At 65.8% G+C, this 56,885-nt stretch carries 53 protein-coding genes (2 of these 53 running past the window's edge); 25 read left to right on the top strand and 28 right to left on the bottom strand.

What is annotated here, in order from left to right; translation table 11 throughout:
• The 7 genes from R5H30_RS15350 to R5H30_RS15320 all read right to left on the bottom strand — a co-directional run.
• Positions 1-160, bottom strand: partial view of an aldose 1-epimerase gene (locus R5H30_RS15350; RefSeq protein ID WP_318329383.1) — the 5' end (the start) only. The gene continues 707 nt to the left of window position 1, outside the view; 160 of the gene's 867 nt are visible here — the first part of the coding sequence; its start codon is at positions 158-160; its stop codon lies off the left edge, out of view.
• Entirely contained in the window at positions 135-899 is a 765-nt protein-coding gene (locus R5H30_RS15345; RefSeq protein ID WP_318329382.1) for an SDR family oxidoreductase, read from the bottom strand. Before R5H30_RS15345 ends, R5H30_RS15350 begins: the two co-directional genes overlap by 26 nt.
• A gap of 12 nt (positions 900-911) precedes the next feature.
• Positions 912-1,655: an ATP-binding cassette domain-containing protein gene (locus R5H30_RS15340; RefSeq protein ID WP_318329381.1), complete on the bottom strand. Its 744-nt coding sequence runs from the start codon at positions 1,653-1,655 to the stop codon at positions 912-914.
• Positions 1,652-2,638: an ABC transporter permease gene (locus tag R5H30_RS15335; protein WP_318329380.1), complete on the bottom strand. Its 987-nt coding sequence runs from the start codon at positions 2,636-2,638 to the stop codon at positions 1,652-1,654. Before R5H30_RS15335 ends, R5H30_RS15340 begins: the two co-directional genes overlap by 4 nt.
• Before the next feature lie 72 nt (positions 2,639-2,710).
• On the bottom strand, positions 2,711-3,688 hold the full coding sequence (locus R5H30_RS15330) for a sugar ABC transporter substrate-binding protein (RefSeq protein ID WP_318329379.1): 978 nt from the start codon (positions 3,686-3,688) through the stop codon (positions 2,711-2,713).
• A gap of 32 nt (positions 3,689-3,720) precedes the next feature.
• The gene (locus R5H30_RS15325; protein WP_318329378.1) at positions 3,721-4,923 is read right to left on the bottom strand and encodes a mandelate racemase/muconate lactonizing enzyme family protein; all 1,203 of its coding nucleotides are present in this window, start codon (positions 4,921-4,923) and stop codon (positions 3,721-3,723) included.
• Positions 4,924-4,932: 9 nt separating this feature from the next.
• Positions 4,933-5,607 (bottom strand): FadR/GntR family transcriptional regulator, encoded by a 675-nt coding sequence (locus R5H30_RS15320; protein WP_318329377.1) that lies wholly within the window; start codon positions 5,605-5,607, stop codon positions 4,933-4,935.
• A gap of 150 nt (positions 5,608-5,757) precedes the next feature.
• On the opposite strand from R5H30_RS15320, the gene R5H30_RS15315 reads away from it, so the two are divergent.
• The 7 genes from R5H30_RS15315 (at position 5,758) to R5H30_RS15285 (ending at position 13,090) form a co-directional block, all read left to right on the top strand.
• On the top strand, positions 5,758-6,645 hold the full coding sequence (locus R5H30_RS15315) for an SMP-30/gluconolactonase/LRE family protein (RefSeq protein ID WP_318329376.1): 888 nt from the start codon (positions 5,758-5,760) through the stop codon (positions 6,643-6,645).
• Between the two features lie 159 nt (positions 6,646-6,804).
• Complete coding sequence (locus tag R5H30_RS15310; protein WP_318329375.1) at positions 6,805-7,578, top strand: FadR/GntR family transcriptional regulator; 774 nt, start codon at positions 6,805-6,807, stop codon at positions 7,576-7,578.
• Positions 7,575-8,747 (top strand): galactonate dehydratase, encoded by a 1,173-nt coding sequence (gene dgoD / locus R5H30_RS15305; protein WP_318329374.1) that lies wholly within the window; start codon positions 7,575-7,577, stop codon positions 8,745-8,747. Before R5H30_RS15310 ends, dgoD begins: the two co-directional genes overlap by 4 nt.
• A gap of 5 nt (positions 8,748-8,752) precedes the next feature.
• Positions 8,753-9,514, top strand: coding sequence for an SDR family oxidoreductase (locus R5H30_RS15300; protein WP_318329373.1), 762 nt, complete (start codon positions 8,753-8,755; stop codon positions 9,512-9,514).
• 25 nt (positions 9,515-9,539) lie between these two features.
• Positions 9,540-10,502, top strand: a complete 963-nt coding sequence (locus R5H30_RS15295; RefSeq protein ID WP_318329371.1) for a substrate-binding domain-containing protein — start codon at positions 9,540-9,542, stop codon at positions 10,500-10,502.
• A 66-nt stretch (positions 10,503-10,568) separates the two neighbouring features.
• A complete protein-coding gene (locus tag R5H30_RS15290; protein WP_318329369.1) occupies positions 10,569-12,104 on the top strand; it encodes a sugar ABC transporter ATP-binding protein in 1,536 nt (511 codons plus the stop codon).
• On the top strand, positions 12,101-13,090 hold the full coding sequence (locus R5H30_RS15285) for an ABC transporter permease (protein WP_318329368.1): 990 nt from the start codon (positions 12,101-12,103) through the stop codon (positions 13,088-13,090). Before R5H30_RS15290 ends, R5H30_RS15285 begins: the two co-directional genes overlap by 4 nt.
• A gap of 4 nt (positions 13,091-13,094) precedes the next feature.
• Here the strand turns inward: R5H30_RS15285 and araD are convergent, their stop codons facing one another.
• The 4 genes from araD to R5H30_RS15265 form a co-directional block, all read right to left on the bottom strand.
• Positions 13,095-14,825 carry an L-arabinonate dehydratase gene (gene araD, locus R5H30_RS15280; RefSeq protein WP_318329367.1) on the bottom strand — a complete coding sequence of 577 codons (1,731 nt, stop codon included), beginning with the start codon at positions 14,823-14,825 and terminating at the stop codon, positions 13,095-13,097.
• Between the two features lie 14 nt (positions 14,826-14,839).
• Positions 14,840-14,962, bottom strand: coding sequence for a dihydroxy-acid dehydratase (locus tag R5H30_RS15275; protein WP_318329366.1), 123 nt, complete (start codon positions 14,960-14,962; stop codon positions 14,840-14,842).
• Positions 14,963-14,972: 10 nt separating this feature from the next.
• Positions 14,973-17,048 carry a TRAP transporter large permease subunit gene (locus R5H30_RS15270; RefSeq protein ID WP_318329365.1) on the bottom strand — a complete coding sequence of 692 codons (2,076 nt, stop codon included), beginning with the start codon at positions 17,046-17,048 and terminating at the stop codon, positions 14,973-14,975.
• Between the two features lie 97 nt (positions 17,049-17,145).
• The gene (locus tag R5H30_RS15265; RefSeq protein WP_318329364.1) at positions 17,146-18,177 is read right to left on the bottom strand and encodes a TRAP transporter substrate-binding protein; all 1,032 of its coding nucleotides are present in this window, start codon (positions 18,175-18,177) and stop codon (positions 17,146-17,148) included.
• Positions 18,178-18,304: 127 nt separating this feature from the next.
• Here R5H30_RS15265 and R5H30_RS15260 point away from each other — a divergent pair, with 127 nt between their 5' ends.
• On the top strand, positions 18,305-19,030 hold the full coding sequence (locus R5H30_RS15260) for a GntR family transcriptional regulator (protein ID WP_318329363.1): 726 nt from the start codon (positions 18,305-18,307) through the stop codon (positions 19,028-19,030).
• A gap of 47 nt (positions 19,031-19,077) precedes the next feature.
• A complete protein-coding gene (locus R5H30_RS15255) occupies positions 19,078-19,980 on the top strand; it encodes a 5-dehydro-4-deoxyglucarate dehydratase (protein WP_318329457.1) in 903 nt (300 codons plus the stop codon).
• 60 nt (positions 19,981-20,040) lie between these two features.
• Here the strand turns inward: R5H30_RS15255 and R5H30_RS15250 are convergent, their stop codons facing one another.
• Positions 20,041-20,967 (bottom strand): LysR family transcriptional regulator, encoded by a 927-nt coding sequence (locus R5H30_RS15250; protein WP_318329362.1) that lies wholly within the window; start codon positions 20,965-20,967, stop codon positions 20,041-20,043.
• 97 nt (positions 20,968-21,064) lie between these two features.
• Between R5H30_RS15250 and R5H30_RS15245 the strand changes: the two genes are divergently transcribed.
• The 4 genes from R5H30_RS15245 to R5H30_RS15230 all read left to right on the top strand — a co-directional run bounded on the left by R5H30_RS15245 (position 21,065) and on the right by R5H30_RS15230 (position 25,691).
• Positions 21,065-22,624, top strand: coding sequence for a sulfatase (locus tag R5H30_RS15245; RefSeq protein ID WP_318329361.1), 1,560 nt, complete (start codon positions 21,065-21,067; stop codon positions 22,622-22,624).
• Positions 22,608-23,594, top strand: a complete 987-nt coding sequence (locus R5H30_RS15240) for a Bug family tripartite tricarboxylate transporter substrate binding protein (RefSeq protein WP_318329360.1) — start codon at positions 22,608-22,610, stop codon at positions 23,592-23,594. Before R5H30_RS15245 ends, R5H30_RS15240 begins: the two co-directional genes overlap by 17 nt.
• Positions 23,595-23,675: 81 nt before the next feature.
• On the top strand, positions 23,676-24,158 hold the full coding sequence (locus R5H30_RS15235; RefSeq protein ID WP_318329359.1) for a tripartite tricarboxylate transporter TctB family protein: 483 nt from the start codon (positions 23,676-23,678) through the stop codon (positions 24,156-24,158).
• 9 nt (positions 24,159-24,167) lie between these two features.
• Positions 24,168-25,691: a tripartite tricarboxylate transporter permease gene (locus R5H30_RS15230; protein WP_318329358.1), complete on the top strand. Its 1,524-nt coding sequence runs from the start codon at positions 24,168-24,170 to the stop codon at positions 25,689-25,691.
• A 15-nt stretch (positions 25,692-25,706) separates the two neighbouring features.
• Here R5H30_RS15230 and R5H30_RS15225 read toward each other — a convergent pair whose 3' ends face one another.
• Entirely contained in the window at positions 25,707-26,360 is a 654-nt protein-coding gene (locus R5H30_RS15225) for a TetR/AcrR family transcriptional regulator (protein ID WP_318329357.1), read from the bottom strand.
• Between the two features lie 89 nt (positions 26,361-26,449).
• Between R5H30_RS15225 and R5H30_RS15220 the strand changes: the two genes are divergently transcribed.
• The 6 genes from R5H30_RS15220 to R5H30_RS15195 all read left to right on the top strand — a co-directional run bounded on the left by R5H30_RS15220 (position 26,450) and on the right by R5H30_RS15195 (position 36,136).
• Positions 26,450-27,562, top strand: coding sequence for an efflux RND transporter periplasmic adaptor subunit (locus R5H30_RS15220; RefSeq protein WP_318329356.1), 1,113 nt, complete (start codon positions 26,450-26,452; stop codon positions 27,560-27,562).
• Complete coding sequence (locus R5H30_RS15215; protein ID WP_318329355.1) at positions 27,559-30,627, top strand: efflux RND transporter permease subunit; 3,069 nt, start codon at positions 27,559-27,561, stop codon at positions 30,625-30,627. The genes R5H30_RS15220 and R5H30_RS15215 overlap by 4 nt, the downstream gene beginning before the upstream one ends.
• A 409-nt stretch (positions 30,628-31,036) precedes the next feature.
• Positions 31,037-31,999, top strand: a complete 963-nt coding sequence (locus R5H30_RS15210; protein ID WP_318329354.1) for a TAXI family TRAP transporter solute-binding subunit — start codon at positions 31,037-31,039, stop codon at positions 31,997-31,999.
• Positions 31,996-32,454, top strand: coding sequence for a DUF1850 domain-containing protein (locus R5H30_RS15205; protein WP_318329353.1), 459 nt, complete (start codon positions 31,996-31,998; stop codon positions 32,452-32,454). Before R5H30_RS15210 ends, R5H30_RS15205 begins: the two co-directional genes overlap by 4 nt.
• Positions 32,451-34,433 carry a TRAP transporter permease gene (locus tag R5H30_RS15200; protein ID WP_318329352.1) on the top strand — a complete coding sequence of 661 codons (1,983 nt, stop codon included), beginning with the start codon at positions 32,451-32,453 and terminating at the stop codon, positions 34,431-34,433. The genes R5H30_RS15205 and R5H30_RS15200 overlap by 4 nt, the downstream gene beginning before the upstream one ends.
• Before the next feature lie 236 nt (positions 34,434-34,669).
• On the top strand, positions 34,670-36,136 hold the full coding sequence (locus tag R5H30_RS15195; protein ID WP_318329351.1) for a sulfatase family protein: 1,467 nt from the start codon (positions 34,670-34,672) through the stop codon (positions 36,134-36,136).
• Here the strand turns inward: R5H30_RS15195 and R5H30_RS15190 are convergent.
• Both R5H30_RS15190 and R5H30_RS15185 read right to left on the bottom strand, forming a co-directional pair.
• Positions 36,115-37,026, bottom strand: a complete 912-nt coding sequence (locus tag R5H30_RS15190; protein WP_318329350.1) for a LysR family transcriptional regulator — start codon at positions 37,024-37,026, stop codon at positions 36,115-36,117. The genes R5H30_RS15195 and R5H30_RS15190 overlap by 22 nt on opposite strands.
• A 79-nt stretch (positions 37,027-37,105) precedes the next feature.
• A complete protein-coding gene (locus R5H30_RS15185; protein ID WP_318329349.1) occupies positions 37,106-37,990 on the bottom strand; it encodes a LysR family transcriptional regulator in 885 nt (294 codons plus the stop codon).
• 98 nt (positions 37,991-38,088) lie between these two features.
• Here R5H30_RS15185 and R5H30_RS15180 point away from each other — a divergent pair, with 98 nt between their 5' ends.
• The 4 genes from R5H30_RS15180 to R5H30_RS15165 all read left to right on the top strand — a co-directional run bounded on the left by R5H30_RS15180 (position 38,089) and on the right by R5H30_RS15165 (position 42,687).
• Positions 38,089-39,507 carry a sulfatase family protein gene (locus tag R5H30_RS15180; RefSeq protein ID WP_318329348.1) on the top strand — a complete coding sequence of 473 codons (1,419 nt, stop codon included), beginning with the start codon at positions 38,089-38,091 and terminating at the stop codon, positions 39,505-39,507.
• A gap of 121 nt (positions 39,508-39,628) precedes the next feature.
• Positions 39,629-40,591, top strand: a complete 963-nt coding sequence (locus tag R5H30_RS15175) for a Bug family tripartite tricarboxylate transporter substrate binding protein (RefSeq protein WP_318329347.1) — start codon at positions 39,629-39,631, stop codon at positions 40,589-40,591.
• Between the two features lie 73 nt (positions 40,592-40,664).
• Positions 40,665-41,174: a tripartite tricarboxylate transporter TctB family protein gene (locus R5H30_RS15170; protein ID WP_318329346.1), complete on the top strand. Its 510-nt coding sequence runs from the start codon at positions 40,665-40,667 to the stop codon at positions 41,172-41,174.
• A gap of 4 nt (positions 41,175-41,178) precedes the next feature.
• Positions 41,179-42,687: a tripartite tricarboxylate transporter permease gene (locus R5H30_RS15165; RefSeq protein ID WP_318329345.1), complete on the top strand. Its 1,509-nt coding sequence runs from the start codon at positions 41,179-41,181 to the stop codon at positions 42,685-42,687.
• A 75-nt stretch (positions 42,688-42,762) separates the two neighbouring features.
• On the opposite strand, the gene R5H30_RS15160 is transcribed toward R5H30_RS15165, so the two are convergent.
• Both R5H30_RS15160 and R5H30_RS15155 read right to left on the bottom strand, forming a co-directional pair.
• Positions 42,763-42,978 carry a WGR domain-containing protein gene (locus tag R5H30_RS15160; RefSeq protein WP_318329343.1) on the bottom strand — a complete coding sequence of 72 codons (216 nt, stop codon included), beginning with the start codon at positions 42,976-42,978 and terminating at the stop codon, positions 42,763-42,765.
• Between the two features lie 188 nt (positions 42,979-43,166).
• The gene (locus R5H30_RS15155) at positions 43,167-44,621 is read right to left on the bottom strand and encodes a metal-dependent hydrolase family protein (RefSeq protein WP_318329341.1); all 1,455 of its coding nucleotides are present in this window, start codon (positions 44,619-44,621) and stop codon (positions 43,167-43,169) included.
• 622 nt (positions 44,622-45,243) lie between these two features.
• On the opposite strand from R5H30_RS15155, the gene R5H30_RS15150 reads away from it, so the two are divergent.
• Positions 45,244-45,837: a DJ-1/PfpI family protein gene (locus R5H30_RS15150; protein WP_318329340.1), complete on the top strand. Its 594-nt coding sequence runs from the start codon at positions 45,244-45,246 to the stop codon at positions 45,835-45,837.
• A gap of 16 nt (positions 45,838-45,853) precedes the next feature.
• Here the strand turns inward: R5H30_RS15150 and R5H30_RS15145 are convergent, their stop codons facing one another.
• The 11 genes from R5H30_RS15145 to R5H30_RS15095 form a co-directional block, all read right to left on the bottom strand.
• Positions 45,854-46,549 carry an RraA family protein gene (locus tag R5H30_RS15145; RefSeq protein WP_318329339.1) on the bottom strand — a complete coding sequence of 232 codons (696 nt, stop codon included), beginning with the start codon at positions 46,547-46,549 and terminating at the stop codon, positions 45,854-45,856.
• Positions 46,546-47,238 (bottom strand): alpha/beta fold hydrolase, encoded by a 693-nt coding sequence (locus tag R5H30_RS15140; RefSeq protein WP_318329338.1) that lies wholly within the window; start codon positions 47,236-47,238, stop codon positions 46,546-46,548. The genes R5H30_RS15145 and R5H30_RS15140 overlap by 4 nt, the downstream gene beginning before the upstream one ends.
• On the bottom strand, positions 47,235-48,359 hold the full coding sequence (locus tag R5H30_RS15135) for a cobalamin-independent methionine synthase II family protein (protein ID WP_318329336.1): 1,125 nt from the start codon (positions 48,357-48,359) through the stop codon (positions 47,235-47,237). Before R5H30_RS15135 ends, R5H30_RS15140 begins: the two co-directional genes overlap by 4 nt.
• 20 nt (positions 48,360-48,379) lie before the next feature.
• On the bottom strand, positions 48,380-49,348 hold the full coding sequence (locus R5H30_RS15130; RefSeq protein ID WP_318329335.1) for a cupin domain-containing protein: 969 nt from the start codon (positions 49,346-49,348) through the stop codon (positions 48,380-48,382).
• A gap of 70 nt (positions 49,349-49,418) precedes the next feature.
• Positions 49,419-50,390 carry a nuclear transport factor 2 family protein gene (locus R5H30_RS15125; RefSeq protein WP_318329333.1) on the bottom strand — a complete coding sequence of 324 codons (972 nt, stop codon included), beginning with the start codon at positions 50,388-50,390 and terminating at the stop codon, positions 49,419-49,421.
• Positions 50,387-51,406 carry a LacI family DNA-binding transcriptional regulator gene (locus R5H30_RS15120; RefSeq protein WP_318329456.1) on the bottom strand — a complete coding sequence of 340 codons (1,020 nt, stop codon included), beginning with the start codon at positions 51,404-51,406 and terminating at the stop codon, positions 50,387-50,389. The genes R5H30_RS15125 and R5H30_RS15120 overlap by 4 nt, the downstream gene beginning before the upstream one ends.
• Positions 51,403-52,167, bottom strand: a complete 765-nt coding sequence (locus tag R5H30_RS15115) for an SDR family NAD(P)-dependent oxidoreductase (protein ID WP_318329332.1) — start codon at positions 52,165-52,167, stop codon at positions 51,403-51,405. The genes R5H30_RS15120 and R5H30_RS15115 overlap by 4 nt, the downstream gene beginning before the upstream one ends.
• Positions 52,164-53,219 carry an ester cyclase gene (locus R5H30_RS15110; RefSeq protein WP_318329331.1) on the bottom strand — a complete coding sequence of 352 codons (1,056 nt, stop codon included), beginning with the start codon at positions 53,217-53,219 and terminating at the stop codon, positions 52,164-52,166. Before R5H30_RS15110 ends, R5H30_RS15115 begins: the two co-directional genes overlap by 4 nt.
• Positions 53,216-54,547: a histidinol dehydrogenase gene (hisD, locus tag R5H30_RS15105; protein ID WP_318329330.1), complete on the bottom strand. Its 1,332-nt coding sequence runs from the start codon at positions 54,545-54,547 to the stop codon at positions 53,216-53,218. The genes R5H30_RS15110 and hisD overlap by 4 nt, the downstream gene beginning before the upstream one ends.
• 24 nt (positions 54,548-54,571) lie before the next feature.
• Complete coding sequence (locus R5H30_RS15100; RefSeq protein WP_318329329.1) at positions 54,572-55,045, bottom strand: ester cyclase; 474 nt, start codon at positions 55,043-55,045, stop codon at positions 54,572-54,574.
• A gap of 200 nt (positions 55,046-55,245) precedes the next feature.
• Positions 55,246-56,292, bottom strand: coding sequence for an ABC transporter ATP-binding protein (locus tag R5H30_RS15095; protein ID WP_318329328.1), 1,047 nt, complete (start codon positions 56,290-56,292; stop codon positions 55,246-55,248).
• 278 nt (positions 56,293-56,570) lie between these two features.
• Here R5H30_RS15095 and R5H30_RS15090 point away from each other — a divergent pair, with 278 nt between their 5' ends.
• Positions 56,571-56,885: the start of an ABC transporter substrate-binding protein gene (locus R5H30_RS15090; RefSeq protein WP_318329327.1), read on the top strand. The gene runs 918 nt beyond the window's last position; the window shows 315 of its 1,233 coding nt (coding positions 1-315); the start codon lies at positions 56,571-56,573; the stop codon falls past the right edge of the window.

The following is a 56,885-nucleotide window of genomic DNA, read 5'->3' as shown; positions in this document are numbered from 1 at the left end:
TGCAGGCCAGCGCAAAGGGGGCCGCGCTGCCGTCCCAGGCGCGCAGCACGGGGACCGGACCGCCCGAGGTCAGCGCATCGAACCGGGCAATGCCACCGCCCATGCCGGGGGCAAGGCTGACCCGGCTACGACCGTCACTCAGTTCCAGGAGCCTTGCCACCCATCCATCCTCCGTCGATGCCGATGTTCTGCCCGGTGATCAGGCCGGCTGCGGGCGACACCAGGAAGGCCACGAGATCTGCGATGTCCTCGGGCTGGATGCGGGTCTTGAGGCATTGCTGTTCGAGCACCCAGTCGGAATATTCCTGTGCCGCCTCACCGAAAACGCGCGCCTCGGCCTCGGACACCACCGCACCGGGGGCGACGGCGTTGACGGTGATGCCGTGCGGTCCAAGCTCGCGCGCGAGGCTGACCGTCAGCCCCAGCATCGCGCCCTTCGAGGCGATGTAGGGCACGTAGCCGTCGATCATGCCCTTTAGCGTGACCGAGGTGAAATTGACGATGCGGCCCCAGCCCTTGTCTTTCATCGCGGCGGCGCAGATGCAGCTCAGCGCATAGGCCGCCGACGAGTTGACGCGGATCTGGTCCTCGTATTCGTCGAGGCTGAACCGGTCGTAGGGCCGGTTGATGATCAACGCGGCGTTGTTAATCAGGATGTCGATGCCGCCCGCCGCGTCCGCCGCTGCTTGCACGGTGTCCTGAGCGCGGCCGAGATCGTTGAGATCGCAGGGCAGGAAACGCGCGCCGAGCGCCTCGGCCCGCGCCGTGCCGTCCGCGACCTCGGGATGTTCGAGGATCGTCACCGCCGCGCCCTGCGCGGCAAGCGCCTGCGCCTGCGCACGGCCCAACGATCCCAGCCCGCCGGTCAGCAGCGCAGTTCTTCCGTCAAGTGTCGTCATGCCTGCCTCCTGTCACAGAACGTCATGCACCTCGTCCATCGACGTCTCGCCGACGCGCTTGTCGAGCACGATCTCGCCGCGCGCCATGGCGACGATCCGGTCACAGCACTCGAAGACGTGGTGGATGTTGTGGCTGATGAAGATGCCGGTGATGCCAAGCTCCTTCAGGCCCCGCACGAAACCGATCACCTTGTTGGTTTCCTTGACCGCGAGGTGGTTCGTCGGCTCGTCCAGCACCATCACCTTGGACTTGAAGTGCATCGCGCGCGCAATCGCCACGCCCTGCCTCTGGCCCCCGGACAGCTCGCCGACCAGCGCGTCGGGCGAGCGCAGGTGCAGATCGACATCGGCGATGGCCTGCACGCTTTCGGCGGCCATCCGCGCCCGGTCCATCGGGCCGATGCCCATGACCGACCATTTCAGCGGTTCGCGTCCGATGAACATGTTGCGCGCGATGCTCATGGTCGGAACCATCGAGTTGTACTGGTAGATCGTTTCGATCCCGGCATCCATTGCGTCGCGCGGACCCCGGAAGTGCACCGGTTTGCCCTCGATCACGATCTCACCGCTCGACGCCGCCTGGGTGCCGGAGAGGATGTTGATCAGCGTCGACTTGCCCGCGCCGTTGTCACCGACAAGGCCCAGCGTCTCGTTGCGCGCGAGGTCGAGGGTGACGCCCTTGAGCGCGTGCACGCCCGAGTACCACTTGTGCAGGTCGCGGACCTGGATGATCGGGTCGGCCGTGGGGTCGCTCATGAGCCGGTCTCCACCTGGATCGCCTTGGCGCGCTTGCGCAGCCAGGCGTTGAGGATGACCGCGATGACCGTCAGTGCGCCAAGAGCCATCTTGAACCAGTTGGCGTCGACCTGCGACAGCACCAGACCGTTGTCGATGACCCGGATCAGGATCGCGCCGACGATGCCGCCGAAGATCGTGCCGATCCCACCCGTCAGCGCGGTGCCGCCGATCACCGCCGCCGCCACGGCCTGAAGCTCCATGCCCTCGCCGATCGAGGGCAGCGGCGCGCCGAGGCGCATCACCTGGATCGAGCCGGCGAAGCCCGCGAGCAGCGAACAGAGCATGAAGCAGGCGATCTTGACGCGCTTTGTGGGTATGCCCATCGCCTCGGCCGCGGGCAGAAAACCACCCGTGGCACGCACCCAGTTGCCGAAGTTGGTGCGCCCCAGCAGCAGGGTGACAAGCACCGCGACGACCACGAACCATATGAAGGACATGCGGATCATGTCTCCGGGGCCGACGTATTGTGTGAAAAGCCATTTCGGCAGCGCGTCGGTCGGCAGGAGCGGCGGGAAGCCGCCCGAGATCACGACCGTGATCGAGCGCGCGACAAAGAGCATGCCGAGCGTGGTGATGAACGAGGGGATGGCGAAGTGCACGGTCAGCACGCCGTTCACGAGGCCGATGCAGAGCGCAACGCCGAGTGCGAGCGCGTAGGCGGGAAGGAACGGCCAGCCGGCTTCGATCAGCACCGCCATGGTCATCGGAGTCAGCGCGAAGACCGAGCCGACCGAGAGGTCGAACTCCCCGCAGATCATCAGCAGCGTGACGCCGATGGAGACCAGCGCCATCTCGGGCAGCAGGCCGAGGATGCCCTGCAGGTTCTGGGCATTCAGGAACACGCCGCCCGAGCGCACCTGGAATACCACGCAGAGCACGACGAGAAACGCTAGCCCGGCAAGTTCGGGCTTTTCCATGTAGATCTTGAGTGTCTTTTTCATCCCGGCCCCGTCGGCGCTGCTGAAAAGGCGGCCCGCCGCACCGCGCGGCGGGCCCTGGACCGAAGGCGTGGCCTAGCGGACGCCCTGTTTCGCAAGCTCCCAGAGACCTTCGACATCTTCCTGCAGGACAAGACCCTGCCCGGTGTCGACGTCGCTGGGCGAAAGACCGAAGTTCTTGGCAAGATAGGCCTGCATGACCGGGATGAAGCCCTGCATGTAAGGCTGCTGGTCGACCTGCACCTGGATGTAACCGGCTTCCATCTGCTGCAGCACCTCGGCCACGATGTCGAAGCCGCCCATCAGGACCGAACCCGGCTCGACGCCGCGGTCGGCAAGAACCTGTGCCACGTAAGCATGCCACAGACCGGTATCGAAATAGACGGTCGTGTCCGGGTTGGCGTTGAGGTAGGCGCCGACGCGCTCGGCCACTACCGCCCCGTCGGTGCCGGTGTCGAGCCGTTCGATCGTGACCTCGCGATCAGGATTGGCCTCCTTGAACTCCTCGAGGTACTTGATCACGCCCGCGCCGCGCTGCTCGGACCAGTTCTGCCCCGGCGCCGAGATGCCGATCACCGCCTTGATCGGTCCGTCCTCGGGGAAGAATTCGCTCATCTTCTTGCCAAGCGCATAGCCTGCCGGAACGAAGCCCTGCCCGATGAAGGCCTGCCGTGCGTTGCCGTCTGCACCTTCGGTGTCGTCGACGTTGGTGGCGATGACGATGGTGCCGTTGTCGCGCGCCTGCTGGATGATCTGGTCGAAGGCGTTGTTGTCCACGATCGTCGTCAGCAGCGCGTCGGGGCTGCGGGCGAGCGAGGCCATCATGTTCGCCGCCTGCTGGTCGATGGCGCCCTCGGTCTGGGTAAAGACCATCTGGCAGTTCGCCTCGATCTTGGCGCAGGCATCGTCGAAGCCCTTCTTGACGGCCTGCCAGAACGGGTTCGATGCCGAGGAATGGTGCGTGAACACGATGTTCATGCCTTGCGCATTGGCGATCGTGGTGGTGCCCAGCAGGGACGCGGCCAGCACACCGGCGGTCATCAGTCGTTTCATGTGGTTTCCTCCTCCGTGGAAATGTCGGCCGATCAGATGTCGGCCTCGGTCGTTTGCCGTCGCCGGACCGTGAATGCGCGGTCGAGCTCGGGATTGAGATCCATGCCGAGACCCGGACCGGGCGGCACGGTGATCATGCCGCCCGAGACCTGCGGAAGGGCGGTGACAAGATCGCGGTACCAGGTGTTGTAGAAGGCGCGTACGCTTTCCTGGACCAGAGCGTTCGGGGCATTGAGGGACAGATGCGTGCTGGCGCAGAGCACCACCGGCCCGGTGCAGTCGTGCGGAGCCACCGGCAGGTGCCAGGCCTCGGCCATGCTGGCGATCTTGCGCGCCTCGGACAGGCCGCCGCACCAAGAGATGTCGAGCATGATGACACCGGCCGCGCCGGTCTCGAGCAGGTCGCGGAACGCCCAGCGGCTGCCCAGCGTCTCGCTGGCCGAGATCGGCGCGCGGCTGGCCTCGGCGTAACGCCGGAGCGAGCCGAGGCTGTCCATCTTGATCGGGTCCTCGTGCCAGAAGGTCTTGAACTGCGCCAGCTCGCGCGCGATCTGAATCGCCGGCAACAGCTGCCACATCGAGTGGAACTCGACCATGATGTCCATCGCGTCGCCGACCGCCGCACGGATCTTCTCGAAGGGCTCGAGCGCGCAGGCCATGTCGCCGGCCGAAATGTACTGCCCCCGGGAATTTTCGGCGGCCATGTCGAAGGGCCAGATCTTCATCGCGGTGATGCCGTCGTCCATCAGCGACTGCGCCAGCTCGTCGGCGCGATGCAGAAAGCCGTTCAGGTCATCGTACTCGGTCGTGGCGCCGACCCCGTAATTGTCCGATTGCTGGCCGGTGGCCTTCTTGATGTACTCGACGCCGGCACAGGTGTTGTACGTGCGGATTTCCTGCCGGCTGAACCCGCCGAGAAGCTGTGCGACCGGTTGCCCGGTGACCTTTCCGAAAAGGTCCCAGAGCGCGATGTCGAAAGCCGAGTTGCCGCGCACCTCGGCACCGGTCGAGCGGAACCCGAGGTAGCCCACGAGATCGCTGGCCAGAAGGTCGATCTGCAACGGGTTCCGCCCGATCACGCGCGGGGCAACGTATTCGTGCAGGTAGGTCTCGACCGTCTCGGCAATGAAGAAAGTTTCGCCCAGCCCGGTCAGGCCCTCGTCGGTGCGGACCTCGACCCAGAGGAGATTAGGACGTTCCTCGATGCGAATGGTCTCGATGCCGGTGATCTTCATGGCAGCACCTCAGGAGATTCCGGCGGCGATCAGCGCGCGCACGGATTCGTCGAAATGCTTCGCCATGAGATCCGCCGCGGTGGTCGGGTCACCGGCAGCGATGGCCTCGCCGAGGCGGACGTGGATGTCGAGCATGAAGACCTGCTGTTCTTCTGTCGTGCGCGAGCGCCAGCCGATCGGCCAGGTCTGCCGGGTCACGCCGTCGAAGGCCCCGACGATCAGCGCGAAGATCGGGTTGGCTGCGGCCTTGGCGATCTCGAGATGCAACGCGATGTCGAGCTCCATCAGCCGCTGGGTATCGTCCCGTGAGGCCTGCATGCCTTTGGCCAGTTCAACGATCTTCTGACCCTGCGCCTCGCTGCGGCGCAGGGCCGCAAGGGTCGCCGTGCGGATTTCGATGGTGCGCCGAACATCGTAGATCTGCTGCACGGTAATCTGCTCAGTCACCACGCCGTGTTCGATGAGCAGCGACATGCTCCCATAGTCAAGCTGGGCGACGACCGCACGCTTGCCGGGGCTGAGGTCGATCAGGTGCAGCGCCGCCAACGCCCGAAAGGCTTCACGTACGACGGTGCGCGACACGCTGAGGTCTTTCGAGAACTGCGCCTCGCTTGGCAACCGGTCACCGGGTCCGAGCTCTTCGTTGCGGATATGCGCGGTGATCGCACCGACCGTGGTGCTCACGAGGTTTTCCGGTCCGCCGCTTCGCAAGTCCGCCTGCATCCGATCGTCACCACTTCCTAATAAACCTGTCATACAGGTTATGCTTGATCCTTTGATATTTTAACGCCAACATTCCTGTCAAGAATTTCTTGGGAGGATCGGATGTCTGGTGTGACACTGACAGTAGACGCGCGCGATATCGTCGGGGAAAGCCTTGTCTGGGACGACCGGAAAGGTTGCCTTTTCTGGGTGGACATCATCGGGCGGCGGCTGCACCGCTTCGACTCGGCAAACGGGCGCCACGAAACGTATCCGACGCCAGGGCGCGTGACGTCGATCGGGCTGCGGGCGGATGGCGGGGCGATCGTCGGGCTCGAGCGTCGCGTCACGCTCTGGGATTACACGGAAGGCTTCGAGACGCTGGCCGAGGTCGAACCGGAGAGCCCCGAAAACCGGCTGAACGAGGGCGTGGTCGGTCCCGACGGTGCGTTCTGGGTCGGCACCATGCAGAACAACATCGCCCGGGACGATGCTCCGAAGGACATCACGGCCAGTACCGGCGCGCTCTACCGCGTGACCGCGGATGGCGCGGTGGATGCCGTTTGCGATGACCGCTTCGGGATCACCAACACGATGGTCTGGACGGACGACGGCCGCTTCATCACCGCCGACACCCTGCAAAACACGCTTTATTCCTATGCCATCGACGCAAAAACCGGAATGCTGTCGGACCGCAGGACCATCGTGTCCGGGTTCGAGCGCGGCTTGCCTGATGGGTCGTGCCTCGATGCCGAGGGCTTCATCTGGAACTGCCGCGTGGTCGGCGGACATTGCGTGGCCCGGTTCGCGCCTGACGGCCGTTTGGACCGGATCGTCGAGTTGCCCTGTTCCTGGCCGACAAGCTGTGCCTTCGGCGGGGCGGGCCTGTCGACGCTCTACGTGACCTCGGCGCGGTTCACGATGGACGCGGATCACCTTGCCGCGCACCCGGAAGAAGGGGGTCTTTTCGCGCTGACCCCGGGCGTGCGCGGCCTTCCCTGCCACCGCTTCGGTGGCTGAGGACAGGTGTCCGAGGCAACGTGAAAACTGCTCGGCGCACGCGCGTAGTTCATATTGATAGGATTTAATTCTGCAAAAATAGTATTGATAATGAAATAAATAGTATCTATTAACGAGTGCATACCCGGCCGGTGCCGGGCAGGAGGTGCGCGGAACATCATGGATCAGGACACGGCCCCCGGGACGCGACTGTCGTCCGATGCCGCAAGCCAGGGACGGCGCGTGATGTCGGGCTGCCTGCGTGAGTTCGTCGGCGCGATCGTCACCGGCGAAATGCCCGAGGGCGAATTGCTGCCGCCCGAAGCCGACCTGATCGCGCGTTTCGGCGTCAGTCGCACGACGCTGCGCGAAACGATGCAGCACATGGTGGCGCAGGGTCTGATCCGGTCGCGTCCGCGCGCCGGAACGCTGGTCATGCCGCGCGCATCCTGGAACATGCTCGATCCGGTGGTTCTCGACGCGGCGCTCGATCATCCGCAGGACTTCGACTTCTACCGCGCGCTTCTCGAGGCGCGCGAGGTGCTGGAGCCCGCCGCCGCGCGCGCCGCTGCGCAGAATGCCGGGAACCGGGCGCTGCTGCGCGCGGCCGAAGCCTTTGAGGCGATGGTCGAAGCCAGCAGGCGCGACAACGAGACCTGGAGCCAGGCCGACCTCGATTTTCACACCGCGATCATCGAGGCGAGCGGCAACTGGGTCTTCGCGCAGTTCGGCATCGCGATCCGCGCGGCCCTGCTGGCCAGCTTCCGCAAGACCAACCGGGCCACGCAGTCCTTCGAGGATGCCCTCGAAATGCACCGCAAGGTGCTCGAGGCGATCCGGATGCGCCAGCCCGATGCCGCAGAGGCCGCGATGCGCGACCTGATCGCGCTGGCGCGGCGCGACATGGAGCAGATGCGCGGTGAAATCGACGGCGCGAGGAGAGGCGACGCATGAAGATCACCGGGATCACGGCGACGATCTGCAACGCGGAGATGCGCAACTGGATCTTCGTGCGCGTCGACACCGATGTGCCGGGGCTTTGCGGCTGGGGCGAGGCCACGCTCGAATGGAAGACCCGCGCCGTCACCGGAGCCATCGAGGACATCGCGCCGCTGCTGGTCGGAGAGGATCCGCGCAACATCGAGCAGTGTTTCCAGATCATGACCCGGCACGGTTTCTGGCGCATGGGCGTGATCGGCATGTCCGCGATCAGCGGCATCGAGATCGCGCTTTGGGACATCCTGGGCAAGTCGCTCGACACGCCGGTCTGGCGCCTGCTCGGCGGCCAGTGCCGCAGCCACCTGCGTACCTACACGCATCTCGGCATGGGCAGCATGACGTCGGTCTATGAAACCGAAGGGTCCGCGGAACTGGTCGAGCGGGGCAGGGCGGTCGTGCAGGCGGGCTATGGCGCGGTCAAGGTGGTCTCTATCCCTTATGCCCACTACACCGCACCGATCCGCGCCATCGACACGGTCGGCGCGGCAATGGACGAGCTGCGCTCGGCCCTTGGGCCGGACGTCGATATCATGGTCGATTTTCACGGGCGGCCCGCCTCGGCGACGCTGGCGCGGGATTTCCTGAAGGCGATCGCACCGGCCCGGCCGCTGTTCGCCGAGGAACCGGTGCCACCGGAGAACCTCGAGGCCTGCGCCGAGTTGGCACGGACCTCGCCGGTCACCATCGCCGCCGGAGAGCGGCTGATCGGGCGCGCGGGTTTCGACGCGGCGCTCAAGCTCGGGGCTTTTCACATCGCCCAGCCAGACATCTGCCATGTCGGTGGCCTGTGGGAGGCCAAGAAGATCGCCGCGCAGTGCGAGACGCAGGGCATCGGCGTGGCGCCGCACAACCCGCTGGGACCGATTGCCGGCGTTGCGGCGCTGCATTTCGGGATCTCGACACCGAACCACATCATCCAGGAAGAGATGGTCGGCGCGGTGCCGTGGTACGACGACGTCGTGGCCTGGCCCATCGACCGCAAGCCCGGACGCTGGGACCTACCCGAGGCGCCGGGGCTCGGCATCGAGGTGAACGAGGCCGAGATCGCCCGTCACCCCTTCGCGCAGGAAATCCTGCACACCCGCAACGCGGTGCTGCCTGACGGCACCATCGCGGACTGGTGAGCGCCATGGCGGGACGCCTGCAGGACAAGATCGCCATCGTGACCGGCGCCGGTCAGGGCATCGGAGCCGCCATTGCGCGCAGCTTCGCCGACGAGGGAGCGCAGGTCATTGTCGCCGAGATCAACGAGGTGACCGGGAAAGCCGTGGCCGAGGAGATCGGCGGCAGCTTTGTGCCATGCGACGTCACCCGGCAGCAGGACGTGGATGCGGCAGCGTCACACGCGCTGGATCGGTATGGGCGCATCGACATTCTGGTCAACAACGCCGGGGCCAATGTCTTTCACCTGCCGCACGAGATGCCGCGTTCGGAATGGGCGCGCTGCATGGCGCTCGACCTCGAGGCCTGCTGGGCGATGACCGAGGCGGTGCTGCCCGCCATGCGCCGGCAGGCGTCGGGCGCGGTGGTCAACATCGCCAGCGCGCACGGGTTCAAGATCATCCCGCACTGCTTTCCCTACCCGGTAGCCAAGCACGGGCTGATCGGCCTGACCCGCGCTCTGGGCATCGAATACGCCGCCGAAGGCATCCGGGTGAACGCCATCGCACCCGGCTATATCGACACCGAAATCGCGCAGACCTACTGGGCCGGTTTCGACGATCCGGCCGCCGAACGCCGAAAGGCCGAGGAGCTGCACCCGCCGCGCCGCATCGGTAGCCCCGACGAGGTGGCGATGACGGCCGTTTTCCTCGCCTCGGACGAGGCGCCCTTCATCAATGCCGAGGCGATCGTCATCGACGGCGGGCGATCCGTTCTTTTTCACGACTGACACGCGATACATGGGAGGTATCAAAATGAAGAGACTTGCATCCACAGCCCTCGCTGCGCTGCTGCCCCTGGCGGCCTTCGCGCAGGACGATCTGAAGATCGGCTATATCAACAAGATGGGCGACCATCCGTGGTTCGTGGCCGAGGTGGCCGGTGCCGCCGAAGCCGCCGAGGCCGGCGGCGCGGAGTTCGTCAGCCAGGACGTTCAGTTCAACGCGGATCTGACGATCACGACGCTCGACACGATGATAGGCGACGGGGTCGACGGCATCGCCATCGTGGTGCCGGACCGGGCTCTGGGGCCTGTGGTCGCCGCGCGCGCCGCCGCGGCCGGCGTGCCGCTGATCGCGGTCGACGACGACATCCAGGACGAGGCCGGCAACCCGGTGCCTTACGTCGGGCTCAACGCCTTCGCCATCGGCGAGCGCGTGGGCGAGGAGCTGGCCGGGTTCTACGAAGAAGCCGGCTGGGACGCGGGATCGGTCGGCATCGTCTCGATCGAAGACCGCAAGGCCGACACCTGCATGCAGCGCAACGGCGGGGCCGAGCAGGCGTTGCTCGCGAACTCGGACCTGACCGAGGATCAGATCATCCGTGCGGCCTATGACAACACGATGGTCAATGCCATCGACGTGATGACCACGACGATGACCGCGAACCCGCAGTACGAGCACTGGATCTTCTATGCCTGCAACGACGACGGCGTGCTGGGTGCGGCGCGGGCGATGGAGAACTCGGGCTACCCGGCGGAGAATGGCATCGGCATCGGTATCGACGGCAGCCGCGCCTGCGACGCCTTCGGCAACGGGCGTGCCTCGGCCTACCGCGGCACCATGTGGCTGAACTCGGCCAATCACGGCCGCGACGCGGTGACGCTGTTGCTGGCCGCGATCAAGGACGGGCAGGAGCTGCCGATGACGACCTATTCGGACCCCGAGTTCATCACGATGGACAACTTCGGGGATTACCAGGCCAAGCTCTGCGGCTGAGCAAACCGGACCGGGCGGCGAGTAGGCCGCCCGGTTTATCCGCGCAAGACACGGGGGAGCGTTCGCATGGCACCGCCATTCCTGAAGACCGAGGGCCTGACCAAGCATTTCGGCCCCGTGCGCGCCCTGACGGACGTCTCGATCGAGGCGCGCGCGGGCGAGATCCTGGCGCTGGTCGGCGAGAATGGCGCGGGCAAGTCGACTCTGACGCGCCTGCTCGAAGGGGTGTTTCCGCCGACGCGCGGGACGATCCATGTCGAGGGGGCGGAGGCGCGCTTCGCACAGCCGCGCGAGGCGCATCAGGCCGGCATCCGGGTGATCCACCAGGAACCCGAGATCGTGCCGGACCTGTCGGTGGCCGAGAACATCTTTACCGGCGACCTGCCACGGCGCGGACGGTTCTTTCTCGACTGGTCGCGGTTGCAGGCGGGCACGCAGGCGCTGCTCGAGACCTTCGGAATGACGGGCGAGCTGCATCCGCGGCAGCTTTGCAGCGGGCTCGGGCCCGCGCAGCGACAGATGATCGAGATCATGCGCGCGGTTCAGGCGGGCGGCAGGCTGATCGCCTTCGACGAGCCGACCTCGTCGCTGACCGACGAAGAGACGCGGCGGCTGTTCAAACTGATCCGGCGGCTGCGCGACGAGGGGGTCGCGATCATCTACATCTCTCACCGCCTGGCCGAGATCACCGAACTGGCAGACCGCATCGCCGTCCTGCGCGACGGCGAACTGGTCGAGGACCTGCCGGCCGAAGGCGTGACCGAGCAGGAAATCACGCGCTACATGGTGGGCCGGCCACTTTCGGACCTCTTCCCGCAGCGGCAGCCTGAAATGGGCGACGTGGTCCTGAGCGTTCAGGACATGTCGACGGAACACGTCGACGACATTTCCTTTGACCTGAGAGCCGGCGAGGTGCTCGGCATCGGCGGGCTGATCGGCGCGGGACGCTCGGAGCTTGCCAAGGGCGTGTTCGGTTTTCATCGCCGCACGGGTGGTTCCGTCAGTCTCGCCGGGGTCGAACTGCCCTCGGGCGACACGGGTGCGGCGATCGCCGCCGGGCTGGGCTTCGCGCCCGAGGACCGCAAGGACGAGGCGCTTCTGCTGTTGCAGACGATACTCGAGAACGCCGTGCTCTGCGTGCCCGAAAAGGTCTCGAAGGCGGGGTTCTTCAGCCGGGGCCGGGCGCTCGACCTGATCGGGGGCATCTCGGGGCAGATGCGGCTCAAGGCGTCCTCGCTCGACGCGCCGGTCACGTCGCTCTCGGGTGGCAACCAGCAGAAGGTCGTGCTGACGCGCTGGCTGGCCTGCGATCTCAAGGTGCTGATCCTCGACGAGCCGACACGCGGAATCGACGTCGGCGCGCGGTCCGAGATCTACGACCTGATCCGCAAGCTGACCGACCGGAACGGGCTGGGTGTCATCGTCATCTCTTCCGAGATGCCGGAATTGCTGGGGCTGTCGGACCGCATCCTCGTCATGGCCGACGGGCGCATCCGCGCCGAACTCGACCGCGCAGAGGCAAATGAGGAAGCCATCATGGCCGCCGCCATCCCGCAGGGAAGGGCGGCGCCGCAAAGAGAACTTGAGGGAGTCGGGCGATGACCGATCAGACTGCAAATTCGCGGCGTGACGGGTTTGCGCTGCACCGGATGGCCGAGCGCATCGGCATTCACAACATCAGCCTTCTGGTGGCGCTGATCGCGCTTCTGGTGATCTTCGGCGTGCTGCGCGGCGACGTGTTCTTTTCCGCGCGCAACCTTCTCAACATCGGCATGGGTGTGGCGATACTCGGGGTGCTGGCGATCTCGCAGACTGGTGTGATCGTCTCGGGCGGGCTCGACATCTCGGTCGGCTCCATCGTTGGGCTGACGACGGTGGCGACCGCCATGGCGATCCAGTCGACGGGGTTGGCCGGAGCCGGTATCGTGGCAGGCCTTGTCGTCGGGGCGCTGGCGGGGCTGGTGAACGGGCTTCTGGTCACCTACGGGCGGATCAACGCGGTGATCGTGACGCTTGGGACGATGGCGATCTTTCGCGGGATCGCCTTCATCCTTTCGGACGGGCAGTCGATCTCGATCTTCAGCGACGCCTTCCGCTGGATCGGCACCGGCCGCATCCTCGGCCTGCCGGTGCCGCTGTGGATCCTCATGGCGGTTGCCGCGGGGTTCTACGTCTTCATGCACAAGAGCATCGTCGGGCGGAACTACTATGCCATCGGGGGCAACCCGGTGGTGGCGCGGCTTTCGGGTCTCAACATCCCGCGCTACCGGGTGGCGATCTATATCGTCTCGGGCGTCATGGCCGGCATCGGCGGCGTGCTTCTGGCGGCGCGCACCGGGTCGGGGCAACCGATCTCGGGGTCCGACGGGCTCGAGCTCGAGGCGATCACGGCGGCCTTCCTCGGCGGTTGTGCGATGCAGGGCGGGCGCGGCACGGTGATCGGGGCGCTGCTGGGCGTCGCGATCATCGGCGTGCTCAACAACGGCATGATCCTGACGGCGGTGCCGACCTTCTACCAGATGCTCGCCAAGGGCACGCTGTTGATCCTTGCGGTGTTCCTCGCCGAGTACCGCCTGAACAAGACCTGACGCCTCAGAAGATGTCGGGCTCTGGCACCGGCTTGCCGAAGTCGGTGCGCAGGAAGTCGAAGTCGCAACCCTTGTCGGCCTGTTCGATGTGCTTGGAGAACATGTAGCCGTAGCCGCGTTCATAGCGCGGCTCCGGCTGCGACCAGTTCTCGCTCCGCCGCGCCAGTTCCGCGTCCGAGAGGTCGACCCGCAGTATCCGGTTCGGCACGTCGAGTTCGATGATGTCGCCGGTCTCGATCAGTGCCAGAGGCCCGCCGACGAAGGCTTCGGGCGCGACATGCAGAATGCAGGCGCCGTAGGAGGTGCCGGACATGCGCGCGTCGCTCAGCCGGACCATGTCGCGGTGCCCGTCTTTCAGCAGCGCCTGCGGCATCGGGATCATGCCCCATTCCGGCATCCCAGGCCCGCCCTGTGGGCCCGCGTTGCGCAGCACCATCACGTGATCGGGCGTCATCGGGTAATCGGGATCGCTGATGATCTTCTTCAGCTCGGGATAGCTGTCGGCGACGATGGCGGGGCCGCGATGACGGTGGAACTTCGGGTCGCAGGCGGCGGGCTTGATGACCGCCCCGTCGGGCGCGAGGTTGCCGCGCAGCACGGCAAGCGATCCTTCGTGATAGACCGGATTCGAGAGCGGGCGGATCACGTCGTCGTTGTAATTGACCGCGCCTTCGATGTTCTCGCCCAGCGTCTTCCCGTTCACCGTCAGGGCCGAGAGGTCGAGCCGGTCACGCATCTCGGCCATCAGCGCGGGCAGGCCGCCGGCGTAGTAGAAATCCTCCATCAGGTAGTCTTTGCCGGAAGGCCGAATGTTCGCCAGCACCGGCACCTCGTGCCCAATCCGGTCGAGGTCGTCGAGCTGCCAGTCGATCCCGGCCCGGCCGGCCATCGCAATCAGGTGGATGATGGCGTTGGTCGAACAGCCGGTCGCCATCGCGACGGCGGTGGCGTTGGCGGTCGCGGCGCGGGTCACGATCCTGTCGGGCGTCAGGTCCTCCCAGACCATCTCGACGATGCGCCGCCCGCAGGCCGCCGACATACGCTTGTGCCCGGCGTCCGGCGCCGGAATCGAGGACGCGCCGGGCAGGGTCAGCCCGAAGGCCTCGGCGATCGACATCATGGTCGAGGCGGTGCCCATCGTCATGCAGGTGCCGTAGCTGCGCGCGATGCCGCCCTGCACGCCGTCCCATTGCTCCTTGCCGATGGTGCCGGCGCGGCGTTCGTCCCAGTATTTCCAGATATCGGTGCCCGATCCCAGCTTTTGCCCGGCGTAGTTTCCGCGCAGCATTGCGCCGGCGGGCAGGAAGATGAAGGGCAGGCCCATGCTGAGCGCGCCCATGATCAGCGCCGGCGTGGACTTGTCGCAACCGCCCAGCAGCACGACCCCATCGACAGGGTGCGAGCGCAGCGTCTCCTCCACCTCCATCGCGCCCATGTTGCGGTAAAGCATCGAGGTCGGCTTCAGGAACTGTTCCGAGAAATCGTGCACCGGCAGCTCGGCGGGCATGCCGCCGGCCTGAAGGATGCCCTTGCGCACGAACTCGGCCCGGTCGCGCAGGTGGTGGTGACAGGGCGAGAGATCCGACCAGGTGTTGATGATTGCGATGACCGGCTTGCCCTCCCAGTCCTCGCCGTCGAGCCCCATCTGCATCGCCCGCGAGCGGTGGCCCATCGAGCGCAGGTCGTCGGGCGCGAACCACCGGGCGGAGCGGAGATCTTCGGGGCGTTTAGGCATGGCGGATCCTTGGGTCAGGAAATGGGCTGGGCGAATGTGAACATGAGCAGCACGATCAGGCCGGCCAGGACCAGTCCGAGAATCCAGGGCCAGAATCCGTAGCCGTTGATGTCGTCGTCGGAGTCGCGTCCGATCATGGCAGCCTCCTCAATTCAAGAGCTCGGGCAGAAACAGTGCGATCTGCGGAAACATCATCACAAGCACCAGCCCCGTGATCTGAAGCGCGATGAAGGGCAGCACGGCGATGAAGATCTCCTGCAGGGTCACGTCCTTCGGCGCCACCGATTTCAGCCAGAAACAGGCCGGGCCGAAGGGCGGCGAGAGGAAATAGATCTGGATGTTCATCACGAAGAGTATGCCGAACCAGATCTTGGCCTGGTCTTCGGTCAGGCCCAGTTCGGGGGCGAGCGTCATCACCACGGGCGCGAAGACCGGAACGGTGATGAGCACGATGGCGATCCATTCCATGAATGTTCCGAGCACCATCAGGATCAGCATCATCACGATCACGGTGCCCATCGCCGAAAGCCCCAGGTCGAGGAACAGCGAGCGGATGAAGTCGCCGCCGCCGACGAGGTTGAAGATGCCCACAAAGCTGACCGCGCCGAGGATCAGCCAGATGATCGTGCCGACGGTGGTCATGGTCCCGAGCAGCGAGGCCGAGATCACGGCCCAGTTGAAGCGGTTGCGCACCGCGGCGATGAAAAGCGCGCCGATGCAGCCGACCGCGGCGCTTTCGGTCACCGAGGCGACGCCCCCGTAGATCGACCCCATGACCATCGTGATCAGGATGATGCACAGGATCACCGCGGTCATCCGCTCGCGCGACATCTTTTGTTGTGTGCCGGTTATCTCGGCGACCTCAGCGGCGGTCGGGGCCATTGAGGGGTTGAGATTGACGCGGATCAGCGCGTAGCCGGCATAAAAAGTCGCCAGCATGATCCCTGGCACCGCGCCGGCCATGAAGAGGTCACCGATGCCGACCTCTGCCGAGACGCCGTAGACGATGGTGATGATCGACGGCGGGATCAGCGTGGCCAGCGCGCCCGAGGCGCAGATCAGCCCGATCGAGAGCTTGCGATCATAGCCCAGTCGGAACATCTGCGGCAGGGCCACGAGACCCAGCATGACGATCTCGCCGCCCATGACGCCCGACATGGCGGCGAGAATCACGGCGACGACGGTGGTCTGCACCGCGACGCCGCCGCGCAGGTTTCCGGCAAAGATCGACATGGCGTCGAAGAGATCCTCGGCGATGCCCGCGCGTTCGAGGATCGAGGCCATGAGCACGAAGAACGGCACGGCGACAAGCGAGTAGTGTTCGAGCAGGCCGACCGCGTTCGAGCTGACCAGAAACAGGCCGCGCGGCCCGAAGAACCCGACCGCCATTATCACCGAGACGAACAGCGTCACGATGCCCAGCGGCATGCCGGTCATCATCAGCGCCACCAGCAGCAGCACCATGATCATCGAGATCGTGCCGAGGTCCATGCCGCGCAGGTTCAGCGCCTGCGAGGGATCCATCGCGCTGCCGATGCCCGAGATGAAATTGGAGAAGACCCCGAAAGCTTCGATGCCGAGCGCATGGCTCAGGAACGCCGAGAGGAAGTAGACGACGAAGTAGACGGCGACGACCTTGACCGCCAGCCGCGCGGCGCGGGAGGTCAGATGCCGGTAGAGATTCGTCATCAGCTGCGCGAGGTACATGAAGGCGCCGAGGACCATCAGCGACTTCATCATCATCGGGAGGGGCGAGTTGAAGGCGGAGCCTGATTTCTCGATCCGCCGCACGCTGTCATAGGCACGGATCGGCGCGTCGGTCAGCAGCATGTAAAGCGCGATCACACCGATCACCATCGCGAAAAGCTCGAGCCACCAGCGCTGCGCGGGGCTGGCGATGTTGTGGATCACGGTGATCGAGATGTGGCGCTTCTTCATCGTCACGTAGCCCGCCGACAACATCCAGGCGGCGGCGACGACGACCATGACCGTCTCGAAGGCCCAGAAGGTGGGCTTGTTCAGCACGTAGCGGGAAAAGACCTCGTAGAGCGTCGCGAGTGCGGCGATCAGGTAGAAGGTCGAGATGGCGATGCCGGTGACGTGGCTGACGTGTTCGACCGGCCCGTAGGCACTGCGCGGCAGGTCCGGGGCATCGTCCGCAGGGGTCTGCGCCGCGATCTCGATGTCCGTCGTCTCGAGGACCCTGTCGTACTTCTCGCTCATCGCCTTGCCCTCGTCTGCCCGGTTCTGCCCGGCTCCCGCGGGAGCGGCGCCGCCCCGGGGCCGGCCCGGGACGCGCGCGTTTTACTGGGTGGCCGCCTCAGAGCAGGCCGGCCTCCTTCATGAAGGCGACATGCGCGTCAAAGACTTCCTTGGCGAGATCAGAGCCCGCGGCGAAGTCGTTCCAGGCGGCCTGTGCGATTTCACGCAGCGCGTCGCGCTCTTCCTGTGGCCAGTCGATCACCTCGATCTCGCCGGCGGCCTTGTCACGGGCCACGAGCTGCCGGTCGAGCCGGTCGAAATGCTGGCGCAAGCCGTTGTAGGCGGCGAGGTACCAAGTTTCGAGCGCCACGCGCTCCTGCTCGGAAAGCTCGTCATAGACCGCCTGGCTGACCGTGAACTGCAGGATCGGGGTCGAGTGGATGCCGGGGAAGATCGGGTACTTCGCGATCTTGTGCATGCCGTTGGCATCGTTGTTGGCATAGGCCGAATTGTCGGCGGCGTCGATCACGCCCTTTTCCAGCGCGCCGTAGGTTTCCGAACCGGACATCGACACCGGCGCCGCACCTGCGCGCTTGAAGACATCGGCCGCAAGGCCCTCGGGAGAGCGGATCTTCAGCCCTTCGAGATCGGCGACACCGCGCACCGGCACCTTGGATACAAAAGCCTCGCGGGCATAAGCGCCACAGCCGATGACATGCACGCCCGGGAAATGGGTGTCGTAGAGCTTTTGCAGCATCTCCTTGCCGCCACCCTGGGCACAGAAAGCCTGGATCTGGTCGGCGCTGTCATACCCCGCGATGAGGTCGCCCATCAGTGCGAAGGCCGGATCGATCCCGGCGAAGTAGTTGATCGAGGTGAGATCGCCATCGAGAATGCCGACCGCGATCGCCTCGGCGGTCTCCCGCCGGGGCACGACGGCGTCGACGGGAAGCAGTTCCACGGTCAGCGCGCCGCCCGTCATCGTCTCGAGCTTCGGCACCCATTCCTCGTTGAGGTAGGCCAGCGAGGCGTGGCTCGCATTCGACGAGGTCTGGATTTTCAGAACCCGGTCGGCGGCCTGCGCCGCGCCCGCAGCGACTCCCAACACCGCCGCTATGGCAAGGGTTTTTCCCAACGCGTTGATCTTCATGACACTCCTCCCGAAGTCAGTGGATCGCGAACGGCCACGCCGTCCTTCTAATTCGTCAACTGATATATTAGTTGACTACCACGGTCAACTATCTACGATACAATGGAATTTTCGCACCAAGGATCAAATGGGAACTGCCGTCAACAAAGTCGACTTGTTCGGAGGAGGTGCTGCGGCGGCGCCGGAACGGGTTTACCGGGACCTGCGCGCACGGATCATCGACTTCGACCTGCCGCCCGGTTCGACGCTCAGTCGCGGCGAGTTGACCGCGCAATACCGCGTCAGCCAGACCCCGGTGCGCGAGGCGCTGCAGCGGCTCGAACAGGAGGGGCTGGTCCGGATCTTTCCGCAGTCGCGGACCGTGGTGTCGAAGATCGACGTGCGGCAACTCTCCGAAACGCATTTCCTGCGGGTCTCAGTCGAGACAGAAGTCGTGCGCAGGCTCGCATCCGGCGACGGCGTGGACGTGGTCGGACGCGCGAAGGCCATCGTCGACATGCAGGAGATCCTGGTCGGCACGGAAGATCAGATGCCGATGTTCTCCGATCTCGACCGGACCTTTCACCGGACGCTGTTCGAAGGCGTCGGGATGGAAAGCCTGCATGCGCTGCTGCTCGTTCGGCTGGGTCACCTCTATCGCTGCCAACGGCTCGAACTGCCCCTCGAGGGCAAGATGCGCAGCATCGTCGACGCGCATCGGTCGATCCTCGACGGGCTGTCACGGCGCCATCCGCCGGCTGCGGTGGACGCCATGCGCCGGCACCTCTCGGGCACGATCAGCCGGGTCGAGGCGATCCGGGGCGAACACCCCGACTATTTCACCGACGACGACTTTCGCTGGGGCGGCGGCTAAACGCGCACCGGCGAACTGATCCCGAAACACCCGGAGGCCAAGACGTGATCCACCCAGAAGAACTGCGCGACGTGCTGCGCTCGGGGCTGCTGTCCTTTCCGGTGACGCCCTTCGATGCCGAAGACGCCTTCAACCCGCGCGCCTTCGCCGCGCATCTCGAATGGCTGTCGCCGCACGACATCGCCGGGCTAATCGTGGCGGGCGGCACCGGCGAACTCTTCAGCCTGACGCCGGACGAGGTGGTCGCGGTGGTCCGGGCGGCCCGTGCCGCCCAGCCCGACCGTCCGGTGATCGCCGGCTGCGGCTACGGCACCCGGCTCGCCTGCGAGATGGCGCAAGGCATCGAGGCGGCGGGTGCCGACGGCATCCTGCTGCTGCCGCATTACCTGATCGGCGCACCGCAGGACGGGATCGAGACACACATCCGGACTGTGTGCAATGCGACCCGCATGGGGGTCATCGTCTACAACCGCGGCCAATCGGTCGTTTCGGCGGACACGCTTGCGCGGCTGGCCGACGGCTGCCCGAACCTCGTCGGTTTCAAGGACGGCACCGGCGACATCGACACGGTCAAGCGGATCACCGTGAGCCTCGGCGACAGGCTGGCCTACATCGGCGGGATGCCGACGCACGAGCTTTTCGCGCAAGCCTACCGCGGTGCCGGGGTCGACACCTATTCCTCGGCCGTCTTCAACTTCGCCCCCGAAACCGCGCTTGCGTTTCATCGGGCCTTCACCGCCAGGGACGACGCAGCCTGCGAGCACATGCTGCGCGATTTCTACTATCCCTTCGCGCGGATCCGCGACCGCAAGACCGGCTATGCCGTATCCGCGATCAAGGCCGGCGTCACGCTGCGGGGTTTTGACACCGGATCGGTCCGCCCGCCGCTCACCGACTTGACCGGTGAAGAACGGGACATGCTGTCGGCATTGATCGCCTCGCGGCGATGACGGCGGGCGAAATGCGGGATGTGCAGGCGGTCGTTGCGGCTGAAACCGATCCACCCGGGTTCAGCGCGGAGCCGGATCGAAGGCCCGGATACGCTCCACGCACAGCGCCTTGAACGCCTTGAGCGGCGAGTAACTCTCGGCAAAGGCGCGGTTGTAGAGATTGACCGGCAGCTCCCAGAGCGGGTCCTCGAGCTCCAGCTCGACGAGGCCGGCCTCGATCGCCGGCGCGACCAGCGGGCCGATGAGAACCGAGATAAAGTCGGAACCTTTAATGAAGGCGGTGAGCGTGGCCGGCGAATTCGAGCGCATCACGAAGCGCGGCGGCGGCAGCCCGCGCAGCGCCATGAAATGCCGTGATTGCTGGACGATGATGTCATCCTCGTAGAATCCAACCCAGGGCGTCGAAACCATGTCCGCCGCCGAGATGCATCGCTTTTGCCCCAATGGTGATGCCGGATCGGCGACGACTTTCATCGGCAGGTTCACGACGTGCTGTTGTTCGAACCCGTCCGACAGCAGCCGGGCGATGGACCCGGCGGCCACGACAACGTCAAGTTCTCCGTCCGCAAGACGCGCAGCGAGCTGGTCCCCGACGCCGGAGATGAGGTCGAAAGACAGGTCCGGGAATTGCCGGTGCATTTCGCGCAGCGTGCCTGGCAGGAGCGTCGCCGCCCAGGCGACACCGGCGCCGATCCGAAGCGTGCCGCCGGCATCTCCGCGCTGCATTCGCATCTCGTCCGAGGCCAGTCGCCCGCCCTGCCGCAGCGCGGTCCCGAACCGGTAAAGCGCGTCCGCGGCGGGCAGGGGCGCCATGCCCTTGACCGAGCGCTCGAAAAGGGGCTGGCCAAGTTCGTCCTCGAGGTTCTTCAGGCTCACGGTCAGCGCGGGCTGCGTGATGCCGAGGCGCTCCGAAGCCCGGTGAATGTTCTGCGTCTCGTAAACCGCGAGAAACTGCGCGATCCGCCGGTTTAAAAAGAGCGAGTCCATGCTTCGATAAATCATGCTTATCGAGAACGCTTCAATACTCATTTTACATTATCTTGATCGGCGCGGCATCCTCTTGGTGGAGCTTCGGGAGGAAACGATGAAATCGGTCTTTGTGCTGTTCGACAGCCTCAATCGCGCAGCCCTCGGCGCCTATGGCGGCACGACGGTCAAGACGCCGAACTTCGACCGTTTCGCAAAACGTGCGATGACCTTCGATCGGCACTACGTCGGGTCTCTGCCCTGCATGCCGGCGCGGCGCGACATGCATTCGGGGCGGCTCAACTTCACGCACCGGTCCTGGGGGCCGCTCGAACCGTTCGACAATTCGTTTGCGCAGATCCTCGGCGACGCAGGTGTCTACACTCACCTGATTACCGACCACCTGCACTACTTCGAGGATGGCGGGTCTGGCTATCACACGCGCTTCAACACCTGGGAGTTCATCCGCGGGCAGGAGCACGACCCCTGGGTGGCGATGGTCGAGCCACCCGTGGACCGGTTCCGCGAGACATATTCGGACAAGAACTATCCCTTCGACCGCTCGGACAAGCGGTTTCAGGGCATGATCAATCGCGAGGTGATCCGGGAGGAAAGGGATTTCCCGGGGCCGCAGTGCTTCGACGCGGGGCTGGCGTTCCTCGACCGCAACCGCGCCGCACAGGACTGGCTTCTGATGATCGAGTGCTTCGATCCGCACGAGCCGTTTCATGCCCCCGAGCCCTACCGCGACGCCTACGAAAGCGGGTACGAAGGGCCGATCCTCGACTGGCCGCGCTATGCGGAAGTGACCGAGAGTGACACCGAGATCGCAGAGATCCGGGCCAATTACGCAGCACTTCTGGCGATGTGCGACGCGCATTTCGGGCGCCTGCTCGACTATTTCGACGAACACGATCTTTGGGCCGATACCGCACTGGTGCTGTCGACCGACCACGGGTTCCTGCTGTCCGAGCATGACTGGTGGGGCAAGATGCGCACACCATATTACGAAGAGATCAGCCACATCCCGCTGATGATCCACGATCCGCGTGCGCCGCAGGCGGCGGGGCGGCGCAGCGAGGCACTGACCCAGACCGCGGATCTCATGCCCACGCTGCTGGGTCTCAACGGTGTCGCGGTCCCCGCCGAGGTGCGCGGGCGCGATCTGCACGATACCGTTGCCGGACGCGACAAGATCGGCCGCGATGTTGCCGTCTTCGGCGTCTTCGGCGGGCCGCTCGGCGTCACCGACGGGCGCTATTCCTACTACCACTACCCGCCGGACCTCTATGCCGAAGGGCTGCGGGAATACACGCTGATGCCCACGCACATGGACACGTTCTTTACCGCCGAAGAGCTGCGCACCGCGACACTGTCGCCGGGGTTCGACTTCACGCGGGGCGCGCCGGTGCTGTCGATCGCAGCCCTGCCGGGGGCGAAGCGGGTGCCGATGAACGACGGGCTGGCCTTCGGGGACGTCGGAACGCGCCTCTTCGATATCTCGAAGGACCCCGAGCAACAGCAGCCGCTGGACGATCCGGCGGTGGCCGAACGGCTGATGCGCGGCGCGGTCGCGGTGCTCGAGGATCTCGACACGCCTCAGGAGGTCTATGGCTGGTACGGGATCGAAACCTACAGGACACATGCAAGGGAGGAACCACATGCAACTGTCACCTAAACTGATCGGCGCGGCCCTCGGGCTGGCGCTTGCGACGGGTCCGGCGCTGGCCGAGTTTCCCGAACGCAACATCGAGAACATCTATCCCTGGAACCCCGGCGCGACGATGGCGGCAAGCCAGGTCATCGCCGACGCGATGGGCGAAGAACTCGGCGTCAACATCTCGGTCGTCTCGACGCCCGGCGCCGGCGGGGTCAAGGCCTTCGAGACCGCGCTGTCGCGGGATGCCGACGGCTACACGATTATCGACGGCTACGTGGCCCCGCTGGTGCTGCAGCCGATGCAGGGCAACGCGGACTGGAGCTACACCGATTTCGTGCCGCTGTGGTCGGCGACCGCGAACGCTTTCGCCATCGCGGTGCGCAAGGGCGACGACCGCTTTCCGGATCTCGACGCGCTGATCGACTACATGCGCGAGAACCCCGGCGAGCTGCGCTATTCGCCTGGCACGCCCGGCGCGCTGCCGCACATGTCGGCCGCCAAGATGATGCAGGTGGCGGACGTGCATGCCCAGGTGGTACCTTACCCGGAAATCGACGCGGCGGTACGTGACGTGCGCGGCGGCATCCTTGATTTCATGGTCATCAACACCGGCGTTTACGCGATCAACAAGGAAGACGTCGACATCCTTGCCGTGCTGTCGGATTTCGGCGCGGCCTCAGAAACCTACGGCGGTGCCCCGCTGGTGGGCAGCTTCGGCATCGACATCGAGATGACCGGCCTGTCGACGATGGGCTGGAACTGGTGGCTGGTCGAAAAGGGCACGCCCGAGGATGTGGTCGCGACGCTGCGCGGCGCCATGGGCGCGGCCCTGGCGCGCGAGGACATCCAGCAGAAACTGATCGACATGGGCTACGTTCCGACCCTGCAGGCCCCTGAAAGCTACGACGCGGTCGTGGGCCCGATCGCGGAACAGATCAGCAGCGGGATCGACGCGATCGCCTGGGAAGAAGGCAAGCTCGGCCAGTGACACGGGGACACCGGCGCGGCAAACTCGCCGGGGCAGGGGCATGGTCGGATGTCGGCCATGCCCGGCGCAAGGGAGAGACCGGTGCGACGTTACGGGTATGACTGGATCGTCTGGGCGCTCATGCTCGGGCTTCCGGCCGTTGCATTCTGGCAGATCGCCACGTCGCTGACCGAACAGGAGGTGGCCAGCGGCGGCCCGATGCAGAACGCCGCGATCTTCCCCGAGATCGTCGCCTGGGTTCTGCTGGGTCTCTGCGGACTGCAGGCGCTGCGGATCGCGACGGGTCATGTCGGCCAGCCCTCGCCTGTCGAGGGCACGCCGACGACCCGGACGGCCCTGACCGCCAGTGCACTGTTCATTGTGTTCCTGCTGTCTCTCGGCTGGCTCGGCTACTACATCGCGGCACCGCTGCTGCTTGCGGCGCTGCTGCGGCTCTTCGGGGTCGGCTGGCTCAACACGCTGCACTTTGCCGTCGGGCTTACCGTCGCTGTGGCCTTCATCTTCGAGGGCCTGCTGAACGTGGTGCTGCCGCTCGGCTTTTCGAAATTCACCTTCTTCGGCTAGGAGGCCCGCGTGTTCGACCTGCTGTCCGAAGGGGCGCCGCTTTTCTTCACCGTGCAGTCGGTCCTGCTGACGCTGGTCGGCGTCGTGGCCGGTCTGCTGATCGGCGTGCTGCCCGGACTCGGCCCGCTGCTGGGCATCGTGCTGATGCTCCCGGTCGCCTTCCATCTGCCACCGATCGCGGCCATGGGCATGCTGATCGCGATCCAGGTCGGCGGTTCGGCTGGCGGGTCGATCTCTGCGATCCTGTTACGCATCCCGGGCACGCCGCTTGCCGCTGCGACGCTGTTCGACGGCTATCCGATGGCCCAGAAAGGCCGCAGCCAGGACGCCATAGGGCTCGCGATCACCGCCTCGGCACTCGGCGGGCTGGTGGGTGGTTGCGTCTTGCTCTTCTTCTCGCCCATCGTCGCGGCCTTCGCGCTGAACTTCGCGCCCCCGGAATACGCCGCGATGGCCGTTCTGGGCCTTTTGACCATCGCCATCGTCTCGGAAGGCTCGGCGATCAAGGGGCTGATGGCCGGCTGTTTCGGCCTGCTGATCGCCACGGTCGGCACGGACGAGTTCACCAACGCCTACCGCTTCACCTTCGGGAACTTCAACCTGACCAGCGGCCCGCACATCGTCGCGGTTGTCGTCGGTCTCTTCGCGCTTTCGGAACTCTTCTTCCAGGTCGAGGCCGGCGGGTTCCTGCAACGGCCCGACATCCAGCGCATCGCGGTGTCGTTTCGCGCCCTGCGCCTGATCCTGCGCCACAAGCTCAACGTGCTGCGCTCGGCCCTGATCGGGACGTTCTTCGGGGCCATTCCGGGTGCGGGCGGCGATGTGTCGGCCTTCATCTCCTACGCGGTGGCGCGCCGGCTCGCCAAGCCCGAGGAAGGGTACGGCGAGGGCGCCGAGGGCGGGGTGGTCGCGACGGAAGCGGCCAACAACGGCTGCTGCGGCGGGGCGCTGATCCCGACGCTGTCGCTGGGCATCCCGGGCGATGCCTCGACGGCGGTGCTGCTCGGCGCGCTCTTCCTGCTGGGGTTCTTTCCGGGACCGGAGCTCTTCCGCTACAATCCAGATATCGCGGGCGGCATCTTCATCGCCTATCTCACCAGCAACGTCATGCTGCTGATCGCGGGCATCGTGCTGGTGCCGTTTTTCGGCGCGGTGCTGAAGGTGCCCAAGGCCTGGCTTTTGCCCGCGGTGCTGCTGCTTTCGGTCATGGGTACCTATTCGCTGCAGAACTCGACCTTCGACCTGTGGGTGATGCTTTTCTTCGGCGTCGTGGGCTACCTGATGCGCCGCGCAAGTTATCCGCTGGCGCCGATCATCATCGGGATCATCCTCGGGCCCATTCTCGAGAACAACCTGCGGCGGTCCCTGCTGATCTCGCGCGACGGGCCGATGATCTTCATCGAACGGCCCATTTCGGCAACGATCCTCGTCATCGTCGCGCTTCTGTTCGCCTACGTGGTCTATTCGACGATCTATCCCAAGACGACAACGCGGTCCGCCGAGGCAACGGACGGGGTGAGTCGCGAGCCCTGACGCATCGGGCTGGTCTCAACGATCCGGACCGGTCCCGTCGCGGCGGGACCCGCGCGGTGCCATTGCGGCAAGCGCAAAGTCCGTCGCCTGTTCGACCTGGCGGCGGATTTCGGCCTCCGACACGGTGGGTCGACGCCCGATGAGCAGTTCGACCTGCAGGCCGCCGCGCAGCATCTCGGGCAGGATCCGGGCGACGAAGGCCGGGTCCGGCACATCGAGCGCACCAGCGCTTGCCTGCTCGGTCAGCCAGTGCTCGAGCACCTTGCGCAGCCGCATCGGGCCTGCCTGCCAAAGCAGGTCGGCGGTGTCGCGGTCGGCGCCGCCGGTGGCGATGAACTGGCGGAAGACGGCGGTGACCTCGGGCGACAACAGGCGGGTGACGAAGGCCGTGCCGACGGCGATCAGCCAGTCGCGGGGGGCCAGAACCTCTTCGTCCGGCAGGGCGGCATCGCGGGCGATCCCGCTGACGATCTGTTCGATCACCGCCCGCAACAAGCCTTCCTTGCCGCCGAACTCGAGATAGACGTTCCGGCGCGACCCGCCGGTTTCGGCGATGATGTCATCGAGCGATGTCGCTTCGAACCCCTTCTCGACGAACAGTTTTCGCGCCGCCGCGATCATCTTCTCGCGGCGCGCTTCCTGACGGCTGCGCTCAATCGTTTCCGCCATTCCCGGTCCTTCGTCTTGACGTGGTATCTGTCAGTACCATATGTAACCGAACGTTGGTATTCAAGAGTACCGTTTTCGGAGGACGACAGATGCGACACATGTTGCCCGCAGCCGCCCTGCTGCTGCTTGCCGCCTGCTGGGGTGAGGAGGAGCCCCTCCCGGACGATACTCCGCGCGCGGTTCGCACGATCGTCGTCGCTGCCGAAGACCCGGTGCGCGTGCGGCATTTCCCTGCGATCCTCGAACCGCCCGAGATCACGCGGCTGGCTTTCGACGTGACCGGCCGGCTTGGCCCGCTGGGCCTACGGATCGGGCAGGAGGTGTCCGAGGGCGAGGTGCTGGCGCAGGTCGAGGCGGTCGATGCGTCTTTGCGGCTGGAACAGGCCAGGGCCGCGGTGACCGAGGCCGAGGCCGGGCTGGCCAACGCCGCCGATACCGCGAACCGCCAGCGCACGCTGGCCGAACGCGGCGTCGCGTCCGAGGCGGCCCGCGACAGCGCGGTCACCGCCGAGCGGCAGGCGCAGGCGCGACTGGAACAGGCCGAGAAGAACCTCAACCTGCTCGAAGAAAGCCTCGCCGACACCAGCCTCAAGGCGCCGTTCGACGGGATCGTGAACACCATCGAGGTCGATGCGTTCGGCAACGTCGCCGCGGGTCAGCCGGTGGTCACGATCTACCCCGACACCGGCCTGCAGGCGACGATCCTCGTGAGCTACGACGTGGTGTCGCAGCTGTCGCTTGGCGATCCGGTCAGCGTGCTGCCGACGGACGGTCCCGACGCGCCGCTCGAAGCCACGATCACCGAGATCGCCCGGCGCGCGCCGGCGGTGTCCTCCTTCCCGGTGGTGGTGACGCTCGAAGACACGCGGCCCGACCTGCGCTCGGGCATGGCCGTGGGCGTCAGCTTGCCGCTGCCGCTTCCGGAGGCCGCAGACGGTCTGCCGATCCCGATTTCCGCGCTGGCACTCAACCGGTCGGCCAAACTCGACGATCTGACGCGCACGGCAGATGTCTTCGTGTTCACGGAAGGCGACGGGGAGGCGCCCGGCACCGTCACGCCGCGCACCGTCGGAATCTCCGCCGTGGTCGAGGACAAGGTCTTTGTCACCGACGGGCTTTCCGAGGGCGAGCGCGTCGTGACCGCGGGCGTGTCGTTCCTGCGCGCAGACCAGCCGGTCACGCTCTGGGAGGAGTCGCCATGAGCGCGCTGACCCGTTTCGGACTGTCCTACAGCCGCCTGACGATCCTCGTCTCGATCCTTTTGATCGCGGTCGGCGTCTCGAGCTACCTGAACTTCCCCAAGCGCGAGGATCCAGCGATCACCGTTCGGACCGCGATCGTGACCGCGGCCAACGAGGGGCTGACGCTTGCGCAGCTCGAAGAACTGGTGGCGCTGCCGCTGGAGGAAGCCGCCCGCGCGGTTCCCGGCGTCTCGGAGGTCCGGACGCAGCTGACCGGCGGGGCGGCGATCCTCCAGGTCGATCTGGCAGACGAAGTGCCCGAGGAAGACCTCAAGCGCGTGTTCGACGAGATCCGCGACGACATGGACGGGCTGGCGCGAACGTTGCCCGAGGGAACGCTCGGCCCGATCGTGAACAGCGACTTCGGCGATGTCGCCGTCGCCACCATCGCGGTCACCGGGGAAGGGTTCGCGCTGCCCGAAGTGGAGGACGCTGCGAAGGCGTTGCGCGACAGGCTCTACGCGCTCGACGCCGTGGCGGCGGTGACGCTCTACGGTCAGCAGGACGAGGTCGTGACACTCCAGATCGACCGGGCGCGGCAGGCGGCCATCGGGACGACACTGAACCAGGTGATCGCCGCGGTGCGCGATCAAAACGTGCGCCTCCCGTCGGGGTCGGTGGTCAGTGGCACGGCGCGGGTGCCGCTGGATACCTCCGGAGACCTCGCAGGGGTCGAGGACATCCGCGACCTGCTCATCGAACTGCCGGATCAAGGCCTGGTGCGGCTTGGCGATCTTGTCACCGTGACGCGCGGACTGTCCGACCCGCCGGTGCGCCCGGTCTTTCAGGATGGCCGACCGGCCATTGTGCTTGCGGTCGAGATGCAGGATGGCGAGGACATAACCGACGTGGGGCCGCAACTGAAGGAAACCGTCGCGGCATTTCTCGCCGGCCAGCCCATCGGGATCGACGCGACCTTCAGCACCTTCCAGCCCGAGATCGTCGAGGACAGCGTCTACGGCGCGCTGCTGAACATGGCGCAGACCTTCGCCGTGGTCCTCATCGTGATGCTGTTTTTCCTCGGCTGGCGCGAGGCGCTTGTGGTCGCGGCCATCGTTCCGTTGGCCGTCAGCTTCGCCTTCGGGTTAATGGGTCCGTTCGGGGTCGAGCTTCAGCAGGTCTCGATTGCTGCGATCATCATTTCGCTCGGCCTGCTTGTCGACAACGGCGTCGTGATCGTCGAGGACATGCAACGCCGGATCGGCGAGGGCGCGGCCCGTGCCGACGCGGCGATCGAGGCCGGGCGACAATACGTCGTGCCGCTGGCCATCGCTTCTGTCACGACGGTGGCCGCCTTCCTGCCGCTTTTCCTGCTGATCGGGACCGAGGGCGAATACGGGTATTCGCTGGGGGTCGTGGTCATGCTGATGCTGACGGGCAGCTTCCTGTCGGCGCTCTACATCCTGCCGCGGATCGCGGTATGGATCATTCCAGAACCGGAGGCCGAGCCAAAACCGACGGTCTTCGACCGGGTGGCCGACAGGTATGCAGCACTGGTGCGACGCGTGATCGCCTGGCCGCTGGTCTCCGCCGGGTTGGTTCTGCTTGTGATCGGCTTCGGGGCATCGCGGATGCCGGGCGTGCCGCAGCAACTGTTCCCGCTGTCCGAACGCGCCCAGATCCTCGCCTATCTCGACATGCCGAAAGGCACCGACATCTCGGAGACGCGCGACACGGCGCTGGCGTTCTCGGACTGGCTGACCGGCGCGGAAAATCCCGAGGTCACCGGCGTCACCACCTATGTCGGCGCAGGCGGCCCGCGCTTCGTGCTTTCGCTGGATCCGGCGGATGTCGATCCGGCTTCGGCCTTCCTGCTGATCTCGACAAGTTCGTTCGAGACTTCGAGCGCGGTTCTCGACCGCGCGCGCGCTCATGTTGCCGCGCGTGTTCCGGACGCGCAGGTACGGCTCAAACGGCTCGCCATGGGCGGGCGCGAACCGAGAGTCGACGTCGAATTGAGCGGGCCGGATCCCGACAGGCTGTTGGCGGCGGCCTACGACGTCGAGGTAGCCTTTGCCGAAGTGCCCGGCCTGATCCAGAACCGCAACGACTGGGGCGCCAAGCGCCTCACGGGGCGGATCGATATCGCGCAGGACCGCGTGCGCCCGTATGACCTGACCTCTCGCGACATCTCGGACCTCCTGGAAGGTTTCTTCGACGGGCGGCAGATCAGCACATTGCGCGATGGCGAGAGGCTGGTGCCGATCCTGCTGCGCGGCGCGCCGGAGGATCGGCAGGACTACTCCGCCATCGCGAACGCGGCCTTCAGTGCCGACGGGCAGGTTCTGTCGATCGACCAGCTTGCGGACCTGCAACCGCGGCTCGAGTTCTCGACCCTGCGCCGTATCGACCAGATGCCGACCGTCACCGTTTCGGCAATTTCCGAGACCATGCCGTCGGCGGCGCTGCTGGAGCATGTGCGCCCGGCGCTGAACCGGATCGCAGAAGACCTCGGGCCGGGCTACGACCTCGGCATCGGCGGCGAGCCTGAAAACTCCGCCGAGGTGCGCACCAAGCTCGGCGGCGGATTCCCGATTGCCATCATGGTCATGCTCATCGCGCTGATGGTGCAGTTCGACAGTTTCCGGCGCGTCGGCATCACCGCCCTGTCGGTGCCGCTTGTCATCGCGGGTGTGCCGCTGGCGCTGCTGGCGGCGGGCAAACCGCTCAGCTTCTTCGGGATCCTGGGGCTGATCGCGCTGTCGGGGATCGTCATCAACAACGCCATCGTGCTGATCGACCAGATCGACATCGAGCGCCAGGACAAGGGTCTCGACGACGCCATCGTCGAGGCTGCGCGAAAGCGGTTCCGACCGATCCTGCTGACCTCGCTGACCACCGTCATCGGGCTGGCACCCATGGCCGTCGCCGGCGGCGCGCTGTGGGAGCCGATGGCGACTTTGATGATGGGCGGTCTCGGCGGCGCATCGATCCTCGCGCTGGTCTGGGTGCCGGCGCTCTACCGGCTTGCCTTCCGGCGGGCCGGGTCGACGGTATCGGACAGCCCAAAGGCGGCCACCGCATGACGACGGCCGGTGTCCGAGCGCCGACCGCCGCGCGGAACCGATGCTGGCGCTAGGTTTATCCCGCGTGGATCCCCAAAGGCGGAAGGAATCTGGATACGCTAAATAACATAACTAGCCTTATGGCGCTAAGCGTCGTGCTTGGGTGATCGAGACGGCGCCAGCGGAGAAATCCGGGAGTTTTCGCGATCCGAGGGTCGCGGAAGGTTATGCGTTGCCTGCGGCATTCCGGACCGGGCTGGTTGCCGGCGACGTGAACGAGACAGACCGATTCAACGACCGAGCCTCCCACGTCCGGCAAATGCCGGCGTCTTCCGATGGCGGTCCAATATTTGCGACCGCATGAGAGAAGCCGGTTGTAAATTGCGCCAAGCACAATACCGTTGGCACAAATCAAAACCGGGAGGACACCATGAGACTATTCACGAAACTCGCCGCGGCCGCACTTATCGCGTCGTCGGGGCCGGCCCTGGCGCAGCAGCAGCTCTCGATCGCGACCGGCGGCACGGGCGGCGTCTACTATCCGATGGGCGGCGGCCTTGCCGAGGTCATCAACAACCACGTCGAGGGCTTTTCCGCGACCGCCGAGGTCACCGGGGCCTCCGTCGAGAACATGGGCCTGATCGCGACCGGCGACGCCGACCTCGCCATCGCGCTGGCCGATACGGTGCAGCAGGCCTACCAGGGCACCGGACGGTTCGAGGGTCAGCAACTGCCGATGGTCCGGGCCGTCGGCTCGCTCTACGCCAACATGGTGCAGATCGTCGTGGCCGCCGATTCCGACATTCAGTCGATCGCCGACCTGCCGGGCAAGCGCGTGTCGGTCGGTGCACCGGGGTCGGGCACCGAGGTCAACGCCGAGACTTTGCTGGCCGCCAACGGAATCTCGTTCGACGATTTCACCGCCGAGCGGCTGAACTTCAACGAAACCGCCGACGCGCTCGCCAACGGCGACATCGACGCCGGCTTCTGGTCGGTGGGCTCGCCGACCTCTTCGATTCTCAACCTCGCCACCACCAACGAGATCCGGATGATCTCGCTGACCGACGAGGAAGTCGCCAAGGCCGATGAGGCCGACCCGACCTTCGCCCCCCTCTCGCTCGCGGGCGGCACCTACCAAGGGGTGGACGAGGACATCTCGACGCTGGGCGTGCCCAACGTGCTGGTCGTGTCCTCCGAGATGGACGAAGAGACGGTCTACCAGATCACAAAGGCCATGTACGAGAACATCGCCGACATGCAGGCGATCCACCCGGCCGCGAACGAGACCACCGTCGAGTTCTCGATGAACGCAACACCCGTACCGCTGCACGCCGGCGCGCTCCGGTACTACGAGGAAGCGGGCGCCGAGATCCCTGACACTCTGCGCGAGTGAGACGCGGCATCGGAGGAGCGTTCGCGCTCCTCCTTTACACGACCGCCGCTTTCGCTGCCGATCTGGTCGCGACACGCGCTGACGGGTTCGAGATCGCGCGCGTCGCGGTGCCCGACGGGGATGGTTGGTGCATCCACTGGAACCACTCCGTCAAGGGCTTCCCGGTACAGGACTGCTATGAGAACCGGTCGGGCGCGATGGTGCTGGTGCGCTCGCATCAGCCCGACTTCGCCGCCGGACTGGGCCATTTTCTCGGGCGTGGGCGACAGACATCGGACGGCAACGGCGGCTACTGGATCGAGGACATCGACGAAACCGTGGCAGGCAACGCCTACATCCTCAGACCCGGAGGGCCGGCCGTCGATCACCGCATCGTCACATCCAAAAAAAGCATCTCGCTGAGCGCTGCGGCCGCGCGCGACCGCGTGCGCATTGAACTGGAGACAGGGGAATGACCGACATCGAACCGGTGAGCCCGACCGCCGCCGCCGACCGAAACCAACCCTGGTGGGCCCTACGTCTGATCGCCGTCGTCGGGATCTTGCTGTCATTGTTCCAGCTCTGGGCGGCGGGCATTCAGCCGCTTGGGCTGTTCTTTCAGCGTCCCATCCACCTCGGCTTCATCCTTGTCCTGTGTTTCCTGATCTATCCGGTCACCGGCGACCGTCCGCGCGGCGCCATCGGCTGGGTGATCGACGGGACCCTGATCCTCTGCGGCGTCCTCGTCGGGTTCTGGGTGCCGGCCAACATCGACGCCATCGCCAACGCGATCTTCCCGCGCACGCAGGACGTTGTCGTGGGCGTCATCACCACGCTTGTCGTGCTGGAGGCCGCGCGGCGCGCGATCGGTCTTGCCATGACGCTGATCGGCGCGCTTTTCATCGTCTATGCCTTTGCCGGAAACCGGGGAGAGCTGCCGTTTCTCGCCGATTGGCTGCCGGGCATTCTCAATCACCGCGGCTACACGCTCGACCGGCTGGCGAGCCAGCTGACGCTCGGGGCCGAAGGCATCTACGGCATCCCGCTGGGTGTCGCCGCGACGTTCATCTTCGTCTTCGTCCTCTTCGGCGCCTTCCTCGAGGTGACGGGGGCCGGCAAGTTCTTCATCGACCTCGCCTACGCCTCCACCGGGCGGCAACGCGGCGGTCCGGCCAAGGCCGCGGTGATCGCCTCTGCCGGGATGGGGTCGATCTCGGGCTCCGCCATCGCCAATGTCGTGACCACGGGCGCCTTCACGATCCCGCTGATGAAGCGTCTGGGCTACAGACCGGCGCAGGCCGGCGGCATCGAGGCGGCCGCCTCGACCGGCGGACAGATCATGCCGCCGCTGATGGGCGCGGGTGCATTCCTGATGAGCGAGTTCACCCGGATCCCCTATATCGAGATTGTCCTGATCTCGATCTTCCCCGCGGTTCTCTACTTCGGCGCTGTCTACCTGCTGGTGCATATCGCGGCATTGAAACAGGGGCTGAAAGGCCTGCCCGCCTCCGAGCTGCCGCGTGTGCGGGACGTGCTGAAGGAAGGTTGGCACTTTCTTCTGCCGCTCGGCATTCTCGTCTGGCTGCTCGTCGCCGGGTACTCGCCGATGCGGGTCGGCTTCTACGCCATCCTGTCGGTGATGGCCTCGGCCGCACTGCGCGCCGTTCTGTCCTATCTGCAGCATGACCGGACGGCAGAGGGCGCAATGGCAATGGTGAAAGCCGGCTTCTGGAAAACCGTCGAGGCGCTCGAACTCGGCGCGCGCAACGCCGTCGCGGTCTCGGTCGCCTGTGCCGTCGCCGGGATCATCGTCGGCGTCGTCGGGCTGACGGGTCTGGGTCTGAAGTTCTCGGCCATGATGCTGGCCTTCTCGGGCGGCAACCTGTTCCTCGCGCTGATCCTCGTTGTGATCGCCTCGCTGATCCTCGGCATGGGGCTGCCGGTGACCGCGGCCTACATCGTGCTCATTATCCTCGTGGGGCCGGCCCTTCAGAACGAATTCGGCGTTCCGCTGATCATCGCGCATCTCGTCGTGTTCTGGTGGAGCCAGGATTCCAACGTCACGCCACCGGTAGCGCTGGCCGGGTTCGCCGGCGCCGCCATCGCCAATTCCGGGCCAATGGAGACCTCCGTCCAGGCGTGGAAATATGCCAAGGGTCTCTACCTCATCCCGCTGTTCATGATCTACAACGAGCCGATCATCCTCGGCGGTCCGCTGCCCCTCGTGCTCTGGAACGGTCTTCTTGCGGTCATGGCGCTGACTGCCTTCGCCGCCGCGATCGAGGGGTATCTCTTTGGCCCGATGAAAACATGGATGCGCGCGGTGGCCGCAATCGGGACCGTGGGGTGCTTCTGGCCGTCCTTCACCGTCGAGGCCGTCGGGCTGGCGCTGATTGCGGCGACGCTGACGCTGAACTGGATGGGCAACGGGGGCGGCGATCCGAAGGTGGCCTGACGTCCGGCAGCAACGGGCGGACTGCGACCGTCCCTGCCCCGCCGTCGATCCTTGATTGGCGGTTGCTGCGACGGACCTGCCTTTGCCAACGCGGCGGTGGACAATCGCGCGAGCCGCGATCACCTCGCCCGCTGCCCGCCATGCGCCGAGGGAATGGATAAGGACAGGCCCCGCGGTTCGGAGCGCGTGCGCCATGCCCTAGGCTGACCCCGACGCGATCGGTTGAAAGTTACGGCATGGATCCCTGCAATCTGGTTCTCGTGATGTCCGACGAACATGCCGGCCGGTATCTTGGCTGCGGCGGGCACCCGGTCGTGCGCACACCCAACATCGACCGCCTGGCGCAGGGCGGCACGCGGTTCACCAACGCCTATTGCAACAGCCCCATCTGCATGCCGTCGCGCGCTTCGTTCATGACCGGGCGCTATCCGCACCAGACCGGACACTGGTGCAACGTCACCCCGTACGACGGGCGCGAACCGACCTGGGCGCACGGGTTGCAGCAAAACGACGTACCGGTTCATGCCATCGGCAAACTGCACTTTCGCAATGCCGAGGTGGATGCGGGCTTCGACGCCCAGGACCATGCGATGTATGCCGTCAACGGTATCGGTGACCTCTTCGGCGCCATCCGCCAGTCCGCGCCGCTTCCGGTGCGCCACGGCGTCCGGGAAGTGGCCGAAAAGGTCGGGCGCGGGGAATCCGATTACACGCGCTATGACCGCACCATCGCCGATGCCGCCGTGCATTGGCTGACCGATGTGGCGCCGGGGTTGCCGGAACCCTGGGTTCTCTACGTGGGGTTCGTCGCGCCGCATTTCCCGCTGATCGCGCCGGACACGTTCTACGATCTTTACGATCCCGAAAGCCTGCCCCTTCCCAAGGCCTGCCGCCCCGAGGACTGGCCTGATCATCCCTGGATCGAAGGGTTCCGCCACGCCTACATCACCGACAGCTTCTTCGATGACGATCTTCGCCGCCGGGCCATCGCTGCGTACTACGGTCTTTGCAGCTTTACCGACCACAATCTCGGCCGGGTGGTCGACGCGGTCGAGGCATCGGGTCAGACGGGGTCGACGCGGCTGATCTATGCGTCCGATCACGGCGACAACCTCGGGGCGCGCGGGCTTTGGCAGAAAAGCAACTTCTACCAGGAATCGGCGCATGTGCCGCTGGTGATTTCGGGGCCGGGGGTACCGGCGGGGAAGGTCGTGAACACCGCCGTCTCCCTGATCGACCTCTACCCGACGGTGTTCGACGCCACCGAGACGCCGGCTCCGGACGATGGCCGCCCGCGCGACGGGCAAAGCCTGTTCGAACTGGCGCAGTCTGCGGACGATCCCGAGCGCGAGGTCTTTGGCGAATACCACGCCGCCGGAGCGATCAGCGGCGCGTTCATGCTGCGCCGGGGGCCGTGGAAATACATTCACTACGCGCACCTGCCGCCGCAGCTTTTCAACCTCGAAACCGATCCGGAGGAACTGCAGGACCGGGCCGCCGATCCCGACTGTGCCGAGGTGCTCCGAGACTTCGACACCCGGCTGCGTTCCCGGCTGGACCCCGAGGAGGTGGATGCCCGCGCAAAGGCCGATCAGCTGGCCATTCTGAACCGGCACGGCGGCGCCGAGGCAGTGCTTGCCAAGGGCTCGATGGGAGCCAGCCCGCCTCCGGGCGCGACCTTTCAGGGCAACCGTACCGCCTGAGCCGCGGCCACTTTCCGGACGTCTTCTATGAGTTCGCGTGCCAGCGGCGGCAGGTAGGACGAGCGCCGCCGGATCAGCCCCGAGTCGCGGCGCACGGTCAGTCCGCGCCCGTGCACCGGCAGGATGGTCTCGCGCCCGGCGAGATCCAGTCGCAGAACCGAGACGAAGGACAGAAGGTCGGTGTTGGCCAGCACGTCGTAGAGCCCTTGCGTGTCGGCTATTTCCAGCGCCGGGACGGGCGGGGTCAGGCCGGCGTCGATGAAAAGCTGGTCGAACCGTCGCCGCACCACGTTGCCCAGGGGCAAGGCCCAACCGTGGCCCGCGAGATCCTCGAGGCCCGGATCGATCAGGCCGTGCGCCGGGTGATCCCGCCGCGCCACGACCGCCAGATCGCTCGACAGCAGGGTCTCGGTGCGCACCCGGGCGGTGAAGGCCTCGGGAATGTCGATGGGCGCAAGGGCGAAGTCGATGTTCCCGAGCAACATCTCGGCCACCAGGTGCTCCGGCGGTCCGGGAATGATCCGCACCCGCACGTTGGGCCGCCGTGCCAGCAGCCGTGAAAGGGCGGCGGGCAGGTAAATCTCCTGCCATGTGCCGCCTGCCCCCACGGCGATCTCGCCGGTCGTCGCGTTGCGGGTGGCGTCGATCCGGCGCAGTACGGCACGGAGGTTCCCATCGATCTCGCGCGCGGTCTCGGCCAGCATCTCGGCGAAAACCGTGGGTACCACGCCGCGCGGCTCGCGGTCGAAAAGAGTGAGGTCCAGATCGCGTTCGAGACGCTGGATGGTCTTGGACACGGCAGGCTGGTTCATGCCCAGCTGCTCCGCCGCCGCCGAAATGCTGCGGGCGTCGAACACGGCCAGAAAGATGCGCAGGCCGCGAAGATCCATGGCATTCCCTCCCTGACAGCTAACACAGCCGGACACTCCGCCAAGGAATGGCACGCCGGCGTCTCGCGCGCCAGCCGCTTCAGCCCTCGCGGACCACGCGGCGCAGCTGGTCGACAAACGTGTCGCAACATGGAAGCAGCGTTCGGTCGCGAAGCCGGATCACCCCGGCCCGGCGCGACCAGCCCAGCCAGTCGGCCGGCAACCGGCAAAGCCCCTCGGGCAGGCGGTTTCCGGCGATCTCGGGCATGACCGTGATATAGTCGGTGTCCTGCAGGATGGCGACGGTCAGGCTGTGCGCCACGGTCAGGACCACCGCCTGCGGTACGGGCAAGCCATTCTCGACAAAGGCATATTGCGTGGTCGGATCGTTGTCCGCCGGCAGAACCCAGCCATAGGAGTTGGTCTCTTCGTAACGCACCGGCCTTCCGAGGCGGATCAGCGGATGATCCTCTCGGACAACCAGGGACATGCCCACGTCGGCCATCGCCTCGCCCACAAGATCGCCGTCCATGTCGTCGGCGATGCGTCCCAGCACCAGGTCCACGTCACCCGCCATCAGCCGGGCGATCGAGTCGCTGCGCGACCCGGCCAGGATGCGGAACCGCACGTTGGGCGCAACGCGCGCCATCCGCCCGATGGCCGCCGGCAGAAGTCGGCCCAGCCAGAACTGCCCAACGCCCAGGGAGACCTCGCCGCCGTGCCCGGCATTGAGTGCCGCGAGATCACGGGTCAGGCTGCGCATGTCGGCCTCGAACCTCTGCATCCGCGACAAGAAAAATTGCCCGCTTGGCGTCGGGACCATGCCGCGTGGACTGCGGTCGAACAGCCGGACGCCAAGCTCGTCCTCGAGTCGCGCGAGGATTTTCGTGAGCGCCGGCTGGCTCAGCCCGAGATCGCGCGCGGCCGCCGAAAGGTTGCCCAGTTCCGAGATGCGACGCACCATCGTGACTTTGTGCACGTCCACGAAGTCATTCCTAATGGTTATGGATTACCCTCGACAAAGAGGTAATCGCGGATGCCTCTATCGTCTACCCTGCCGATGACCAATGACCGGAGTTATCCATGACATCCGCCCGCAACATGCTGTTCCTGCTGTCGGACGAACACAACCGCCGCATCGCGGGATGCTATGGCCATCCGCACGCCCATACGCCCAACATCGATGCTCTGGCCGAGCGCGGCACGCGCTTTACCCGCGCCTGGTGTAACAGCCCGATCTGCGTCCCGGCCCGCGCCGCGCTTGCGACGGGCCGGCACGTGCACGAAACGGGGCATTGGGACAACGCGCATCCTTACGACGGAACGCCGCCCTCCTGGCATCACGCGTTGCGCGATCAGGGATCCGACGTGGTGTCAGTGGGAAAGCTGCATTTTCGCGGTCTCGGAGATCACGGCTTCACCGAAGAAATCCTGCCCCTGCACGTTCTGAACAACCAGGGTGATCTCAAGGGGTTGTTCCGCCGCGATCTGCCGCCCAAGACGGGCACCGCCGATCTAGCCACGCAGGCCGGACCGGGGCAAAGCAGCTATTGCAGCTACGACGAACGGATCGCCGATGCCGCCTGCGACTGGCTGCGCAAACGTGCGGCATCGGGGCGCGACGACGGTTTCGTGCTCTTCGTGAGCTTCGTGATGCCGCATTTCCCGCTGATCGCGCCACAGGACCACTACGAGCGTTTCACGGCGCTCGACCTCGAGACGCTGCGGGAAGGTTTCACGCTGCCACCGCCAGATCACCCGACCCTGAACCGAATGCGCCATCATTTTGACTATGACGCGCACTTCGATGACGCCACCCGCGCCGATGCCCTCAGAGCCTATTTCGGCATGGTCTCCAAGATGGACGCCCTGGTCGGGCAGGTCCTCGAGGCGCTGTCGGCGTGCGGCTTTGCCGATGAAACGGCGGTCCTCTATGCCTCGGATCACGGCGACAATCTCGGAAACCGCGGCATGTGGGGCAAGTCGGTGATGTTCGAGGATTCGCTTGGCATTCCGATGATCCTCGCAGGGCCGGACCTGCCAAGGGGCCAGGTTTGCGACACGCCGGTCTCGCTGATCGACGTCGCCCCGACGATGACCGCGCTGGCAGGCATTCCCGACGACTATCCCGGAACCTCGCTGTTCGACATCGCAGGTGGCGCGACACCCGACCGTCCGGTCCTGGCGCAGTACCACGCGGCCGGCAGCGACACCGCGATGTTCGCCCTGACGCGCGGACGCTGGAAACTGGTCGAATACGTCGACGCCCCGTCGCAACTCTTCGATCTTGTCGACGACCCCGAGGAACGCACCGATCTCGCCGGCGTGCCGGAACATGCCGAAACTCTGGCAGCACTTGCCACTGAGCTTCGCACAATACTCGACCCGGAAGAGGTGAACGACCGCGCCTTTGCCGACCAGGCCGCCCTGATCGCACGCCACGGCGGCGCGCAGGCCATCGCCGCAAGCGCCGACATCCCGTTTACCCCCGCGCCAGGCTGAACCGCTGCATGCCGCGCGGGAATACAGAAAGACGAAAGACACCTTTGAAGGACATGCCATAGCCGCCCAATCTGGCGTTAAATGGCGCAGCAGACCGAACAAGTGTTAGGGAGGAGAACACATGAAACGCCTGATTGCATCGCTTGCCTGCGGGCTTGCCCTGAGTGCCGGTCTCTCCGGCGCGGCCCAGGCCGAATATCCTGAACGCCCGATCCGGGTGATCGTGCCCACCGATGCGGGGGGCAGCGTCGACGCCATCGCCCGTGTCATCCAGCGCCACGTGGAAAATGCCGACCCGCTGGGACAGAACCTTGCCGTGGTGAACCAGCCCGGCGCCGGCGGCACCATCGCCACCCGCAACGTCAAGGACGCCGACCCAGACGGCTATACCATCGGGCTCTGGCACGAGGGCCTCGTTACCTCGAAGGTGATGGGCGTGGTGGATTTCGACCATTCCGATTTCCGCATTCTGGGCGGCACCGGATACACCGAGATCGGCCTTGCCACCGGCAAGTCGAACGAGATCAAGAGCTATGAGGATCTGGCGTCGAAGGCCTCGGCGAACCCCGACACGGTGCTGGTCGCCACCAACGTCGGGCTGGCCGTGCATTTCGTGCCGCTGATGATGGAAGAGGAAGGCGACTACAAGCTGCGTTACGTGCAGACCGGCGGCGGGGCGAAACGCTTCCCCTCGGTCGTGGCCGGGCACACGGATGTCGCCATCTTCGGCGTCTCCGAGATGATCAAGTGGGCCGAGGCCGATCTCAACCCGCTGGTGATCTTTTCCGAAGAGCGCGTGCCCGAACTGCCCGATGTGCCGACCGCGCGCGAAATGGGCATGGATATCGTGGCCGACGGTCACCGGTTCTGGCTGGCCCCCAAGGACACGCCCGAGGAAATCGTGACCATGCTCACAGACATGCTGCGCGGTGCGGTGAACGATCCGGACTCGAAAGCCGAGCTCGAGGCCGCAGGCTTCCGCGCCGTGTTCGTCGAGCCGGAAGAGGCGGTCGCGGTTCTCGACACCTGGCGGTCCCGGGCCGAGCCCCTGCTCGACAAGGTCAAGGAACTCAACACCAACTGAGCCCTTCGGGCGGCGGGCCGGGACTTGTCCGGACCGCCGTCCCTCTGCAACCAACCTGTGATCGAGGGTCGCCATGACCACCCGTCGCGAGCTGCGTGACAAGCGTACCGATCTGGCCCTCGTCCTGGTCATCTGGATGTTCAGCGGCGCGATCCTGTGGGCGGCATGGCAGCTGCCGCCGCCCCAGTTCGATCCGCTGGGTCCGGCACGGGTACCTATGGCCATCGCCATCACGCTGATCCTGATCGGCGCGGGCATCCTGCTGTCGAATCTCCGCCCCGACCCGCCTGCGCCCGACCCGGCCGACGAGACCGGCGAACGGCCGGCGCCCCTGCAACCGCGCATCGCGCTCGCGGCCATCGCCATCACCGTGGCCTATGTGGCGGTGATGACCTTCGGCATCATCGGGTTCCGCGCCGCCACGCTGCTGTTCGTGCTCGGACTTGGCGGCGTGCTGTCGCGGTTCCGCCTGCGCTCGATGATCCCGGTGGCCATCCTCGCCGTTGCCATCAGTTTCGGGTTCTCCTGGCTTTTCGCCGAGGTCCTCTTCGTCGACCTGCCCCATCGCGGTTTCCTGGAGTAGGATCATGATCGGTGATCTCGGCTCGGCCATCCTCTACATCTTCCAGCCCTGGCCGCTGTTCTTTCTGGTGCTTGGCACCTGGCTGGGCATCTTCGTCGGGGCCGTGCCCGGGCTGACCGGCGGGATGCTGATATCCCTCGTCATCCCGCTGACCTTCTACATGGATTCCACCATGGCGCTGGTGCTGATGGTGGCGATGTACGTGGGCTCGGTCTCGGGCGGGCTGATTTCGGCCATGCTGCTGCGGATGCCCGGCACGCCATCATCGCTCATGACTACCTTCGACGGCCATCCCATGGCCGCCCGGGGCGAGGCGCAGCGCGCGCTGTCGCTCGGGATCGGGGCGTCGCTTGCGGGCGGCATGATCGCCGGGTTCTTCCTGGTCGTCCTGTCGCCACCGCTGTCCAAGTGGGCGCTGCAGTTCGGCCCGTGGGAGTACTTCACCATGGTCCTGATGGCGATCGTTCTGATCGCCACCCTGTCACAGGGATCGCTGCTCAAGGGGCTTCTGGCGGGGTTCCTCGGCATGATGTTCGCCATGCCCGGTTTCAACGACAGCGACGGACAGTTGCGCCTGACCTTCGGCTTCAGCGAGCTTTCGGCCGGTTTCCAGCTGCTGCCGATGCTTCTCGGCATCTTCGTGATGTCCCAGGTGATCAAGGACGCGCTGGAAATCGACCGCCAGCCCGAAGCGGTGAAACTGGCCGGCGCGCGGGTGCGGATCGGCTGGAAGAAATGGCGGCGGCACGCGACGAACATCGTGCGGTCATCGGTCATCGGCACATGGATCGGCATCCTGCCCGGCGTCGGCGCCTCGGTGTCGGCCATGGTGGCCTACGGCGTGGCCAAGAACGTCAGCGACACGCCGGAACGGTTCGGCACCGGCTGCGAAGAGGGCATCGTGGCGTCGGAGGCGAGCAACAACGCCAACGTGGGCGGCGCGCTGATCCCGCTGATCACCATGGGCATTCCGGGCAGCCCGATCGACGCCATCCTGCTCTCGGCGCTGATCATGCACAATATCCAGCCGGGACCGCTGCTCTTCCTGACCAACGGCGATTTCGTCTGGGCGCTGATCGCCGCCTACCTGGTAGCCAACGTGCTGATGTTCTTCACCATGAAATACTCCGTCGGCATCCTGTCGAAAGTGGTGACCGTGGATCGCGCGGTTCTTCTGCCGCTGATCTTCGTCTGTTGCGTGGTGGGCGCATTTGCCCTGTCGAACCGCATCTTCGATGTCTGGGTCGTGGTCGCCTTTGGTCTCGTGGGCTTCGTGATGGAGCGGGCGAAGGTTCCGCTCGGACCCTTCGTGATCGGCTTCGTCCTGGCGCCGCTCTTCGAGACGGAACTGCGCGCGGGGCTGCAGACCTCTGGGTCGTTCATGGGTCTTTTCAGTCGTCCCATTGCAACGGCGTTCTTCCTCGCAGCGGTCGCGATGCTGTTCTGGCCGATGATCCAGGGGTGGCGCCGACGCGACCGTGACGCGGCCGGTCTGGACACTTCGATGGATTGAAGGCCCCTGCCCGTTCTTGTCGCGTGATCTCGGCAGATCGGATTTTCGGACCTGACCACCCGGGTTTCCTAAAGGCTACTCGTACCCGCGCTTCGATTTCGCCATGTGCAGATCGAACCTGGCATCCTTCGCCTCGGCCTCGGTCTCGTACCAGTCCGTCCGCATCTGGCCGGAGCTGCCGATCCGCCCCCAGTTACGGACCAGACCCCAGTCTCCGAAGAGCCCGCGCACGATCTCGAGGCTGTAGAACCTGTAAAGGTTGGAATCGGGCTGTGTTCTGGTCAGATGCATGGTTCCTACCCCGCAAGGCACTGCTCGTGAACTGACTGGTTTCCCGTCATTCTATCCACACAAAGCGACGATGTCTGCCTGTGACGCGTGTCCCGGGAAACTTCAATGGATTTAGGCGTGAAATTGCGACTCTCGCTCCCTGTGCTGCAACGACTTCATTACGACGTCGGTCAGGGCATTCGACCATATCAGAGCGTGTTCTTGAACACGCGGCCGCCTTTCATGACCAACCTGAGGTTCGTTTCCGGTTCCCCGATGAACCCAAGATCTTCCTCGGGATCGCCATCCCAGACCAGGACATCGGCAAGTGCGCCCTCGGCGATCACGCCGAGCGCCCCGTCGTAAGGTGCGCGCGGGCCCGACAGGGACAGCAGGTCCCCCGCCGCGCCGGTGGCCATGCGAAGCGCCTCCAGCGGATCCATGAAACGGGTCAGCTTGGCAAGCTGGCGTCCTTGGCTGCGCGACCCGCCGGGGTTCATCAGGATGTCGGTCCCGAAGGCCATCTGCACGCCCTCGGCGCGCCCTTCGGTGAAGGCGCGCACCGTGCCTTCCGCGACCTCGAGCTGCTTGGCCCGCTGAACCGGGTCGGAGCGCGGGTTGGCATCGTCATCGGCGAGGAACGGCTGGATCGACCACCAGGCGCCTTCCTCCCGCATCATCCGGATCGCCTCGGTGTCGGCAAGCTGGCCGTGTTCGATGGACTTGACCCCGGCGCGCAGGCAGCGTCGGATCACGTCCGACGTGTAGACATGAGCGCAGACGTAGGTTCCCCAGTCCGCGGCGGCCCTTGCGGCTGCCTCCATCTCTTCCTCGAGGAACTGCGCCGTGTCGATGGGATCGTAAGGCGACGAGACGCCGCCACCGGCCATGATCTTGACCTGGCTCGCACCTTTCATCAGCTGCTCGCGCGTGCGTCGCAGGACCTCGGGCACCCCATCGGCGAGCGCGGCGACGCCGGTGCGTTCGGTATAGTCCTCCCGGTCACCGGGCATCCTCGGCAGGCTGTTCAGGAGGCGGAAGTCGCCGTGTCCCGAGGTCTGGGACAGCATCGCACCCGAGGGGAAGATCCGCGGCCCGCTCACGACCTCCCGGTCGATTGCCAGCTTGAGACCGAAGGCCGGGCCGCCGGTGTCGCGCACCGTGGTGAAGCCCCGCAGAAGGGTCGCGCCGGCTTCCTGACCGGCGACGAGGTGAACGAACCCGATGTCCTGCGTCAGCGCCGCAAGCTGGCTGATGTTCACAAGCGTTGCATGCCAGTGACAGTCGATCAGGCCGGGCGTCACGCTTCGACCCCCGCAGTCGATGACCTCTGCATCCTCGGGGCCCGTACCGGCGGGCAGGATCGCCGCAATGCGTCTTGCGTCGACCAGGATGTCCCGCCCGGTCTGCATTCTGGTCGTATGCCCGTCGAAAAAACGAAGATTGCGCAGAAGCGTAGGACGCCCGGGTGTCTGGCCCCGCACGTCACTCGGAGCGAGGCCGAAGCCTGCGAAGAGCCCAAGCACGGCCGCCGATCCGCCGATCATCTGTCGGCGCGTGATGTCCGCCTCGAGCCTGCGCATGGCTGCCTGGGTTTGCGGCGCGCCGCACAGGCAAGGGTTGATGGGATCGTGACCGAGCCGTCGCGCTTCATTGCAGGTCATGCACATCTCATGCCGTCCCTCATGCTGCTTGCGTCTGGGCCATCGCCGATCCGGCCGGGTCAACCTTGCCGCGAGACCGCCAACGAGACAAGACGCGACCGGTTTTGCCACTATGTGAATGACCGGCCTTTTCAGCAAAGGTTCGGCACGGGCAATCCCGGCCGCTGGCTGTCGCCGTGTCCGGCGTGTTGCGTAGCTCGGCGCGGGCGGGATCACCCGAGGCCGACTTCGATCGGCGCATGCGGCTCCACGAGTGCCGCCGCGCCATCACGTGCCGGCAAAAAATCCAACTTTTCTCGTGCCTTGACGCGCGGGATCGGGCTAGGCTTAGCAACATGAGCCGGAGATGCACGGATCGCTCTCCGGAATCGGAATGACGTCAGGATGAGTTCGAATATCGGCCGCGCCGTACCAGCCCCCGATGCCCGCAAGGGCATGGCCGCAACCGCGCGGCCACCGCATAGGTCCCGCTTAAGCGTCCGACATATGTGGCGCGGTCCTTCAGTCGACACGTGTCTTCCGACATGACCGCTTTTTCCCCCTGACATTCCAGCTTTCTTACACACACCACCAAGCCGGTCTCTTACGAGCCGGCGCACGACCAAGGACCAAGGAGACTCCGATGCCTGCCAAGAAAATTCTCATGCTGACCGGCGAATTCACCGAGGAATACGAGATATTCGTCTACCAGCAGGGCATGGAGGCCGTCGGCCATACCGTCCACGTCGTCTGCCCCAACAAGTCCGAGGGTGACCGGATCAAGACGTCTCTGCACGATTTCGAGGGCGATCAGACCTACACCGAAAAACCGGGTCATTTCGCCGAGATCAACAAGACCTTTTCTGAAGCGGAGGCCGAGCTCGACAGCTATGACGCGGTCTATGCCGCCGGCGGGCGCGGCCCCGAATACATCCGGACCGATCCGCGCATCCAGGCCATCGTCCGGCATTTCCACGAGGCAAAAAAGCCGATCTTCACCATATGCCACGGCGTGCAAATCCTGATGGCCGTTCCCGGGGTGCTGAAGGATCGCAAGGTCGCGGGCCTTGGCGCCTGCGCGCCCGAGATCGCGGCGGTCGGCGGCACCTACATCGACGTCGACCCGAAAGAGGCCTTTGTCGACGGCACGATGGTCTCGGCCAAGGGCTGGACCGGGCTTGCGGCCTTCATGCGCGAATGCCTCAAGGTGCTCGGCACCGAGATCCGCCACCCGTAAGCCCGGGTTCGACGGCTCAGGTCCGGCGGCGTTCGAACTCCGCCCAGGCGTCCTGGAAGGCGTCGAAATCGAAGCCCGGCGCGCGGGCCGCCTCGAGCACGATTTTTTCCGTCTCGAGCAGCTTGCCAATCGCTTCTTCCATCGACGCCACCGAGGCCTCCGGAATGACCAGCGCGCCATGGCGGTCGGCGTGGATCAGATCGCCGGGGGCCACGGTGAGACCCAGCACCGTCACCGGCGTGTCGATCTCGCGGACGTGCACGAAGGCATGGCTGGGCCCCGTCGAGCCGGCGATAACCGGAAAGCCCTCAGGCAGGTCGCCGAGGTCGCGCACGAGTCCGTTCGTCACCACCCCCGCGATCCCGAACCCCTTGTGGACCGTCGTGTTGATCTCGCCCCAGAAGGCGCTGACCGCCTCGGCGCCGTCAAGATCCTCGATCACGGCGACGGCGGGCTTGGGCGCCTCGGCCATGTAGCGGTAGTAATCCATGCGCCGCGCCTTGATGACGTCGGCCGCCTCGGTCGGTGGCATCGCCCCGGAAATCTTCGCCGTGCGCGCATAGCCGACCATGGCCCTGGCCGCGGGGTCGCTGCTGACCGGCGTGCCCCGGGTGAACCGGTCGAACCCGCGCTTGCCTTCGGTGACCTCGATCGCATTGCAGACCGTCGGCGTGTCGACCGACTGCAGCAGGCTCAGCAGGGATGGCGTCATCTGTCCTCCAACCAGCGCGACAGCGCTGCGTTCGTGGCTTCGGGGTTTTCGAGCGTCGGCAGGTGGCCTGCGTCCGGAATGGTCTCGCGAACGGACTGCGGCGCAAGCTCGTGCATCAGGTCGTGACGATCCGGCGGGCAAAGCCGGTCCTCGGCACCGCAAAGGATCAGCGTCTGCGCCGGCGCGTCACGCAGGACGTCCCGCGCGTCGGCCCGGTCGCGCAGCGCCAGGGCTTGCGCCTCGAACACATCCGGTCCGAGGCTTTCCGCCATGTCCATGCAGAGATCGAGCAGCGCGGGCTTGTCGGGACTGTCGACAAGGTAGGCGGGCTTGAGTTCTTCGCGCATCACCCGGCGCAGACCGCCTGCGTGAACCTCGGCGATCTGGCCCGTGCGGATGTCGTGGTTCGCGGGCGCGTCGGCCAGCGGCGTCGTGTCCATCAGCGCCAGACGTTGTATCCGCTCCGGCGCCTGGCGCAACATCTCAAGCGCCACGATGCCGCCCATCGACAGGCCCGCCACCGCCAGCAGACCTTCGGTGCCGCGCAGGATTCCCGCTGCCATGTCGGCGATGGTCGCCTGCGTCGGCACGACCACCTGCACCGGCCCGAACCGTTCGAGCAGCGGGATCTGCGGCCCGAAAAGCGCCGCGGTACACATGAACCCCGGTATCAGGATGATCGTCGTCACGACGCCCGGCGCGCCCCTTCGCTGAGTGTGGCGAGCTTGGCCCAGGCGATGTCGGGATCGACCGCGCCGAACCCCGCGAAGGTGCCGAAGCCACAGTCGGATCCGGCAATCACACGCTCGCGGCCGACGATATCCGTGAAGCGCCCGATCCGCTGCGCCACGAGGTCGGGATGCTCGACGAAGTTGGTCGTGGTGTCGACGACACCCGGTACCAGCACTTTGTGGTCCGGAATGTCACCCTTGCGGTCGCGGAACACGGTCCATTCGTGCCCGTGGCGCGGGTTCGATGTCTCGAAGAGCGTATAGGTCGCCTTGGCCGACATCAGCACGTCGAACATCTGTGCCATCGGGATGTCGCAGACATGCGGGCCTTCGTAGTTGCCCCAGCAGATATGGATGCGCACCCGCTCTTCCGGCACGTCCGACAGTGCATGGTTCAGCGCCTCGACATGGCTCGCCGCGACCTTCACGAATTCCGAGTCCGACAGGTCGGTGAAGAGCATGTGCCGCGACAGCGCGAGGTCCGGACAGTCGAGCTGCAGATCCAGCCCGGCGGCGACGATGGTGTCGTACTCGGCCTTCATCGCGTCGGCGAGTGCTGCAAGGTAGGCATCGCGGGTCTTGTAGAACTCGTTCTGCAGGAAAAGCGAGATCACCCCAGGCGAGGCGGCATTCATGAAGCCACGCTCCACCCCGTGCGCCTGCATCGCCGCCTTGAGGTTGGCGATGTCTTTTTCCAGCTCGCCCTGCCCCTTCGATCTCACCTCGCCCACGCACATCGGCCGCGCGTATTGCGGCGTGCCGCCATCCGCTGCCAGCCGTTTCAGGAAGCTCGGAAACTGCTTGAGGTCGGCGGGCGCATTGCGCGGGCTGTCGCCGTCGAAGCCGGTGTAGCGGTCCTTGACATAGGTGGCATAGCTGATCTTCGAGGTCTCGCCATCCGAGACGATGTCGATGCCCGCCCCATTCTGCTTTCGGACGGTCTCTCTCACCGCCTCAGACATGGCCGCATCGAACGCATCTGCATCGTAGGGCTCGTTGCGCTCTCGGGCGAAGATGAAGTCGACCACCTTTTGCGTGCGCGGAAGAGAGCCGACATGGGTGGTCAGGATGTCTGTCATCAGGGTCTTTCCAAAGTCTGTCAGCCGGTCCAGGTCGCACCGGCGGGATCGTCGGTCGCCACGATGTGATAAAGCGCCGCCTCGCCGGTCATGGATGGAACCGCGCCATGTTCGAGGCCGGCCGGAACCAGCACGGTATCGCCTGCGGCCACGACCGCCTCGCCGCCTTCCCAGAAGACCCGCCAGTGCCCGGCGACCGGCATCAGCACCGAGGCGCGATCGTGGCTGTGAGTGGCCTCGGAGGCCGAGGCGCGGGTCAGAAAATCGACCTCGAACCCCGGCTTGTCGCGGATGATGCCCGCCTCGCCAATCACCTTGACCGGCTTACCTGCCCCGGCCAGCGCTACCATGTCCCAGTAGCGCCGCACGTAGCCGCCGACGACCCGCTGAGGCGGCAATTCGGGAAACTCATCGAGTTCAGCATCACTCAGAAGCGGCATCGGCGCAACACCTTCGGGCAGCGACTGGCCCTTCTTGCTGTCGTAGAGCTTGCCGTTCTCGCCCAGTACCAGCCCGTGGTCCCGCGCGTCCTCGATCACTTGCGGCGCCCAGATCACCCCGCCCCCGGCATCGTCGCCGCCGAGGATCGCCATGATCATCCCGTAATCCTCGCCGATGTTCTCGAAGCCCCGGAAGATGCCGGTGGGAATGTCGATGATGTCGCCCTCTTCCAGCACCACCTCTCCGGCGTCGCCGTGACGGCCCCAGAAAAAGCGCCAGCGCCCCTTGGCGACGAAGAACACCTCGGCCGTGCGGTGCGAATGCAGCGAGTTGCGGCACTTGGGCGGCTGGCCCGCCGCGCCGATGTTGAAGCCGATCTTGTCAGTGATGTGGACGTGCTGGTCGGGGCTTTCGGAAACCCCGCCGCCGATGATGGTGAAGTTTTCCTTCTGGTTCGAGCCCGGTGTATGAGCGTCGATGAAGGCGGTCTTGCAGGGGATCAGCTCGCCGTAGCGCACGATCCGGACGCCGGTGTCTTGCGATGTCATGTCGAAGGAACCTCGGAAAGCGGGATCAGGGGATAGGGCCGTTCGGCCCGGCTGGCGTTTCGGCGCGGCATCATCCGTCCCCCACGTGCATCAGGATCTGCTTCCAGATCGCGATCTCGTCGTAGAGCGCGTATTCGCGTCGCAGCCCCCAGGGTCCGTACTCGGCGTGGCACATGCCCATCACGTGAACCCGCGCGCCCGTCGGCCGCCCGAAGCTGCCCCACCCGTCATGGGTGCCGTCGAGCGACCACCGGATCGCCGCGCGCGGCGACAGCATGTCACCGTCCATGCCGATCTGGTGGTGGATCTCGAACCTGGCCGAAGGGAAGGACGCGCGCAGCCCGAGCCAGAAGGCGCTGACCGCCTCGCGCCCGATGGCATGCTGCGCGCCGGCGTATTCGCCGATCACCGCGCGGTCGTAGTCGGCGAGGATGTGGTTGAAGTCGTGGTTCATGATGCGCGTCAGGCTGTCGGCGTAGCGCGCGCCCCATTCGTTTTCGTTGCCGCGCCCGTGATAGCCGCCGTCCACGTCGTTCTCGGGCAGGAAGGGCTTGCGCGCCTCTTCGACACCGCCTTCCGCCGCGATCATCTGCCGCGCGAAGCTGCGCGGCTTCATGCCCAGCTGCCGGACGATCCCGCCGTAGTCGCGCACCAGCCACTCGTCGTAGATCGTCTCGTCCTTCGCCGCGCAATCGGCGATCACGTGCACCACCCAGGGCTTGCCGGTGGCCTTGCCGAACTGGCCGTCGCGGGTGTGCGTGGCCCGGGTCAGAAGTCGGTGCGACGAGAGATGCCCGTGCTCGGGATCGTTCGACCAGATAACGTCCTCGGCGAACAGCTCGCGGTCCGGAAACTCGTTGATGGTCGCCATCGTGCTCGCGATGACGTCCTTGTTGCCGCGCTGGATCCCCATGGGCGAGCGCACCGGGATGTCCGGAGCGTAGTAGCGGTTCAGCGTCTCGACGCCGCGATCCTCCCAGATCTCCTTGGTGATGCCGATGATGTAGTCGGGAAAATCGGTCCAGTTCTCTGCGTAACTCATGTCGTGAAGCCTTTTGGTTTTCGGGCCGAGCCGCGCTGGATCAGCGCGCCCGGAATCTGGATGCGGCGCGGTTCGTTGTCGCCGTCGATGCGCCCGATCAGCGCGTCGACCGTCGCCTCGACCATGCGGTTGACCGGCTGGCGGATCGTGGTCAGGTCGTAGGTCGGCCAGGCGGCGTTCGGCACGTCGTCGTAACCCACGACCGACACGTCATCGGGAATGCGCAGGCCGAGCTCGAAGCGCAGCGTATCCATGACCGCCAGCGCCATGTGGTCGTTGCCGACGAACACCGCCTCGGGCCGGTCAGCCCCGGAGAAGAGCGCCCGCGCATGGCCTGCCGCCGTGTCGCGGTCGAACATGCCGTCGAGCACGGCGACCGGTTTCAGCCCGCGCTCGGTCAGCCCGTCGACGAAGCCCCGCGCGCGGTCAATGCCGGTCGATGCCCCCTGCCAGCCGGCAATATGCGCGATGCGGGTATGCCCACCGGCGGCGAGGAAATGCGCCACCGACCGGCCGCCGGCGATATTGTCCGAGGTCACCGCCGAGAGGCGCGGATCGTCCTGCCCGCGATTGAACATGACGACCGGGATGCCGGCGTTCTCGCAGCGGGTGGTCAGATCGTTCGACATCGCGACCGAGGCGGTCACGATCGCGGCGACCTGGTACGACAACAACTCGTCGATCATCTCGGCCACGCCGTCGGTGGAATTCTCGGCCATGAAAATGAGGACGTGATAGCCCTGAAGTTGCAGCGCCCGGCTGAGCCGTTCCAGCGCGATCGGGTAGAACTGGTTGTCGAGATAGGCCACCACCAGCCCGATCAGCCGGGTCTTGCCGGTGATCATCGCCCGCGCCAGCTGGTTCGGGCGATAGCCCAGTTCCTCGGCGGCGCGGCGCACCTTCTCGGCTGTCTTCTTCGACGCACTCGCGCCGGGCGTGAAGACGCGGCTGACCGCCGACTGGCTGACCCCGGCCAGCCGCGCAACCTCGAGCGATGTGACCTTCTCCGCCATCAGTCCGCCGTCCAGCCGCCGTCGACCAGCAGCGAGGTACCGGTGATCATCGCCGCGGCCTCCGAGGCAAGAAAGACCACCGGGCCCATGATGTCCTCGACCTCGCCGATGCGCCCCAGCTTGATCTTCTCCTCCACCCATTTCGCGCGCTCGGGGTCGTCGAAGGTCTGACGGGTCAGGGCGGTGCGGATGAAGGTGGGGCAGACCGTGTTGATGCGGATCCCATGCGGCCCCCACTCGATCGCCATCGCCTTCGTGAAGCCCTCGACCGCGTGTTTCGTCGCGCAATAGACCGAGCGGTCGATGCCACCGACATGCGCCATCTGGCTTGAGATATTGATCAGGCTGCCGGGCTTTCCGGACGCGATCAGCCCTTTCGCCACCGCCCGGGTCAGAAAAAACGCGCCCTTGATGTTGAGGTCCGCCACCGCGTTGAAATCGTCTTCGGCGGTGTCGATCGCCGGACCGTGCCGCGCCAGCCCCGCCGAGTTGACGAGGATGTCGAACGGCCCGTGCTCAGCCACCAGTGCCGCGGTCGCCGCGGTGTCGGCCACGTCCATCGCCAGCGCTTCCGCCGTCGATCCGGTATCTCCCAGTGCCGACGCCAGTGCCTGCAACTTGTCGGCCCGGCGCGCGGCCAGCGTGACCTCCGCTCCGGCCTCGGCCAGCGCCACCGCGCAGGCTTCCCCGATGCCCGAGGACGCGCCCGCGACCAGCGCGCGCTTGCCGTCAAGGCGGAAGGATGGCGTTTGCGGAAGGTTCATGCCGCCACCCTGCCGGTTTCGGGATCGAAGCCGGCACGCACCTTGTTGAACTCGCGCATCCGCGCCAGCGGATCGACACCGATCTGGTCGTACATGTGCATCAGGTCGACCATCACCCAGTTCTCTCGAATCCGCTCACCCTCCAGCCGCCAGAAATCGAGGCTGCGCATGGTGATGCGCTTGCCAACCGGCGGCAGGCCCAGCCAGCCCGGTCGATCAAGCGTCTGGATCATGTTGGGCCAGCCGGTGACGGCGGCGTAATCCCCGTCGCCGAAGAAATGGTACTCGATCTCGTCGACATACTGGCCCCGATCCGGCATCGCGTTCAGGAAAGGGATCTGGTGCCAGTTGCGGAACCCCGCGATGCCTCGGCCCGTGCCGATACCGCCCGGCCCGTACCAGCTCATCCGCGGATGCCAGAAGCGCTCCATCTCCATCACCTCCGGCCCGCCCTCGGACGGGTGGCGCTTCATGGCGGTCAGCATCTCGACGATGCGCTCTGCCGTTGCTTGTGAGGCCGCGGCATCGTGCGGCCCCGGCACCAGCCCGTCCTGCGAGGCCGGTCCCGGAATGAACCATTCGCGCCCGAGGCTCGGCGCGAGCGGCCAGGCCCGCGCCTGCATCATCAGAGCCGGGATGTCCCAGATCGCCTGCATCTCGGCGATGCGCCCGTCCGTGACGCGGTAGAATTCGTGGAACCGCAGGTGCGCCGCATGACCGGTGGGCGGAATGTCGAGAAACGGTGCCGCAAAGGTGCCCATATAGTCGCCACCGCACCCGATCCAGAGATCGCCCTGCTCGGTCTCGCCGCCCATGACGATGTAATCACGGCGTTCGAGATCCGGCATCGCGGCGGCAAGCGGCGCGAAGGACGCGTCCCAGAATGCCCCCGGACCTTCGAGCGTGCCGAAGGGGTGGCAGTGGCGGAAGGCTGCATCAGGGGCCGCGATCTGCCCCAGCGCACGGAGCGCGTCATCCGCGTCGAAATCGTAAAGTGCCGCGCGGAACGGCGCGAACAGCTCCTTGGCCGCGCTGACGGGATCGGTCGTCACTCGCCGGCCTCCCGGTAGGGTGCGGCCTCGCCGTAGGGCACGTTGATCCCGCCGTAGCGCCGTACGCGCACGTTGCACTGCTCGGCATGACCCACGAACCCTTCCAGCATGCACAGGCGCGAGCCGTATTCGCCGATCATCGTCGCCGCCTCGTCGGTCAGGATCTTCTGGTAGCTGTGGGTCTTGAGGAACTTGCCGACCCAGAGCCCGCCAGTATAGCGCCCGGCCTTCTTTGTGGGCAGCGTGTGGTTGGTCCCGATCACCTTGTCGCCGTTCGAGACATTCGTGCGCGGTCCGAGGAACAGCGCGCCGTAGGAATGCATGTTCTCCAGAAACCAGTCGTCGCGGTCGGTCATCACCTGCACATGCTCCGAGGCGATGTCGTTGGCGACCTCGAGCATTTCGTCGTAGGTGTCGCAGAGGTAAACCTCGCCGTATTCCTCCCAGCTGACCCGTGCGGTCTCGGCGGTCGGCAGGATCTCCAGAAGGCGTTCGATCTCTTGCAGCGTGCCTTCCGCGAGGCTGCGCGCGTTGGTGATCAGCACGCAGGGGCTGTTGTAGCCATGCTCGGCCTGCCCCAGCAAGTCGGTCGCGCACAGTTCGGCATCGGCGGCGGTCTCGTCGGCGATCACCATCGTCTCGGTCGGTCCCGCGAAAAGGTCGATCCCGACACGCCCGTAAAGCTGGCGCTTGGCCTCGGCCACAAAGGCGTTGCCTGGCCCTACGAGCAGGTGAACCGGGTCGATGGTCTCGGTCCCGAGCGCCATCGCGCCCACCGCCTGGATGCCGCCCAGCACGTAGATCTCGTGCGCGCCACCCAGATGCATCGCCGCGATCACGCCGGGGTTCGGCGCGCCCTTGAAGGGCGGCGTCGCCGCCACGATGCGCGGCACCCCGGCCACCGATGCGGTCGCTACCGACATATGCGCCGAGGCGACCATCGGGAACTTGCCCCCAGGCACGTAGCAGCCCACCGACTGCACGGGGATGTTCTTGTGCCCAAGGATCACCCCCGGCAGGGTCTCGACCTCGATGTCGCGCATCGAGTCCCGCTGCGCCTGCGCGAAGTTGCGCACCTGCTCCTGCGCGAACCGGATATCGTCGAGTTCGCGCGGCGAGAGCTTGCCGATGATCTCCTCGATCTCGCTGTCCGTCAGCCGGAAGGACGCGGGCGCGTAGTTGTCGAACTTCTCCGACAGTTCGCGCACAGCCGCGTCACCGCGCGCCTCGATGTCCTTGAGCGTCGCCTCGACCGTGGCGCGCACCTTTGCGTCGTCCTCGGCGCGCGCGCTTGCGGTCTTGCCCGACTTCAACGTGGTGATCGTCATGATGAACCCTTTCGAAAACCCGGCTCAGGCGAAGCTGAGCGACGGCATGGCCGAGGCCCCGCCCTTGTGCTCCCAACCTTGCCCGGCAAAGACGTCGTGTCCGACCTGCGCCAGCACCGCGGCAAGGTCGCAGCTCACCCGGTTCTCGGCGATCTTGCCGTCGCGGATGCGCCAGAAGTCGATGTAGGGAATGCGGACGCGCTTGCCGGTCGCCGGCACGCCCATCAACGCACCGCCGTGGACCGCCTCGCAATGGCCGAAGCAGGCCGCCCAGTCGCCGTCCTCCATGAAATGCTCGGTCACGAAGTGGCAGTCGTGGAATGCCTCTCGGAAGGGGATGTGCCAGGCCCGGTCGAACTCGGCGAGTCCGTGCTTGGTGCCGCAGCCGTAGCTGCCGACCCATTTGAAATCGTCGTGGAAATAGGGCGAGAGGTCGTCGTCGTTGCGTTCGAGGGCAGCCTCCATGGCCTTGACGATCTCGAGGGGGGATTTGGTCATGTCGAAGTGTCCTGTCTGGGCGCAAGGACCGGTCGCGGCCTGCGCTGGAATGAATGTCTTGTGTCGTTCAAAGACGACAGATGTCAGTCGGCGGATGCCCGAGCGATCAGGAAATCCCGCGGCAACCGGTTCAGCGCCGGATGGCGACTGCGCGTCATCCCCTGCCCGACGCCCTCGGAAAGAACGGCATCCCGCATGGTTCAGGTCAGCCGTTCGCCGCTGTCGGCATCGAAGACGTGACAGGCTTCGGGCGGGATCTCGACCGCGATGGCGTCGCCGATCTCGGCGCGGTAGTCCTTTGCGGCCCGGATCGATGCAATCGCCCCGCCGAGGCGCAGCGCCACGAGGGTCGCATCTCCCAAAAGCTCAAGCGCATAAAGCGGCGCCCGGGTCTCGGACTGGTCGACAATCTGTGCGTCCTCGGCCCGGAAGCCCAGCGTGACGCGGCCGCGCAGCTGCGGGTCGAGCCCCGCGATCCGCGTGTTCTCGCCGGTGAAGACCCCCTCTGCGATCTCGCCCTCGAGCAGGTTCATCGCGGGACTGCCGATGAAGCTTGCCACGAAGGTGTTCGCCGGCCGGTCGTATATCTCGGTCGGGGTGCCGACCTGCTGGACCACGCCGCCGTTCATCACCACGACCCGGTCCGCAAGCGTCATCGCCTCGATCTGGTCGTGGGTCACGTAGACCGTGGTCACCTGCAACTCGTGGCTTAGGTTCTTGATCTGGTGGCGCGTCGATACCCGCAACTTGGCATCGAGGTTCGACAGCGGTTCGTCCATCAGGAACACGTTGGGCTGCCGCACGATGGCGCGGGCCAGCGCCACGCGCTGGCGCTGGCCGCCCGACAGCTCTGCCGGCCGGCGGTGCATGAAATCGGTCAGCTCGACCATCTCGGCGGCCCGCCTGACCCGTTCGTCATGCGTCGACGGGTCGGTCTTGCGCACCTTCAGCGGGAAGCGGATGTTCTCGTAGACGTCGAGGTTGGGATAAAGCGCGTAGCTCTGGAACACCATCGCCACGTCGCGATCCTTGGGATCGAGGTCGTTCACAACCTTGCCGTCGATCAGGATCTCGCCCTCGGTCACATCCTCGAGTCCCGCGATCATCCGCATCGTGGTGGTCTTGCCGCAGCCTGACGGCCCGAGAAGCACGAGGAATTCGCGGTCCGCGATCGTCAGGTCGAAGTTCTGCACCCCGACGAACGAGCCCCATCGCTTGGAGATGTTGTTCAGCTGGATTTCGGCCATGCCTCGCCCCGTTGCAAACGTGTTCAATAAATGTGCGCGCGAATCGCAAATTTGGCAAGGCAAAGTTTCACGCAGAGCGCTTGAAGCGGCGGAGATGAGCTTAATTGCCGCATTTTAGGAAGAAAAATCGTTAAATCTGGCGCTCAAGGATTCTCTTGCGAAATCGATCCCTGTTGCGCTAGCATTGAAAACGAATGCACTGGCGAGGATCGGACCTTGCGTCATCTGCGCGACCTCGGGCGGCCATTGCCGGTGCCAACAGTGGAGGAAGACACCAGATGAAGATCTCACGGACCCTAGCGGCAAGCGCGGCCGCGGCACTGATGGCCACGGCCGCCTTCGCCGAATGCGACATCGAGAACGGCCGGGTAAACATTCTCGCCAACGACTTCCCGGCGCTGCGAGCGATCACCGAAACGGCGGCGGAATGCGCCGGCGACGGCGTCACGGTCGAGGCCAACCACAACAAGGATTTCCGCACCTTCCACGTGCAGGCGCTGACGCCGAACCCGGCAGAGTACACGTCGGTGATCGTCGCCAACTCGTCGATCGTGCCGCTGATGAACGAGGGCCTGCTGCGCCCGCTCGACGAT

It is taken from the genome of Roseobacter sp. FCG-D35, from assembly GCF_033436665.1.
Classification (GTDB): domain Bacteria; phylum Pseudomonadota; class Alphaproteobacteria; order Rhodobacterales; family Rhodobacteraceae; genus JAWQFO01.
The sequence above is the reverse complement of the archived record's forward strand: the minus strand, read 5'-3'. Positions and strand labels throughout refer to the sequence as shown.

What these genes read in the sequence shown, in the direction of transcription:
- R5H30_RS15135 (WP_318329336.1), bottom strand. Translation starts at nt 48,359, where the DNA reads ATGACAGACATCCTGACCACCCATGTCGGCTCTCTTCCGCGCACGCAA.
- R5H30_RS15155 (WP_318329341.1), bottom strand. Translation starts at nt 44,621, where the DNA reads ATGACCTGCAATGAAGCGCGACGGCTCGGTCACGATCCCATCAACCCT.
- R5H30_RS15145 (WP_318329339.1), bottom strand. Translation starts at nt 46,549, where the DNA reads ATGACGCCATCCCTGCTGAGCCTGCTGCAGTCGGTCGACACGCCGACG.
- R5H30_RS15240 (WP_318329360.1), top strand. Translation starts at nt 22,608, where the DNA reads ATGCAACTGTCACCTAAACTGATCGGCGCGGCCCTCGGGCTGGCGCTT.
- R5H30_RS15310 (WP_318329375.1), top strand. Translation starts at nt 6,805, where the DNA reads ATGGATCAGGACACGGCCCCCGGGACGCGACTGTCGTCCGATGCCGCA.
- R5H30_RS15160 (WP_318329343.1), bottom strand. Translation starts at nt 42,978, where the DNA reads ATGCATCTGACCAGAACACAGCCCGATTCCAACCTTTACAGGTTCTAC.
- dgoD (WP_318329374.1), top strand. Translation starts at nt 7,575, where the DNA reads ATGAAGATCACCGGGATCACGGCGACGATCTGCAACGCGGAGATGCGC.
- R5H30_RS15175 (WP_318329347.1), top strand. Translation starts at nt 39,629, where the DNA reads ATGAAACGCCTGATTGCATCGCTTGCCTGCGGGCTTGCCCTGAGTGCC.
- R5H30_RS15200 (WP_318329352.1), top strand. Translation starts at nt 32,451, where the DNA reads ATGACCGACATCGAACCGGTGAGCCCGACCGCCGCCGCCGACCGAAAC.
- R5H30_RS15150 (WP_318329340.1), top strand. Translation starts at nt 45,244, where the DNA reads ATGCCTGCCAAGAAAATTCTCATGCTGACCGGCGAATTCACCGAGGAA.
- R5H30_RS15285 (WP_318329368.1), top strand. Translation starts at nt 12,101, where the DNA reads ATGACCGATCAGACTGCAAATTCGCGGCGTGACGGGTTTGCGCTGCAC.
- R5H30_RS15335 (WP_318329380.1), bottom strand. Translation starts at nt 2,638, where the DNA reads ATGAAAAAGACACTCAAGATCTACATGGAAAAGCCCGAACTTGCCGGG.
- R5H30_RS15210 (WP_318329354.1), top strand. Translation starts at nt 31,037, where the DNA reads ATGAGACTATTCACGAAACTCGCCGCGGCCGCACTTATCGCGTCGTCG.
- hisD (WP_318329330.1), bottom strand. Translation starts at nt 54,547, where the DNA reads ATGACGATCACCACGTTGAAGTCGGGCAAGACCGCAAGCGCGCGCGCC.
- R5H30_RS15270 (WP_318329365.1), bottom strand. Translation starts at nt 17,048, where the DNA reads ATGAGCGAGAAGTACGACAGGGTCCTCGAGACGACGGACATCGAGATC.
- R5H30_RS15325 (WP_318329378.1), bottom strand. Translation starts at nt 4,923, where the DNA reads ATGAAGATCACCGGCATCGAGACCATTCGCATCGAGGAACGTCCTAAT.
- R5H30_RS15115 (WP_318329332.1), bottom strand. Translation starts at nt 52,167, where the DNA reads ATGAACCTTCCGCAAACGCCATCCTTCCGCCTTGACGGCAAGCGCGCG.
- R5H30_RS15330 (WP_318329379.1), bottom strand. Translation starts at nt 3,688, where the DNA reads ATGAAACGACTGATGACCGCCGGTGTGCTGGCCGCGTCCCTGCTGGGC.
- R5H30_RS15250 (WP_318329362.1), bottom strand. Translation starts at nt 20,967, where the DNA reads ATGGACTCGCTCTTTTTAAACCGGCGGATCGCGCAGTTTCTCGCGGTT.
- R5H30_RS15170 (WP_318329346.1), top strand. Translation starts at nt 40,665, where the DNA reads ATGACCACCCGTCGCGAGCTGCGTGACAAGCGTACCGATCTGGCCCTC.
- R5H30_RS15340 (WP_318329381.1), bottom strand. Translation starts at nt 1,655, where the DNA reads ATGAGCGACCCCACGGCCGACCCGATCATCCAGGTCCGCGACCTGCAC.
- R5H30_RS15130 (WP_318329335.1), bottom strand. Translation starts at nt 49,348, where the DNA reads ATGACATCGCAAGACACCGGCGTCCGGATCGTGCGCTACGGCGAGCTG.
- R5H30_RS15215 (WP_318329355.1), top strand. Translation starts at nt 27,559, where the DNA reads ATGAGCGCGCTGACCCGTTTCGGACTGTCCTACAGCCGCCTGACGATC.
- R5H30_RS15295 (WP_318329371.1), top strand. Translation starts at nt 9,540, where the DNA reads ATGAAGAGACTTGCATCCACAGCCCTCGCTGCGCTGCTGCCCCTGGCG.
- R5H30_RS15275 (WP_318329366.1), bottom strand. Translation starts at nt 14,962, where the DNA reads ATGATCGGACGCGACTCCGACGACGACATCAACGGCTACGGATTCTGG.
- R5H30_RS15095 (WP_318329328.1), bottom strand. Translation starts at nt 56,292, where the DNA reads ATGGCCGAAATCCAGCTGAACAACATCTCCAAGCGATGGGGCTCGTTC.
- R5H30_RS15265 (WP_318329364.1), bottom strand. Translation starts at nt 18,177, where the DNA reads ATGAAGATCAACGCGTTGGGAAAAACCCTTGCCATAGCGGCGGTGTTG.
- R5H30_RS15225 (WP_318329357.1), bottom strand. Translation starts at nt 26,360, where the DNA reads ATGGCGGAAACGATTGAGCGCAGCCGTCAGGAAGCGCGCCGCGAGAAG.
- R5H30_RS15100 (WP_318329329.1), bottom strand. Translation starts at nt 55,045, where the DNA reads ATGACCAAATCCCCCCTCGAGATCGTCAAGGCCATGGAGGCTGCCCTC.
- R5H30_RS15180 (WP_318329348.1), top strand. Translation starts at nt 38,089, where the DNA reads ATGACATCCGCCCGCAACATGCTGTTCCTGCTGTCGGACGAACACAAC.
- R5H30_RS15165 (WP_318329345.1), top strand. Translation starts at nt 41,179, where the DNA reads ATGATCGGTGATCTCGGCTCGGCCATCCTCTACATCTTCCAGCCCTGG.
- R5H30_RS15190 (WP_318329350.1), bottom strand. Translation starts at nt 37,026, where the DNA reads ATGGATCTTCGCGGCCTGCGCATCTTTCTGGCCGTGTTCGACGCCCGC.
- R5H30_RS15195 (WP_318329351.1), top strand. Translation starts at nt 34,670, where the DNA reads ATGGATCCCTGCAATCTGGTTCTCGTGATGTCCGACGAACATGCCGGC.
- R5H30_RS15220 (WP_318329356.1), top strand. Translation starts at nt 26,450, where the DNA reads ATGCGACACATGTTGCCCGCAGCCGCCCTGCTGCTGCTTGCCGCCTGC.
- R5H30_RS15290 (WP_318329369.1), top strand. Translation starts at nt 10,569, where the DNA reads ATGGCACCGCCATTCCTGAAGACCGAGGGCCTGACCAAGCATTTCGGC.
- R5H30_RS15260 (WP_318329363.1), top strand. Translation starts at nt 18,305, where the DNA reads ATGGGAACTGCCGTCAACAAAGTCGACTTGTTCGGAGGAGGTGCTGCG.
- R5H30_RS15345 (WP_318329382.1), bottom strand. Translation starts at nt 899, where the DNA reads ATGACGACACTTGACGGAAGAACTGCGCTGCTGACCGGCGGGCTGGGA.
- R5H30_RS15125 (WP_318329333.1), bottom strand. Translation starts at nt 50,390, where the DNA reads ATGAGTTACGCAGAGAACTGGACCGATTTTCCCGACTACATCATCGGC.
- araD (WP_318329367.1), bottom strand. Translation starts at nt 14,825, where the DNA reads ATGCCTAAACGCCCCGAAGATCTCCGCTCCGCCCGGTGGTTCGCGCCC.
- R5H30_RS15245 (WP_318329361.1), top strand. Translation starts at nt 21,065, where the DNA reads ATGAAATCGGTCTTTGTGCTGTTCGACAGCCTCAATCGCGCAGCCCTC.
- R5H30_RS15300 (WP_318329373.1), top strand. Translation starts at nt 8,753, where the DNA reads ATGGCGGGACGCCTGCAGGACAAGATCGCCATCGTGACCGGCGCCGGT.